Raw genomic sequence first — 55,496 nt, 5'->3', positions numbered from 1 at the left:
ACAGCACCTCGACCGCGGTGAACGCGCCGTTGAAGAGATTGGATGTCGAGGTACAGGCCACGATGGCCCGCAGCGGGCGGTCGGTGAAGACGAACCGCAGCCCCTCGCCGATCTGGGGCAGCATCCGCGCGCGTTCGGGACGCTCCGGGGCCGGTTCCGGAGCGCGGATCCGCCACAGGCACAACGCCGAGGTCAGGTAGCCGAGGCCGGTCAGCAGCACCGTGTTCGCGGCGCCCGCAGCCTGCACCAGCCACCCGGCCAGGCTCGGCCCTGCCACCTGCGACGTCGATTGGACCGCCTGGAGCTTCGTGTTGCCTTCCACGAGATGTTCGCGGCCCACCAGCGAAGGCAGATAGGACTGGTAGGCCACGTCGAAGAACACCGTCGCGATGCCGGTCAGCAGCGCGACCACGAGCAGCTGAGGCAGTGTGAGCACCCCGGCCCACCAGGCCACGGGCACGCTGAGCAGCAGCACCCCGCGCACGAGGTCGGCGGCGAGCATCAGCGGTCTGCGGCGCATCCGGTCCACCCACACGCCTGCCGGGAGTCCGATCAGCAGGAACGCCACGGTCTCCGCCGCGGTGAGCAGCCCCATCTGGAACGGCGTCGCGGCCAGCGTCGTGGCCGCGAGCAGCGGCACGGCCGTGTACCCGACGAACGTGCCGAGCTGGGCGGCCGCGTCACCGGACCACAGCCGCCGGAAGTCCGCATGGAAGAAGAGCGAGTCCCCAGGCACGCCGGTAGTCTCCATCGAGTGATTGGAAAGTGTCAATCACTTTCGCGGTCGACGGCGTCTCTAGGCTGTCGCCGTGTCCGAAAAGCTACGGCGCGCCACGGAAGCCGAGGCGAACGCGCTCGCGTCCGGAATAAGGCTGCGCATCATCCGGTTGACCTTCGCGGAGGCGCTGACCAACAAGGAGCTGGCGCGGCGGCTGGGCAGGGATCCGGCGACCACGCTGCACCACGTCCGCAAGCTGGTCGAAACGGGATTCCTCGTACCGCAGGAACCGCGTCGCGGGGCCAGGGGAGCCAAGGAGATCCCGTACCTTTCCACCGGGCTTTCCTGGCACCTGGACTCGCACGGTGACCGGGCGATCGACCAGGCCATGCTCGAGGCCTACCTGGCCGAAATCGCCGACCTCGGCTTCGAGGACGTCAACCAGACACGGCTCGTCGTCCACGTTTCGCCAGGCGAACGCGCCGAGCTGGAACGGCGCCTCCACGACCTGCTGGAGGAGTACCGCCTGCGGCCCGCCGAAGCGGGTGTGAAACGCACGGCGGTGTACCTCTCGACTTATCCCAGCAGGTAATCCGTTCGGCGTCCGCCGCGAACCGTGGGACAATTGGGGCACGATGACAGAACAGACACACGCAGACCACAACGACACGGACTACTACGACACCGATTTCCACGACGTGGATCCGTCCACCGGTGAGCTGGAGCTCGAGGACCGCGCGTCGCTTCGCCGCGTCGCGGGGCTGTCCACCGAGCTCGCCGACGTCACCGAGGTCGAATACCGCCAGCTGCGGCTGGAGCGGGTCGTCCTGGTCGGCGTGTGGACCGAAGGCACCGCGGAGCAGTCGGAGGCCTCCCTCGCCGAACTGGCGCGGCTGGCCGAGACGGCGGGTTCCGAGGTGCTTGAGGGGCTCGTCCAGCGCCGTACCCGGCCCGACCCGGCGACCTACATCGGCTCCGGCAAGGTCCGCGAGCTGCGGGACATCGTCGGTTCCACGGGCGCGGACACCGTCATCTGCGACGGGGAACTCTCGCCGGGCCAGCTGCGGCAGCTCGAGGAGAAGGTGAAGGTCAAGGTCATCGACCGGACCGCGCTGATCCTCGACATCTTCGCCCAGCACGCCCGGTCCAAGGAGGGCAAGGCCCAGGTCGAGCTGGCCCAGCTGCAGTACCTGATCCCGCGGCTGCGCGGGTGGGGTACCTCGCTGTCCCGGCAGGCCGGTGGCCGTGCCGGCGGCGCGAACGGCGGCGTCGGCCTGCGCGGTCCCGGTGAGACCAAGCTGGAGACCGACCGCAGGCGGATCAGCAAGCGCGTCGCCAAGCTGCGCCGCGAGATCGCCGCGATGGACACCATCCGGGTGACCAAGCGCGGCAGGCGCGTGGCCAACGAGGTGCCGAGCGTGGCGATCGTCGGCTACACCAACGCCGGGAAGTCGAGCCTGCTCAACGCCCTGACCGGGGCGGGGGTACTGGTCGAGGACGCGTTGTTCGCGACCCTGGACCCGACCACCCGCCGCAGCCAGACCGCGGACGGGCGGACCTTCACCCTGACCGACACCGTCGGCTTCGTCCGGCACCTGCCGCACCAGCTGGTGGACGCGTTCCGCTCGACGCTGGAGGAGGCCGCCGACGCCGACCTGCTGCTGCACGTCGTCGACGGCGCGGACCCGGCTCCGGAGGAGCAGGTCAGCGCCGTGCGCGAGGTGCTGGCCGAGATCACCCGGCAGCGCAACGAGCCGCTGCCGCCGGAGATGCTGGTGATCAACAAGGCCGACGCCGCCGACGAGGTCACCCTCGCCCGGCTGCGGCACGCCCTGCCGGGCTCGGTGCAGGTCTCCGCCCGCACCGGTGCCGGGATCGCCGAGCTCGCCGGGGAACTCGCGGACCGGCTGCCCCGGCCACAGGTGGTGATCGACGCGCTGGTGCCCTACACCCGCGGCGAGCTCGTCGCCCGCGCCCACGCCGACGGCGAGGTGCTGGAGGAGGAGCACGTCCAGGACGGCACCCGCCTGCGCGTCCGGGTCCATCCGGACCTGGCGGCGGCCCTGCACCAGTTCGAGACCAACGGATCGCGGGTCTGACGCGTCCTCCGTACTGTGCGGATCATGGTGATCCGCACAGTACGGAGGTGGACGTGCGGACAGTAGGGGCGATCGCCGCGGCGGTGCTGCTGGGAACGGTGCTCACCGGGCCCGCCGCGGCGGCGGAAACCCCACCGGCGCCCGAAACGCTGTGCACCATCACGGATCCGCGGGTCGACGAGCTGTCGGGCCTGGTCTCCGACGGCGAGCAGTGGTACGGGATCAACGACGGCGGCGAGCGCGTCGAGGTGTTCGTGCTCGGCAGGGACTGCGCGGTGCGGAAGGTGCTCACCGAGGGCACCGATCCCTACGACGTCGAGGATCTCGCCCGCGCGCCGGACGGCACCCTGTGGCTTTCCGACACCGGGGACAACCGCGCCGACCGCAAGACCGTCGCGCTGCTCGCGCTGAGTCCACAAGGCAAGGTCACCCTCCACCGGCTCACCTACCCGGACGGCCCGCACGACGCGGAGGCGCTGCTGCTCGACCGGTCCGGCACGCCGTACCTGATCACCAAGGACGTGCTCGGCGACTCGAAGGTCTACCGGCCCGCCGCGCCGCTCGCGAGCCCGGGGCCCACGTCGCTGGAGAAGGTGGGCTCGCTCAAGTTCGAGACCACCGGTACCCAGGGCGGGCCGGTGGGCTCGTTCGGGTCGGCGCTGGTCACCGGTGCGGCGTCCACTGTGGACGGAACCGTGGTGGCCCTGCGCACCTACACCGACGCCTACCTCTACGCCGCACCGGACGGCGACGTCGTGGCCGCGCTGCGGCGCCCGCCGGTGCGGATCCCGTTGCCGGGGGAGAAACAGGGGGAGGCGCTCGCCTTCGAACCCGACGGCACGCTGCTCTCCGGCGGCGAGGGGGTCGGCCAGCCGATCCGGGCGGTGCGGGGCGCGGCCGCGCTGGCGCCGCGCGCCGCGCCCACCACCCCGGCGGCCCCGGCGGATGCCACCGGTGGTCCCGGCGCGGAGGCGGACGGGGCCGGGCTCCCCGTCCTTCCCACCGCCGGGATCGTCCTGGTGGTCGCGCTGGGCGGCTGGTTCGGCGTCAGCAAACTACGCCGCCGACGCCGCTGACCAACATCCGTACCCGGCTCGCGGGAGTCCGGGTTCGCGCTCCGCAAATGGGGCTTACGCAACTCGCGGGGGGTCCGGGGGCGTGCCCCCGGGCGGGGTGTGGGGGTTGCACCCCCACAAGACACCTGAGCGGGGGCCAGGGGTTCGCGCTTTCCGCGAACACACCTCACCCCAACCGCCCCGCTCACAGCCGCCGCAGCACCGCGACCACCTTGCCCAGCACCGTGGCGTCGTCACCCGGGATCGGTTCGTACGCCTCGTTGTGCGGCATCAGCCAGATGTGCCCGCCCTTGCGCTTGAACGTCTTGACCGTGGCCTCGCCGTCGATCATCGCCGCCACGATCTCGCCGTTGTCGGCGGTCGGCTGCTGCCGGACCACCACCCAGTCGCCGTCGGTGATGGCCGCGTCGACCATCGAGTCGCCGGTGACCTTGAGCAGGAACAGCTCGCCCTCGCCGACGATCTCCCTCGGCAGCGGGAACACGTCCTCGACGGCCTGCTCGGCGAGCACCGGGCCACCGGCGGCGATCCGGCCGACGAGCGGTACGTACGCCGCCTTCGGCATGGACGGCTGCTGGTCCATGTCGATGCCCATCGGGTTGTCGTCGGTGGACGCCAGCACCCCGACCGCCCGCGGCCGGTTCGCGTCCCGGCGCAGATATCCCTTGCGCTGCAACGCGCGCAGCTGGTGGGAGACCGAGGAGGTCGAGGTCAGCCCGACCGCCTCGCCGATCTCCCGCACGCTCGGCGGGTACCCGAACTTGCTCACCCAGGTCCTGATCACGTCCAGCACCTGCTGCTGGCGCACGGTCAGCGCGTCGTCCACGTCGTAGATCTCGGGCAGGGGGTGCACCTTCGCCGTGCTCCCGCGTGCACCTCCCGTCTTGCCACCCGTCGCCGAGTCCTTCTTAGCCACTGCGTCGCCTCCCAGACGTTCCACGTTTCCCGCCGGCGGCGCCCACGGTCGCGGGCGCGCTCACCGGCGGCATCTGCCCGGCAGATGCCCTGGTCACCGACGTTAGCCCCCGGCAGCGTCGATTTCAAACATCTGTTCGACGGACACGCCGTGTCCCTCTCGATTTTGTCGGTGCGGGGTGGTAGACCTTCGCACGGGCGTTCGATAGAACGCCTGTTCGGTTCGAATCGATAGCCGGTGCTCAGCGCCCCGGCCGGGCCGGACGGCAGGACGGAGCAGGTTACGAGGAGGTCCGTGATGTCCATTCTGGCCGAACGCGGAGTGGTCCGCCCGGTCGACACCGGCTCGGCGCCCCCGCCGCCGCGGGTACGGGTGTCCCGGGGCAGGCGCGCGGAGGCGCTGCGCCCGCCGACCAGGGCGCGGGTCGTGGCGGGCAGGCGGGCGGTGCCGGTCGGCTGCGCGACACCGCGTCGGCGCGCGATCCGGTGGCCGTGGCTCGCCGCGCTCGCCGTGGCGACCTGTCTCGTGATCACCGGATTGGGTCTTTTCGCGCACGGCGCGCCGGGTGCGGCGGTGCCCGCGCGGACCGCGGCGGTGTCGGTCGAGCGGGGCGACACGCTGTCGAGTCTCGCCGAACGGTTCGCGCCGTCGAGCGACCCTGGCGCGGTTGTCGACCGGATCAAGGAGCTCAACCGCCTGGACGACGCCGTGCTCGTGCCCGGGCTGCTGCTCACGGTCCCGGTCGCCGACGGCGCGGTGGACGCCATGATCACCGGGCGGTGAGGTGTCAAGCATTCCCGGCCGCCGTGGGGGATTTCCCTGTTTCACCCGGTCGTGGCGGTTGCGAAGCTCCTCGGCGCGATCTAAGGTCGACCGCTATATGTAGTAGTTACACCGCTGTAGTTGGTCCACAGGTTGGGGTAGACTCGGTACCAGTTGTCCACAGCTGGCCGGTGTTCACCCACCGGATGTCCACAAGTTGATCACCAGGTACACCGCAGCACGGGTGCCCGGTGAGCGCGGTTCCCGGTTGCGCGTGGCTGCCGGGAGGGACGTCGAACGGGGCGGCCGGCACGGAGGGGAAGGTGATCGGCGGATGAGGTGCCCGTTCTGCCGGCATGCGGACTCTCGGGTCGTCGACTCCCGAGAGGTGGATGAAGGTCAGGCCATCCGGCGGCGGCGCTCGTGCGCGCAGTGCGGCCGGCGGTTCACGACCTCGGAGACGATGGTGCTCGCCGTCGTCAAGCGGTCCGGGGTCACCGAGCAGTTCAGCAGGGACAAGGTGGTCCGGGGCGTCCGGCGGGCGTGTCAGGGCAGGCCGGTCGACGACGACGCGCTGCAGCAGCTCGCGCAGCGGGTGGAGGAGTCGATCCGCTCGGCGGGGCTGGCGGAGATCCCGAGTCATGAGGTCGGCCTGGCGATATTGGGCCCGCTGCGGGAACTCGACGAAGTCGCCTACCTCCGCTTCGCCAGTGTCTACCGCTCCTTCTCGTCCGTCGAGGACTTCGAGAAGGAGATCGCGGACCTTCGTGAGGCCATCACCGCGGGTCGTGCTGCGCAGGACGAAAGCGATCAGCGCGGGCGGTGAACAACGCCGTCCCCGTGCGGGAGTGAGGGAACACCCATGACCGAGACCGTGGGAGCAGACGGCGCCGCCGCGGCGGGCAAGAGCAGGAAGAAGGCACCGAACGGGCTGACCGTGCGGCGGGTCTTCACCACCGAGGGCGTGCATCCCTACGACCAGGTCACCTGGGAGCAGCGGGACGTCGTCATGACCAACTGGCGCGACGGCACCGTGAACTTCGAGCAGCGGGGTGTCGAGTTCCCGGAGTTCTGGTCGGTCAACGCTACCAACATCGTCGCCAGCAAGTACTTCCGCGGCGCGCTCGGCACGCCGCAGCGCGAGCACAGCCTCAAGCAGCTCATCGACAGGGTCGTGCGCACCTATGCCGGGGCGGGCTCCGAGCACGGCTACTTCGCGACGCCCGCCGACCTCGAGATCTTCGAGCACGAGCTGACCTGGATGCTGCTGCACCAGGTGTTCAGCTTCAACTCGCCGGTGTGGTTCAACGTCGGCACGGCGTCCAAACAGCAGGTCTCGGCCTGTTTCATCCTCGCCGTCGACGACACGATGGAGTCGATCCTCAACTGGTACCGCGAGGAAGGCCTGATCTTCAAGGGCGGCTCCGGCGCCGGGCTCAACCTCTCCCGCATCCGGTCCTCGAAGGAGCTGCTCACCTCCGGCGGCACGGCGTCCGGCCCGGTCTCGTTCATGCGCGGCGCGGACGCGTCCGCGGGCACCATCAAGTCCGGCGGCGCCACCCGGCGCGCGGCGAAGATGGTCGTCCTCGACGTCGACCACCCCGACATCGAGGAGTTCATCCAGACCAAGGCGCGGGAAGAGGAGAAGATCAAGGTCCTCCGCGACGCCGGGTTCGATATGGACCTCTCCGGCGCGGACATCTCCTCGGTGCAGTACCAGAACGCCAACAACTCGGTCCGCGTGTCCGACGAGTTCATGCAGGCGGTCGAGACCGAGGGCCAGTTCGGCCTGCGCGCCCGGCTCAGCGGCGAGGTGATCGACCGGGTCGACGCGAAGAAGCTGTTCCGCACCATGGCGGAGGCGGCGTGGGAGTGCGCCGACCCCGGTCTGCAGTACGACGGCACGATCAACGACTGGCACACCTGCCCCGAATCCGGCCGCATCACCGCATCTAATCCTTGTTCCGAGTATATGCATCTGGACAATTCCAGCTGCAACCTCGCTTCGTTGAATCTGCTGAAATTCGTCACCGAGGACGGCCGGTTCGACGCGCCGTTGTTCGCGCGTGCCGTCGAATTCGTCATCACCGCGATGGACATTTCCATCTGTTTCGCGGATTTCCCGACCGAGGCGATCGGGGACACCACCCGCAAATTCCGTCAGCTCGGGATCGGCTACGCCAACCTCGGCGCGCTGCTGATGGCGCTGGGGCACGCCTACGACTCCGAAGGTGGCCGCGCACTCGCCGCGTCGATCACCTCGCTGATGACCGGTGTTTCCTACCGTCGTTCGGCCGAGCTGGCCGGGGTCGTCGGGGCATACGAGGGATACGCCCGCAACGCCGAGGCGCACCAGCGCGTGATGCGCAAGCACGCGGCGGCCAATGAGCTGGTCCGCACTTATCACGAGAATGATGCCGCAGTGCGCGGATTGGCGACCGAAGAATGGAAGCGCGGCATCGAGATCGGTGAAGTTCACGGTTGGCGAAATGCGCAAGCCAGTGTATTGGCTCCAACGGGAACTATTGGATTCATGATGGATTGCGATACCACCGGAATTGAGCCGGACTTCTCCCTCGTGAAATTCAAAAAGCTCGTCGGCGGCGGTTCTATGCAGATCGTCAACCAGACCGTGCCCCGCGCGCTGACCGCGCTCGGTTACCAGGGCGAGCAGGTCGAGGCGATCGTCGAATACGTCGCGCAGCACGGGCACGTCGTCGACGCGCCGGGGCTGCGGCCGGAGCACTACGAGGTCTTCGACTGCGCGGTCGGCGAACGGTCGATCGCGCCGATGGGGCACGTCCGGATGATGGCCGCGGTGCAGCCGTTCCTGTCCGGCGCCATCTCGAAGACGGTCAACATGCCGGAGTCCGCGACCGTCGAAGAGGTCGAGGAGATCTACTTCCAGGGCTGGAAGCTCGGACTGAAGGCGCTGGCCATCTACCGCGACAACTGCAAGGTCGGGCAGCCGCTGTCGACCGGCAAGAAGGACAAGGCGGAGGCCGAGCCGGAGAAGGTCGTGGAGTACCGGCCGGTGCGCCGCCGCCTGCCGAAGAAGCGGCCGAGCCAGACGGTGTCCTTCACCGTCGGTGGCGCCGAGGGCTACCTGCACGCGGGCTCCTACCCGGACGACGGGCTCGGCGAGATCTTCGTCAAGCTCGGCAAGCAGGGCTCGACCCTGGCCGGGGTCATGGACGCCTTCTCGATGTCGATCTCGGTAGGCCTGCAGCACGGCATCCCGCTTGAGTTCTACGTCTCGAAGTTCTCCAACCTGCGTTTCGAGCCGGCGGGCATGACCGACGACCCGGACATCCGGATCGCCACCAGCGTCATGGACTACCTGTTCCGGCGCCTCGCGCTGGACTACCTGCCCTACGAAAAGCGTTCGCAGCTGGGCATTTTCACCGCGGACGAACGGTCGGCGCAGGTCGAGGCCAGCTACCCGGCCACCGGCGAGAACGTCGACCTCGAAACCCTGCGGTCCACTGTGGACTCCTCACCCGCGCCGCGGCGCGCGGAGTCCGAACCCGAACAGCAGGACGCGCACACCACCACCGAGCTGATGGAGTTGCACCTCGGCAAGGCCGCGGACGCCCCGCTGTGCATGACCTGCGGCACGAAGATGCGGCCCGCCGGGTCCTGCTACGCCTGCGAAGGCTGCGGCGCCACCTCCGGCTGCAGCTGACCGGCCCGAGCCGATCGGATGGGGGTTCGAACGGGCCCCATCCGATCGGCTCGGACGCGCTAGCATCGGGGAGGTGACGGTACCGGGCCCTGAGGTGACGCTGTTCGAGCAGCAGCGCCGCCGGTTGTTCGGACTCGCCTACCGGATGCTCGGTTCGGCCGCGGAAGCCGAGGACATCGTGCAGGACGCGTTCCTGCGGTGGCACGGCGCGGACCGGGAGCGCATCGAGACGCCGTCGGCCTGGCTGGCGAAGGTGGTCACCAACCTCTGCCTCAACCGGCTCTCCTCCGCGCAGGTCAAACGCGAGAGCTACATCGGCCCCTGGCTGCCCGAACCGGTGCTCACCGGCGATGGCGCGCTCGGTCCACTTGAGACAGTCGAGCAGCGGGACTCGGTTTCACTGGGGGTCTTGATCCTCTTGGAACGGCTGACGCCGCCGGAGCGCGCGGTGTTCGTCCTGCGGGAAGCCTTCGGGCATCAGCACCGGGAAATCGCGGAGATCCTGGAAATCGACGAGGCGCACTCGCGGCAGCTTCACCTCCGCGCGCGCAAGCACGTCGCGGACGCGCGGACCCGGTTCGCGGCCGAGAGCGACCAGCAACGCCGCATCGTGGAGCGTTTCCTCGCCGCGACGCTGGAGGGCGACGTCGCCGGGCTCGAGAAGCTGCTCGCCGAGGAGGTCGTGTCGTGGGCCGACGGCGGTGGCACGGTGACCGCGGCGCGGCGCCCGATCACCGGCAAGGACCGGGTGCTGCGGTACCTGCTCGGCATGAGCGGACGGCCGGAGGTCGCGCTGGTCCGCACCGAGATCACCGAGGTCAACGGGCACGCCGCCGTACTGTTCCACGTCGGGGACGCCCTCATGGCCGTCCTCGTGCCCGAGGTCGACGGCGATCGCGTCACCGCCGTGCGCATGGTCCTCAATCCCGACAAGCTCGCGTTCGTCACCGCCCAGCTGGGGTGAGGACGCTCACGCCCGGACCTGTCACGGATCGTCCCGCTCGCCGGTTCTCCCTTTGCGACACGAAAGGGGACGAATCCATGACTCACCGCCTCGTGATCCTCGGTGCCGGATACGCCGGGCTCCGCGCCGCCAAGCGGGCCGCGAAGCTGCTGCGCGACCGCGATGTCCGGGTGACGCTGGTCGACCGGGAGGGACGGTTCTTCGAACGGGTGCGGACGCACCAGCTCGCCACAGGACAGGAACTGCGCGAACGGCGGTTGCCGGATGTGCTGGCCGGGACCGGGATCGACCTCGTCACCGCGACCGTGACCGGCATCGACCTGGACGGCAGGACAGTGCTGCTCGACGCTGAGCCGCACGCTGTCCTGTACGACACCCTCGTGTATGCGTTGGGCAGCGGCGCGGACGTCGACGCGGTACCGGGCGTGCGCGAGCACGCATTGACGGTCGCCGGCCCGGCCGGAGCGGAGCAGCTGCGCGCCCGGCTGGACGCCCTGCCCGCGAAGAGCGCCGTCGTCGTGGTCGGCGGCGGGCTCACCGGCATCGAGGCCGCTACGGAGATCGCCGAAATCCGGCCGGATCTGCGTGTCGAGCTGATGTGCGGCGCGCAGATGGGCGGCTGGTTGTCCGGCCGGGCCCAGCGCCACCTGCACAGGGCCTTCGAGCGGATGGAAATCGGGCTGCGCGAAGGAGTTCGCGTCGCCAAGGTCGGCCCGAAGGACATGCTGCTGGAGGACGGCGGGAGTGTGCCCGCCGACGCCGTGGTGTGGGCGGCCGGGTTCCGCGTTCCCGCGTTGGCTGCCGAGGCCGGGCTCGCCGTGGACGGACGTGGCCGGATGCGCGTCGACGAACGGCTGCGTTCGGTGTCGCATCCGGAGGTCTACGGTGTCGGCGACGCCGCGGCAGGGCTGGCCGCGGGTGGGCGGGAAACCCGGATGTCCTGCCAGACCGGGTTGCCGATGGGGCAGTACGCGGCGGGGGCCATCGCGCGTGAGCTGACCGGGCGGCACCCGAAACCGGCGCGGATCCGCTACGAGTGGCAGAACATCAGCCTCGGCCGCCGCGACGGCGTCACCCAGTTCACCCGCGCCGACGACAGCCCGGTGAACGTGGTGCTCACCGGGCGGGTTTCCGCGTGGTTCAAGGAGATGATCACCCGGCTCGCGGCCTGGATGACCGTGCGCTGAAGTGCCGTGAAGGCCTCCTTACCGGCGTTGAGCGCCGGTAAGGAGGCCTTTACGGCCCGGGAACGAGCCGCTCCGCTGGTCAGGCCTTTTCCGCCTTGGCGCGCGGGAAGATGCCGCGGTGCAGCAGGATCAGGAACACCACCAGCCCGGCGGACAGCAGGATGTGCCCGAGCCCCGCCATCCCGGCGATCGCGGCGCCGGAGTTCTTGCCCAGCACGGTCAGCGTCCCGTGCACGACGAGGAACGCGACCGTCCACAGTGTCCCGACGTTGTAGAGCCAGAAGAACCAGGCGAACAGTTTCCGGTGGGCGCTCAGTGTGAACAGCTTCTCGAGACCGACGACGATCAGGAAGAACAGCGTGCCGAGCGCGAGCAGGTGGGTGTGCACCACCGAAAGCTGTGTGTCACCGGTGAAGTCGTTGGCCTTGGTCAGTTCGCGGTAGTAGAGCCCGGCGATCAGGCCGAGTGCGGTGTAGACGACGACGGAGTAGTAGAGCTTCTTCATGCGTTTCCTGTCTTCACCACGCGGCGGTGGTGGCACCGCGTGTCCGATCCGGGTGGTGGGCGGTCAGGGAGTCCGGGTGATCTGGTCGATGTGGCGCAGCCTGCCGTCGGGCGCGAGCCGCCCGAACAGGTAGACCTCCGTAACGGTCTCGCGCCCCTTGCGGGTCGCGGCACTAAGGGTGTAGCGCGCGGCGATCCGGTCGCCGGTGACCAGTGTCTCGGCGACGTCCACGCGGCAGGTGGTCACGTTCTTGCGCACCGGGCGGGCGTGCGCGACGAGTTTTTCGCGGTCGAGCCGGATCCCGTCGCTGACCCAGGCGATGTCGGCGGTGTGGTAGCGGTCGACGATCACGGCCGGGTCCTCGTCGCCGAAGGCCATCTGGTCCACATAGGACTCAAGGTACCCGGCGAAGTCCCGCGCCGGGGTCGGATGGTCGGTCCCCATGGGTTCACTCCTCTAACTTTGACAGCGGTGTCAAAGTTAGCGCGAGGCACTATCCTTGACAAGGATGTCGGAGATAACACCGCGTCCCGCTCGTCGTCGCAGGCGAGCCGACGCCGAACGCAGCGCCGCCGCGGTTCTCGACGCGGCGCTGACGGTGCTCACCCAGCGTCCGGAAGCCAGCGTCGAAGACGTCGCGGCCGCGTCCGGCGTCAGCAGGCAGACGGTCTACGCGCACTTCCCGTCCCGGGACGCGTTGCTGCACGCCGTGGTCGACAGGATCACCGCGGAGACGGTGGCCGTGCTCGACGCGGCCCGGCTCGACGAAGGCCGGGCCACCGAGGCGCTGCTCCGTTTCCTCGACGCCGGATGGCGGACGTTCGAGCGTTACCCCCTGCTCCAAGGATTGCCCGCCGTGGACGCCGAGACCGACCGCGCGCGGCACGAGCCGGTGCTCGCGCGGCTTCTCGCGTTGGTGCGGCGAGGTCAGCGGAGCGGGGAGTTCGACGCGGACCCGGCGCCGGAGTGGCTTCTCACTGCCACTGTCGCGCTCGGCCACGCCGCGGGGGAGCAGGTCGGTGCCGGGCGGATGACAGCCGACGCGGCGCTAACGGAACTCCGCCGCTCTGTTCTGCGCGTCTTCGGCGCCCGGAAATCCGGGTGACAGCACGCGGCGGACGTCGGATACTGCGCGGCGTGGAGATCACCTCGGGCGACCGGACGGGAGCGGCGGGCTTCGGGTAGCTCCGCGGGGAAATCCCTCGCGGTGCTACATGGGAGCTGTCATGTCTCGCACCGCACACCACGTCCCGCCCGCGCACCGGAGTCCGTCCCGGCACGGGTGGAACTCCGTCACGCTCACGGATCTGCGTTACGACCACGCCGCGCGGAGCCGGGCCCGTAGCGAGCGTCGCCGCGTCCGCCCGCGGCTGATCCGTCGTCGCGTGGAGGTCCACGCCTTCCCTCGTTCGCTCCCGCACGACCGCGAGATCTCCCGGCTGGCCCGGCTCGCCGAGCGCGGCGCGCGGCAGCGGCTGCGCCGGGAACTCACCGTGCTGCGCCGCGAGGCCAACGACCGCGGCCGGATCTGGACGGACACCGGGAACGACCCGGCGCCCGTCCGGCACCGCCACGGCGCGGAGTGGCACTCCTGGTGATCAGCCCGCGAGCCGCTCCCACAGGAATTCCAGCATCAGCGCCCATTTGAAGGCCAGCTGCTCGTTGTCGGCGGCCGCACCGTGGCCGCCCTCGATGTTCTCGTGGTAGCTGACGTCGTGGCCCAGCTCCCGCAGTCGCGCGACCATCTTGCGCGCGTGCGCGGGGTGCACCCGGTCGTCCCTGGTGGACGTCACGAACAGCGACGGCGGGTATTTCCGTCCACTGTGGACGTTCTGGTACGGCGAGTACTCCCCGATGAACTCCCACTCCGCCGGGTCGTCGGGGTCGCCGTACTCGGCCATCCACGACGCGCCCGCCAGCAGCCGGTGGTAACGCCGCATGTCCAGCAGCGGCACCTGGCTCACGATGGCGCCGAACAGCTCGGGATAGCGGGTCAGCATGACGCCCATGAGCAGGCCGCCGTTGCTGCCGCCCTGGATGCCCAGCCGTTCCGGGGTGGTGATGCCGCGTTCGGCGAGATCCACCGCGACCGCCGCGAAGTCCTCGTACACCTTGTGCCGCTCGGCCTTGATCGCGCTCGTGTGCCAGTCCGGCCCGTATTCGCCGCCGCCGCGGATGTTCGCGACGACGTATGTGCCGCCGCGTGCGAGCCAGCCCCGGCCGATCACGCCGCTGTAGCCCGGGGTCAGCGAAACCTCGAAGCCGCCATACCCGGTGAGCAGCGTCGGCCCGCCTTCGGCACCGGAGGGCTGCACGACGAAGTACGGGATCTGCGTTCCGTCCAGCGACGTCGCGAAGTGCTGCGCCACCGTCATCCCCGTCGAGTCGAAGAACGCCGGCGCCTGCCGGAGCACCTCGACCTCGCCGCCGACCTGGCCGTAGCTCAGCGTCGACGGTTGCGTGTAGCCGCTGGAGTCCAGCAGGTACTCGTCGTTGAGGTCCGGTTCGGTGTCGGTGATCTCGGCGCTGCCGAGGTCCGGCGCGCCCGCCAGGGGCTCCTCCGCCCAGCCGCCGGCGCCGGGGGTGAGCACACGCAGCTCGGTCCGGACGTCCTTCAGGACGCCGAGCAACAGGTGGTTGCGCGTCCAGGCCCAGTAGTCGAGCGAGGTGTGCGGATCGGGCCGGAACAGCACGGTGAACGCGCGCCCGCCCGCCATGAAGTCGTCGAACCCGATGGCGAGCAGCGAGCCCGCCGGGTAGCGGTCGTCGCCGACCGTCCACGCCGACCGCGGTTGCACCAGCAGCCATTCGCGGTGCACCGAGGTGCGGGCGTCCTCGGGGACGTCCACCTTGACGAGCCCGCCGGGGGTCCGCAGATGCCGTTCGGAGCGGTAGAAGTCCAGCGAGCGGTAGACGAAGTCGCGTTCGTAGCCCACGGTCGGGTCGTGATAGGCCGACACCGAGACGTCGTCCGGCTTGCCCTCGAAGACCGTTTCGGCCTCCTCCAGCGGGGTGCCCCGCCGCCATTCCTTCGCCAGCCTCGGATAACCCGAGGTGGTCAGCGAGCCCGGCCCGAAATCGGTGCCGATGTAGACGCGGTCGGCGTCGATCCAGCCGATCCGGGTCTTGGCCTCCGCGACGGTGAAGCCGTTTTCGACGAACGCGTGCGCGTCTAGATCGAACTCGCGGACGACGGTCGCGTCGGCGCCGCCACGCGACAGCTCGACCAGCCCCAGCCGGTAGTCCGGACGGAGCACGACCGCGCCCTGCCAGACCCAGTTCTCGCCTTCGGCCTCGGCCAGCGCGTCGACGTCGAGCAGGATTTCCCAGTCCGGTTCGCCCTGCCGGTACTCCGCCAGCGTGGTGCGCCGCCACAGCCCGCGCGGATGCGCCGCGTCCTGCCAGAAGTTGTAGAAGCAGGCACCGCGGCGGCGGATGTACGGGATGCGGTCGTCGGCGTCCAGCACCTCACGGATTCCGTCCCGTATCTCCGCGAAGCGCGTGCCGCTGGTGAGCTCGGCGAGCGTTTCGGCGTTGCGGGCACGCACCCAGTCCAGCGCTTCGTCGCTGGTCACGTCCTCAAGCCAGAGGTACTGATCTTCCACACTCATCCTCACAGTCTCTCCGTAGGATCCTGTCCTGACCGCCACCGGGTGGGTGTATTAATTTCGTGATCCGGTCACCCGTGGATATCCGTATGCTGGATTCCGCTCCGTGTGACGCTGTGTGGCCGGAGGGGGAGCGTGCGCGCGGATCACCCGCGCCGCCGCCGAGGGGATCCAGGGGAGAACGTGACTGATGCCGACAGACCGTCCGGCCTGCCCGCCATGGCCGAGCCGCCGCTGATCCGGCAGGCCGGGGCGTACCCGGAGTGGGCACCCGCGACGGGGAAGCTCCCGGCGCGCGGCGGTCGTCGCCGGGCCTTCTCCGGTGCGGTCGTCGCCGTCGCGCTGATCGTGCTCACCGTGGCGGCCATCGCCGTGGCGGGCCCGCACCGGATCGCGGGTCACGCCGTCGCGGCACCCGACGGGGCACGGCAGGTCGCCGCCGACCCGGGCACGAGCGGTCAGGCCGCCCCGAGGGCGGTGCCGCGCCTCGCGGACAACGCGTTGCTCGCCACCGGGGTCACGCTCGGTCCCGCGTCCTGTTCCCTGCCCGATCTCGGCCGCGCCCCCGCCCAGCTGGAGGCGTTCTACCGCGCGTTGCTGGACTGCCTCGAACAGTCCTGGCGCCCCGCGCTGGACAAGGCGGGCGAGCCGATGGTGGCGGTGACGCTGTCGCTGAACCTCCCGACGCACAGCGCGTGCGGGGACGCGCCGTCGAAGAACGAGGCCGTCGCCTACTACTGCGGGGGCGACACCACCATCTACGCGCCCACCGAATGGATGCTCGCCGACGCGAACCTCAACCGCGCCCGGCACATCGCCACGATCGCCCACGAGTACGGCCACCACGTCCAGCGGCAGAGCGGCATCCTGGCGGCGGCCGCGGCCAGGATGTCCTCGCCGAACCAGGACACGGCCGCCGACAAGGAGCAGGTGCGGCGGATCGAACTGCAGGCCAACTGCTTCGGGGCGTTGTTCGTCGCCGCGGCCTCGGGCAAGGGCTCGATCACCGCGTCGCTGGCGAACGCCGGGGTGGCCGACTACGGCCGCGCACAGGACAGTGACACGCACGGGACCCGCAAGCACCAGCTGGCGTGGGCGAAGGCCGGGTTCGAAGGCCGGACGACGGCGGCGTGCAACACCTGGTCCGCGTCCGCCGCCGAGGTCAGTTAGGACGTTCCCACCCCGGCGAGCGGCCGAGGATCCCGAGGAGCCGGTCGAACGCGGACGCGTCTCCGGTCGGCGAACTCCAGCGCCTCGTGCACCGCTTCGGGCAGCGGCTCGTACGGGACGCCGAGTGCCTTCGCGAGGTCCCAGCCGTCGCCTTCCCAGCTGGGCGCGGAGCCGTGCCGGGCCGCGATCGCGAAGCCGTTGTTCTCGCCGACCTGGTGCCGGAGCAGGTCCGCCAGCGTCCAGCCCGCGCACGGGGTGGGCAGGTCGAGATCGGCGGGTGTCATGGTGGCGACCAGCTTGTCGAGGAGCGCCAGGGAACGGCGGTCGAGTTCACGCGTGTGCATGGGGACGACGCTAGTCACCGGAATTGTCGGTGGTGGCCGATACGGTGCGAAGCGATGGACGACGACGTGATGATCGAGATCAACGCGGGTCTGCAGCAGCACATCGGCGGCGACCGTGTGGGAGCCCGCGCCCGCTTCACCGCACTGTGGGAGCGGATAGGCGAGGACGGCGATCCGTTGCACCGCTGCGCGCTGGCCCACTACACGGCCGACGTCTGTGACGATCCCGCCGAGGAACTCGCCTGGGATCTGCGCGCGCTCGCCGCGGCGGATTCCCTCACCGACGAACGCGCGCAGGCCTACCACGCGACGCTGGCGGTGCGCGGTTTCTATCCGTCACTGCACCTGAACCTGGGGGAGGACTATCGCAAGCTGGGCGATTTCGCCGAGGCGCGGCGGCAGCTCGCGCTGGCCGAGGAGAAAGTGGACGCACTGGGTGACGACACCTACGCGGAGGGGATTCGGGCAGGGCTGAAGGCACTGGCGGAACGTCTCGGCGAGCCGTCCCAATAGCACGGTTCTCCCCAATTCGCAGGACTTTCGTAGGGAGCCGTCCGGCCCTAACCTGGTGTGATCCACCTCACCGGAGGAGAGGGATCGTCATGAGGATCGCGGATCTGCTGCGGAGGAAGGGAACCACGGTCGCGACGGTCACGCCGGAGACCACCGTGACCGCGCTGCTGGCCGGCCTGGCTGAGCACAACGTCGGCGCGATGGTGGTGATCGGGCCCGACGGCGGGATCGCGGGCATCGTGTCCGAACGCGACGTCGTGCGGCGGTTGCACGACAGCGGCCCGGCGCTGCTCGACGGCCCGGTCGCCGACATCATGACCAGACTGGTCGCGAGCTGCGGCCCGGACGACTCGGTCGAGAGCCTCAGCGTGCTGATGACCGAACACCGGATCCGGCACGTCCCGGTGCTGTCCGAAGGCAGGCTCGCCGGGATCGTCAGCATCGGCGACGTGGTGAAGAACCGGATGGAGGAGCTGGAGAAGTCGCAGGAGCAGCTACACGCCTACATCTCGCAGGGCTGACCGCTACTCCCGCCAGCCACTGAGGTCGACGCCCTTCGCGACGTCGACCCGGTAGCCGAGGGTGAGCGTGGTCGTCGCGCCGGGGGCGATCTTCAAGCGCCAGGTGAACTCGCCGAGCTGGGTGGTCTCGGCGGGTTCGGGCTTGGCGCGCACGTCCCGCACGGTGATGGCGTCGTCCCGCGAAACCGGCGCCTGGTCGAGCACGGTGAGCGCTGCTTCGGCGGGGCCGTGGTTCGTGATCGTCGTGCGGTATTCGGCTTCCCGGCGTCGCTGTCCGGACAGCGTGGCCTTGCTCGCGGTGCGGCGGACGAGTTCGCGTTCGATCCGGATCCGGTCGTCCACGCCGAGGGCGAGTTCGAGTTCCTCGCCCGGCGCCCACGTTTCGAGGTGGGTGCTGCCGACGAACTCGGCCTCGTGGAACACGGACGCCTTGCCCGCGCGCAGGGTGTGTTCCGAGGTGTTGACGACCGTGGCGCGCAGATGGGCCTCCTGTGCGAGTACTGGCGCGGTGACGTACCCCAGTTCGGCGGGGAACTCCAGCTGCGCCAAGGTCGTCCGGTGTCCCTGCGCGCCGGAGGGGACCGCGACCGGCCGTGCGACGCGGTAGGTCATCGCCGTCGCGCCCTGCTCCACTTCGGCGACGGGATGGGGCATCCGCCTTGATGCCATGGCCATTTCCGCGCCGCCTGGAGCCGCCGGAGCCGCGCCGCCGTACGCGGCGATCGGGTGGAACTCCTGCGCCCGGTCGAGGTACCACGGCTGCAGTTCGGGCACCGTCACGGCGGTCGCGGGCCGGGCGGTGGAGAGCGCGAGCGCGCATTCCGGCCAGTCCTCCCCGGTGTACTGCGACACCAGGCCGAACGATGTCACCGCGACACCGGCCCCGGCGACCCGGACGTCGTAGCCCGGTTCCCAGCTCGCGCCGGTGACCACATAGGACAGTTCGAGTTCGGCTTCGCCGCTGTCGGCGGTCGGTTCCAGCTCGACCACGACACTTGTACTGTCCTTTTCGGACTGTGCGCTGTGCTCCCCGATCCGCCGGTCGAGCGCGTCGAGTTCGTCGCGGAGCCGGTCGAGCCGCGCGGTGAGGGCGCGCTTTTCCTTGAGCGCCGCCGAAAGCTGCGTGCCGAGCGCGCCGGTGACCTCGGCGACGCGGCCGGGTTCGGCGTCGCCGGTCGCCAGTGCCTTCGCGAAACTGCCGCCGCTGCGCCGCGCCAGGCTGGTGAGCAGCTCGATCTTCGCCGCCGCGGCGGCCTCCTCGTCGGTGACGCCGTCGACCGCGTCCTGCCCGGCCCGCCGCTGTTCGACCAGTTCCCGGAGGGCGGCGTCGGCGGGTTCGGTGTGGCGTTCGGTACGTACGTCGACGCCGACGATCCGGGCGGGGCCGGAGCCGGTGACCCGCACCGAGTCGGCGGCCAGTGCCAGCGGGAGCCCGGCGAAGGCGACACGCGGCCCGCCGGCCACGTCCACGCGGCCGCGGCGGGTGATCCGGGCCTGCTGGGGATAGACGGTGACGGCGACGATCGGTGCGGAGACAGTCGGCATGGCCCCGACGTTAGTCTCTTGACACCGGATCGGCCGGAACGGAAATCTCGGAACGGTCGTCGTCCGCTTCGTCCCGGCTTGGGGGCCTCGTGAGATCCGCTCGGTTCGCCGTCCTGTTCGCCGCCGTGCTCGCCCTGCCCCTGGTGCCTTCCGCGGCCTCGGCCGACGCTCCGCCCGCGCCGGTTTTCCGCGACGGCCAGGCACAACCGGTGTTCGATCCGGCCGACGTCATCCGCGAGGACGTCTGGGTCACCGCGCCGGTGGACAGCGACCACGACGGCAAGGACGACCTCGTGCACGCGCAGGTCGTGCGTCCGAGGGCGACGGCGCAGGGCATGAAGGTCCCGGTCGTCTACCAGGCGAGCCCGTACTACGCGGGCGGCAACGACGTCCCCAACCACAACGTCGACGTCGAGCTGTCGGTCCCCGGCCGCGACCGCGGCCCCGAAGGCGCGCGGGTCGCTTCGCACGGCGTCGGCCCGTACGCGGCCCCGATCACCTGGCGCTATCAGGACTACTTCACCGCGCGCGGATTCGCCGTCGTGTACGGGGAATCGCTGGGCAGCGGGCAGTCGACCGGCTGCCCGACGACCGGCGACGTCAACGAGACGATCGGCGCTCGCTCGGTGATCGATTGGCTCAACGGCCGCACTCCGGCCCGCGACGCGGGCGGGACGCCGGTCGATGCGGCGTGGAGCACCGGCAAGACCGGCATGATGGGCGTGTCCTACAACGGAACCCTGCCCAACGCCGTGGCCAGTACCGGCGTCGAAGGCCTCGAGACGATCGTGCCCATCGCCGCGATCTCCAACTGGTACGAGTACTACCGCAACGCGGGCGCGGTCGTCGCCGCGGGCGGTTACCAGGGCGAGGACGCCGACGTGCTCGCCGGATACGTCTACACCCGCGCCGACCGGGCGATCTGCCGTCCGGTGATCGACGGGCTCACCGCCGGCCAGGACCGCGTGACCGGCGACTACAGCCGGTTCTGGGACGTCCGCAACTACCGCAACGACGTCGGCAAGGTGCGGGCCTCGGTGCTCGCGGTGCACGGGCTCAACGACTGGAACGTCAAGACCGACCAGGTCGCGCAGTGGTACGCGGCGCTGCGGCAGCACGGGGTCGAGCACAAGATCTGGCTGCACCAGTCCGGGCACGCCGATCCGTACAGCCTGCGCCGCGACGTCTGGCTCACGACGTTGAACAAGTGGATGTCGCACTACCTCTACGGCGTCGACAACGGGATCCAGAACGAGCCGAAGGCGACGATCCAGCGAGAGGACAAGTCCTGGGTCGACGAGGCGGACTGGCCCGCACCGGGAACCTCCGACGTGAAGGCGTACCCGTGGCCGGGCGGGGGCGCGAAGGGCACGCTGGACCTGCGGAATCCCGTGCCCGGCAACGGAAACGTCGAGCGGCTGGCCGACGATGCGAACAAGACGATCGAGCAGCTCGCCGGGCTGCCCTCGTCCGGGAACCGCCTGCTGTACGCGACGTCGGCGGCGAAGCAGCCGTTGCGGCTTTCGGGAACCGCGAAGGCGGACCTGGCGCTGTCGTTCGACCGGCCCGCCGCGAACGTCACCGTGGTGTTGCTCGATCGCGCGCCCGACGGCTCCTCGCACGTGATCAGCCGCGGCTGGACCGATCCGCAGAACCGGCACGACATCGCGCGGACCGAACCGATCACGCCGGGGCAGACCTACCGGATCGGCGTCGAGCTGATGCCGAAGGACTACATCCTCGCGGCGGGCCACCGGCTGGAGTTCCTGCTGGCCTCGAGCGACCACGACTTCACCCTGCGGCCGAAGCCGGGCGCGGGCCTGGCGCTCGACCTCACCCGTACCTCGGTGACGCTTCCGGTGACCGGCGGGAAAGCCGCGCTGCGCTCGGCTTTCTGATCCGCTACCCGCGTTACCCGGTGAAGTAGTCGCTCAGCACCGGAGCCAGGACGGCCATCGACACGGTGTGTTTCCGGCCTTCCAGGGTCCGGTGCTTCGCGCCGGGCAGGACGGCGGCGAGGTCCTTGGCCGCCTTGCGCAGGGAAGCCGGGCTCTTGGCGCCGTCGAGCACGAGCGCCGGCGCTGTCAGACCGGCCCATTCCCCGGCGCGCAACGGCTCGCCCGCGGTGTGGCCGTCGAGGAGTTCGGCGTCGTACGGCAGGGTGTGGGCGAGGCCGACCAGCCGCTGCCACACGCCGCGCATCGCCCGCATGATCAGGATGACGAACCACGGCGCGCCCATACCCGTGGTCATGAAGTACCTGACCGCCTCGGCGCGCTCGTCGTCGCGGATCAGCGCCCGCAGGTGATCGAGGAAGTCGGCGGGCGGGTGCTTCGCCGAGGCGTCGGTGACGAACGGCGGTTCGTACAGCGCGAGCTTCTTGATCGGGACGCCGTGCGTGGCGGCCTTCAACGCGAGCACCGCGCCGGACGACAGGCCCCAGACGTAGGCCTCTCCGCCCGCGGCGTCGACGACCGCTTGGAGGTCTTCGATCTCGCGTTCGGGGGAGTACGGCGCGGTGTCGCCGCTGTCGCCGCGGCCGCGCCGGTCGTAGTTGTAGACCGTGAACCGCCCGGCGAGCAGCCCGGCCAGCTCCACCAGCCCGGGGAAGGTCCGGTAGCCGAACGCGCCGGAGACCAGGATCAGCGCCGGTCCGTCCCCGGTGCGGTCGTAGGCGATCTTCGTGCCGTCGCGAGAGATGGCGGTGTGCATGGGGGCGATCCTGCCGGGTGCCGTTCGGCGCGTGGCACGCAGGTGGGTGGTCACCTCAGCGCGTCAGTCGGCGATGCCCGCGCGGTAGGCGAAGGCGACGGCCTGGGCCCGGTCGCGCAGGCCCGCCTTCGTGAACAGGTGGTTCACGTGGGTCTTCACGGTGGCTTCGCTGACCACCAGCGTCCGCGCGATTTCGGTGTTGGACAGTCCCGCCGCGATCAGCCGCAGCACCTCGATCTCGCGCGCGGTGAGGCCCTCGACCTCCTTGACACGCGCGGGCGCGCTCCGCGTCGCGGCCGCCACCAGCCGGCGCTGCAGCTCGGCGTCCACAGTGGACTGACCGTCCGCGGCAGCGTGCAGCGCGCGGGCGATGGCCTCGGCGTCGGCGTCCTTGGTGAGGAACCCCCGCGCACCCGCCTTCAGCGCGGCCAGCAGGGATTCGTCGTCGGCGTAGGTGGTGAGCACGACGACCTCGGTTTCCGGGTGCTCGGCGCGGACCCGTTCGGTGGCTTCCACGCCGTCGCAGCGCGGCATGCGGAGGTCGACCAGCAGCACGTCCGGCCTGTGCTCGGCGACGAGTTCGAGCGCGGCGAGCCCGTCGGCGGCCGAACCGACCACCTCGACACCGGGCAGCAGGCCGAGCAGTGTCACCAGGCCCTCCCGGACCACCGCCTGGTCGTCGGCGAGCACCACCCGCAGTGCTTTTCCCGCCCCCCTCTCCGAGGACCCCACCCCCCGGTTCACCCCGGCACCGTCAGGTGTATCCGCCATCCGTCCTCCACCGGCCCGCTGTCGAGCCGCCCGTCCAGCAACGCGACCCGTTCTCCCATTCCCCGCAAACCGTAGCCTGCCGCCGGTGCCTCCGGCGGGCGCCTGCCCTGGCGGTCGGCCACGGTCAGTTCGACCTGCCCGGCGGCGAAGTTCAAGGTCACGTCGACGTCGGCCTTCGGCGCGTGCTTGCGGGTGTTCGCCAGTGCCTCCTGGACCGCGCGCACCAGCGTCGCGCCGATCGCGGCGTCCAGTTCGCGCGGGTCGCCCTCGACGGCGAGGTCGGCGCGGGCACCGGTGTCCATGCGGTACGCGGCCAGCAGGTCGGAGACCGCGCGCTCCACCGGAACCGCGTCCTCCCGGAGCGCGGCGACGGCCTTGCGGGCCTCGGCGAGCCCGTCGGTGGCCAGCTTCTGGGCGCGTTCGATCTGGCCGACGGCGTCCGGGCTCGCGCCGTCACGCATCAGCATGAGCCGGGCGCCCTGCAGGTTCAGCGCGAGACCGGCGAGGGAGTGCGCGAGCACGTCGTGCAGTTCGCGGGCGATGCGGGCGCGCTCGGCGAGCGCGGCGGCCCTGGCGTGTTCCTCGTTCGCGGTCTGCGCGCGCGCCAGCGCGAGTTCCGCCTGTTCCAGCTTCTCCATCCGGTTGCGGCGGTTGAGGGCGAGCAGCACGACCACGGCCAGGATCGCGTAGATCGACAGGACGTCGCCGATGTCGAGCTGCCGCGCGAACACCCACCACGTGATCCCCGCCAGGTTGAGCACGACACTCGCGATCGCGGAGGCCGGTGGCAGCCGGAACACCGCCATGAACGTCATCGTGTACATCGACGCCGAGGCCCAGCTGGACGGCGCCAGCACCCACACGGCTGCCGAGGTCGCCACGATCGCGGGCAGCACCACCGGGAGCAGCCCGCGCGGGCCGCCGGTCAGCGGGTACCACAGCGCCGGGAGGGACAGGGCAAGGGTGACCACGATCAGGACCCAGCCGAGCGTGCCCGCCCGCGGCATCGCCGTGGCCATCGAGACGGCGACGAGCCCCCAGCGCACCCAATGCGGCATCGGCGGCACCCACGGGTGGCGTCCCGGCTGCGGTGTCGTCATGCTCGTCCCTTCGGCTGGTTGTACGGAAAATGTACTTCTCCGGTCTTGGCTGTGCGGTGTCCGGCTTTCCCGCCCCAGGAGGTATCCATGTCCAGGTTGCGACGGCTCGCTGTGTTCGCCGCGGCCGCGGTCCTGCCCGCGCTCGGCCTGACGCTCGCCGGCCAGGCGCCGGCGTCGGCCGCGCCGAACTTCCAGGTCCCCTTCAAATGCGGTGTCACGGTCACCGCCGCGACGTTCAGCGGCCACAATCCTGCCAACTCGGTGGACTTCCAGAAGGCGGGCATCACCGGGATGCCGGTGCTCGCCTCGGCCGCGGGCACGGTGACCCGGGTCGCCAACGAGGGCAGCACCAGCTACGGCCGCTGGATCGAGCTCGACCACGGCGGCGGCTGGCGTACCCGCTACGCGCACCTGTCCGCGCAGGAGGTGTCGGTGGGCCAGAAGGTCAACGGCGGCACCCAGATCGGCAAGGCGGGCGCGACCGGCGGGGTCACCGGGCCGCACCTGCACTTCGAAGAAAACCTCAACGGCGTGACGCAGAAGGCCGTGCTCAACGGCGTCGCCGTGCCTTACTACGGGCACAAGGACTTCACGTCCAAGAACAACTGCGGTGGCAACCCGTACTCGGCCGAGCAGGTCTGCGGCTCCGGGTTCTCCGTCGTGGATTCGCAGCCGCTTGGCACCGCCGGGACGTCGTACCTGCTCTACAACGCCTCGACCAAGGCGAACTGCGTGACCACGCTGAAGGCCGTGTCGCTGGGCACCGCGAGCCCGGTTTCGGCGTTCCTCGAGGTCCAGGGCTCGGCGCGGACGACCGACTCCGGCAGCTTCACCTACTACGCCGGGCCGGTCACCAAGACCGCCGGATCGACCTGCGTGCGCTGGGGCGGCTCGGTCGGGACCAGCGCCTACGAGAGCCCGTTCGAACACTGCGGCTGAGGTCGCGTGACTCGGTGGGCCGCGCAGGATAGCGCGCCCCACCGACAGGACAAGCCTGCCCGTGCCCCCGCCGGGCAGGCTTGTCCACAACGGACCCGGTGATCCACAGATTTGCCGCGATCGCCCCGGCCGGTCCCGTCCCGCCGCAAGGTGGACCCATGACCACTTCCACCGCGGCCGGCACCGATCCGGTCGACCTCCGGGATCCGGCGCAGCTGCTCGCCGCGTTCCCTTACCTGTTCGGGTTCCGGCCCGAGAACTCCGTGGTACTGCTCGGCCATCGGCCTCCTGGCAATGTCGTCGGGCTCCTGCTCCGCGCGGATCTGCCCGCCCGGAAACACCGGGCGCACCAGGCGGAAGCGCTGGCACAGCGGTTCGCGAGCAGTCCGCACACCGGGGTCACCGCGGCCGTGATCGGCGGCAGACCCCCGCGCGGCGGCCGTCCGCCGCACGCGGGGTTCGTCCACCATCTCGACCGCGCGCTGGCCGGGCATGGGCTGCGGATGCTGCACGCGCTGTGGGCCCCGGAAATCGTCTCCGGCGCGCCATGGGCGTGCTACCAGGACACCGTCTGCGGCGGGGTCCTGCCGGATCCGCGTGGCACCGTGATGGCCGCGGTCACCACGGAGTCCGGGCAGGTCGCCTTCGCCAGCAGAGCCGAAATGGAACGGCAGCTCGAGCCCCGGTGCCCCGAGGCACTCGCACGGCGGGCCGCCGCACTCGCCGCGCTCTCCACACCGCCGTGGGATCCGGCGGACGCGGTGGCGGCGGGCGGCGCGGAGATCCGCGCGGCGCTGGAGCGGCAGCGTCGCGGGGCGGGCCCGCCCACCGACGACCAGGCCGTCCGGCTGGCCTGCGCGCTCGCCGACAAACGCGTCCGCGACGCCTGTCTCGCCACCGCCCTCCCGGCGGACACACCGATCGCCCGGGAGGCCGAGGCACTGTGGCGCACGCTGGTGTGCGAGCTGCCCGCGCCGCATCGGGCCGAAGCGGCCTGTCTGCTGGGCTACGCCGCCTACATGCGTTCAGACGGCACGTTCGCCGGAATGGCGTTGGCGAACGCGCTCGCGGCGGTACCGGGGCATCTGCTGTCCCGGCTGCTCGCGGGAGCCCTCGACCACGGCTTCACCCCGGAGTCGCTCGCCGGTCTCGCGCGGTGCGAGGGCGTGGCCGACCTCGGCCTCTCCGGCGAGCCGCCGGATTGACCCCGTCAGGAGTGAGCGACGTGGCGGGAGCGGGTGAACTCCCAGGCGTCGGCGACGATCCCGGCCAGATCGGTGCGCTCCGGCTGCCAGCCGAGCTCCGCGTGGGCGCGGTCGCTGGCGGCCACCAGCACCGAGGGGTCCCCGGCACGCCGGGGCGCGAGCTCGGCCGGAATGGCGTGCCCGGTCACCGCGCGGCAGGCCTCGACCACCTCGCGCACGGAGAAACCGGTGCCGCTGCCGAGGTTGTAGATCCGGTGCTCGCCCGCGGTCGCGTGCTTCAGCGCGAGCGAGTGGGCGTCGGCGAGGTCGACGACGTGGATGTAGTCGCGGATCGCGGTCCCGTCCGGCGTCGGGTAGTCGTCGCCGTAGATCTGGATGTGGGCCCGGTCGCCCGTGGCCACCTGGAGAACGAGGGGAATGAGATGGGTTTCGGTGGTGTGCCGCTCGCCGTAGGCGCCGTACGCGCCGGCGACGTTGAAGTACCGCAGGCTCACCGCGGCGATTCCGTGTGCACGCGCGAAGCTGGTGATCGCGGCGTCGATGGCGAGCTTGGTCGCGCCGTAGGTGTTGGTCGGTCGTGTCGGCGCGGTCTCCGGGATGGGGGAGGCCTCCGGCTCGCCGTAGGCGGCGGCGGTGGAGGAGAACACCAGCCGCGGCGTGCCGTGCGCGTGCATCGCCTCCAGCAGGCGCAGCGACGTGACGACGTTGCCTTCCCAGTACTTCGCGGGGTCCGACATCGATTCGCCGACGAGCGACTTCGCGGCGAAGTGCAGGACACCGTCGAAGCCCTCGCCGAGGATCTCGGCGGCCACCTCGGCGGCATCGCCTTCGATGAACCGGGCGGCCGGGGGCACGGCGTCCTTGTGCCCGGTGGACAGATCGTCGACCACGGTGACCTCGTGACCGGCCTCGATCAGCCGGGCGGCACACACGCTGCCCACGTATCCGGCGCCGCCCGTCACGATCAGTTTCAGGCTGCTCTGGTCCTCGGTCACTTGGTGGCCCTTCTGGTGCGGAGTTCGGTGGTGACTGCGGGGCACAGTCTCTCCTCATGGCGACGCCCCGGATCCGCTGGGGGTTGTCTCCGCCCCGGCGCCGCGTTAGAGCGTGTCGCGGCCAGCGCCACGGGAAGGAACGGCGGTGAACAGCCGTGGCCGGCGCCCGCCCGCCTCGGCGAAGGCGGCTTCGACGGCGGCGCCGATCCGGTCCAGATCCGGCTCGCGCACCAGTGCGATGGCCGACCCCCCGAAACCGCCGCCGGTCATCCGGGCACCGAGCGCACCCGCGGCGCGGGCGGAATCGACGGCGAGGTCCAGTTCGGGCGTGGAGATCCGGTAGTCGTCGCGCATGCTCACGTGCGAGGCGTCCAGGTACGGCCCGATCTCGGCGAGCCTGCCCGCGCGCAGCAGCGCCACGACGTCGAGCACCCGCTGGTTCTCGGTCACGACGTGCCGCACCAGCGGGGCCAGCTCGGCCGGAAGGGCGGCGAGCGCGTCGGCCAGCCCGTCGAGGGTGACGTCACGCAGCGCCTTGACCCCGAGCAGCTCCGCGGCCCGCTCGGTGCCGCGGCGGCGCTCCCCGTAGCCCCCGTCCGCGTGCGAGTGCTTCGTCCGGGTGTCCATGATCAGTACCCGCACGCCTGCCTCCGCCAGCCCGAACGGCACCTGTTCCATCTCGCCGGAGCGGACGTCGAGGAAGAGCACGTGCGAGTCGGTGCAGCAGAGCGACGCGGTCTGGTCGAGCAGACCGGTCGGCGCGCCGACGAAATCGTTCTCGGCCCGCTGCACCCAGCGGGCCACCTCGTAACGGCCGGGTGCGTTCGCGGCGGGCGCGTCGAGTTCGACCCCGGTGAGTCCCAGCAAAGCCAGCGACACCGCGCATTCGAGCGCGTGGGAGGAGGACAGCCCCGCCCCCGACGGGACGTCACCGGCGATCACCACGTCGGCGCCGCGGTCGAAGCCCTGGTCACGCAGCACCCACGCCACACCGGCGGGGTACGCGGCCCACCCGCCGACCGCCCCGGGGACGAGCGAAGCGATCTCGAGCGGGCCGGAATGCTGGAGCTGACCGTCGTCACCGAGCGTGGACACGGTGAGGATTCCGTCCTCGCGGGACGCCGCCGCCGCGGCGAGCCGGTGAGGCAGTGCGAAGGGCAGGACGAAACCGTCGTTGTAGTCGGTGTGTTCCCCGATCAGGTTCACCCTGCCCGGGGCCGACCACACCCCGGCCGGTGCCCTGCCGTGGACGGCGTGGAACGCCGCCGCGGCCTGCTCCGCCGGGCTCACCTGGCCTGCGCCAGCACCGCGTGCAACGCCGAGCTGGACACCTGCGCGGTGGTGTCCCCGCCGGTGACCTCGACGGTGCCGCCGCCGTTGGCCTTGCCGACCTTGACCTTGCGGCCGGGCACGATCCCCACGGACTTGAGCTCGGTCATCAGCGACTCGTCCAGCTGGACGTGCTCGGCGATGCGCTTGATCTCGACCTCGCCGCCCCCGGTGCGCGCGAACTCGTCCAGCCGCACCAGATCGGCCTCGGCGGGGGGCGCGGGCTCACCACCGCCGAGCTTGTCCAGCCCGGGGATGGGGTTGCCGTAGGGCGAGGTTGTCGGGTGGTCGAGCAGCTTGACCAGCTTGCGCTCCACCGCCTCGCTCATCACGTGCTCCCAGCGGCAGGCCTCGTTGTGCACGTGCTCCCATTCGAGACCGATGACGTCGACGAGGAGACGTTCGGCGAGCCGGTGCTTGCGCATCACGGCGATGGCGAGCTCGCGGCCGTGGTCGGTGAGCTGCAGGTGACGGTCGTCGGCGACGACGACCAGCCCGTCACGCTCCATCCGGGCGACGGTCTGGCTCACGGTCGGGCCGCTCTGCTGCAGCCGCTCGGCGATGCGGGCGCGCAGCGGGACCACACCCTCTTCTTCGAGCTCGTAGATCGTACGCAAGTACATCTCTGTGGTGTCGATGAGTTCGTTCACGCTGGTCCCCTTCGTCCGCAGTTGCATATCGTAGTCGTTGGGCCCGACAACAACGGCAGGCCTGGGGATAACAACCCGTGCGGGCCGGATAGTCCGCCCGAGCTGCGGGGACGGGGGTCGTGACGGGAGGATGGGCCGATGCGTCCCCTGATCTCCACCATGGATCTCGCCACCCTGCTCGAGGGGCCCGCCGGAGCCTCTCCCATTGTCCTCGACGTGCGCTGGCGGCTGGCCGGGCCACCCGGCGCCGAGTCCTACCGCGAGGGCCACGTGCCGGGCGCGGTCTTCGTCGACCTCGACACCACGCTCGCCGGTGAACCGGGGGAGGGCGGCCGTCATCCGCTGCCCGATCCGGCCGATCTCCAGCGGGGCCTGCGCGCCGCCGGGGTGCGGGCGAATCACCCGGTCGTGGTGTACGACGACGCCGATGGTTCGGTCGCCGCGCGGGCCTGGTGGCTGCTGCGCTGGGCGGGCCACACCGAGGTCGCGGTGCTCGACGGCGGATACGCGGCCTGGCTGGCCGAAGGCCGCCCGGTGAGCACGGAAACCCCGCGGCCCGCGGAAGGCGACATCGAGGTCCGGCCCGGCGGCATGCCGGTACTCGGCGCGGACGAGGCCGCGCGGCTCGCCCGCGACGGCGTCCTCTTCGACGCGCGCGCCCGCGAGCGCTACGCCGGGGAGACCGAACCGATCGACCCCCGCGCCGGGCACATCCCCGGCGCCGTGAACGCCCCGTTCGCCGGGCACGTGGGAACCGACGGCCGTTGGTTGCCGCCCGCCGAACTGGCCGCACGCTTCGCGGGGCTCGGCGTCCGCCCCGGCGGCGCGGTCGGTGCCTACTGCGGCTCGGGGGTGACGGCGTCGTCGGTCGTGCTGGCGCTGGAGGTCGCGGGGCATCCCGAGCCCGCCGCGCTCTACACGGGCTCGTGGTCGCACTGGTCCCGCGACCCCGAGCGCCCGGCGGCCACCGGCGACCTTCCCGGCTGACCACAGGACACGACCAAAAGAGGGGGGACAGTGGAGGACAACACCGGTCCGAGACGTGTGCTGCTGAGCATCGGCATCGCGGCCGCGGTATGCGCGGCATGCGGAGGTCCCGGCACTGATCACGGCGACCTGCGGAAGGTACCGCCCAGCTCGGCCGAGGCGCGGCAATTGCTCGACACCACCGTCCGGCTGGCGCGGGCGGGGGACACCGGAACCCTGTGTCGGATCGTCGCCGCGGCCGAACCGATGTGCCGGTCGCTACTCGAAAGCGCGGCGCAGAGTCACTTGTCCGCCGGGCACGAAGTGCCACGCGTCCTCGATGAACATCTCCTTGACGAGCCGCACTCGACGCCGACGCTGGTGCTCCGGCTCGCCGGTACCCACGACGACGGCCGGGAGTACACGAGCGATTTCGCTGTCATCCGGGACCAATCGGTAATTCGCAGTATGACGGCGATCTACTGGTCGGAGGTGCAATTCGCGCCGAGATCGCCGCCCGCGACAACCTCACGCTGAGTCACGGATCGGCCGGCGACCGGCCGGAAGCGGACGTAGGGGATCGCGGGCGTGACCCGGCCGCACCGTGTACTCGGTGGGCCGGGCCCGCCCTGCGGTACCCGGGGGATCGGGATGGCTCACGTTTCGCGGTTGCGCATGACTGCGTCCTTTCTGTTCTTGAGCGCTTTTCGCGCACCGGCGATGCGGTCTCGGGGTGCCGCGGCGGCTCAGGTTTCACGGTTTCGCACGGCGGTTTCCCTCCCTTGTGCCAACGGTGGAATCGGATGGGGCGCGGGAACTCAGGTCTCGCGGTTGCGCATGGCGCGCTCCTTTCGTGCGGCGCGGGGATTCCAGGTCGTGGGACGGCTCAGGTTTCGCGGTTGCGCATCACGGCCACCTCCTCTGCTCCCGGTGACAGCGCGGGTACCCAGCGGATACGGGGAAATGGGGCGGGCTCAGGTCTCGCGATTGCGCATGCCGACCGCCTCCCTTCACTGCTCCAATCGAGTAACGTCCATCGATCGAGGCCGTCCGTCGTGATTGGGTGGACACGGTTCGTAGATCACCCAGGAGGGTGCACCACCGTGAGTATGGATGGGGCGGAAGCGGCGCACAGAGCCGCGGGCCGCATCGGTGACGTTCTGTCACCTCGCCGGTGGAAGCTCTGGGCCCAGCGCCCGGGGCTGATCGCCTACTGCCTGCTGATCGAGCTCGTCGCCGTCGCCGCCACGGTCGTCACCGCGGGCAGGGCGACCCGCGCGCGGGACGTCGTGATCCTCGCCGGGCTCGCCGGGCTGGCGATCCTGCAGGCCGAGCTGGGCCGTCAGATCGAACGCGTCCGCCGTCTCGTCTCGGACACCCCGCACATCAACATGACGTCGGTGTGGACGTTCGCCGGCGTACTGCTCCTACCGCCCGCTCTGGTCACCGCGCTGGTCGCGATCCTGTACCTGCACCTCGGCACGCGGAGCCTCTACCGCATCCGCCGGGCGCCGCTGTTCCGCGTCGTCTTCAACGCCGCGCTAGTCGTCGTCACCTGTCACACGGCAGCAGCCGTTCTCGCCCGCAGCGGCGTGCCGAGCATGTACGCCGCGCTCGACGCGGGCTGGGCGGGCGTCATCGTGATCGCGATCGTCACGGCCACCTACTTCGTCGTCGGCGCGTTGATCACCGTCCCCGGTCTCACGGTCAAGAAGCGCTCGTTCCGCACGCTGTTCGGCGGGCTCGGCGACAACCTGCTCGAAGTCGCCACGCTGTGCCTCGGCGTGCTGACCGCGCTCACCCTCGCGACGCTGCCCGCGCTCGCGCTGATGATCGTGCCGCCGCTGCTGGTGCTGCACCGGGCCGTGCTCGTCAAGCAGCTGGAGATCGCGGCCACCACCGACGAGAAGACCGGGCTGTTCAACACCACCGGCTGGCATAGCCTGGCCACTCGCGAACTGCACCGCGCGCAACGCCTGCCGCAGGCCAGCTTCGGGGTGCTCATGGTCGACCTCGACCACTTCAAGCGGATCAACGACCAGTTCGGGCACCTCGGCGGGGACGCCGTGCTCCGCGCCGTGGCGGGCACCATCAAGGGCGCCGTGCGGGACTACGACTCGGTCGGCCGGTTCGGCGGGGAGGAGTTCGTGGTGCTGCTGCCCGACATCCGCGAGACCGATGTCCGCACGGTGGCCGAACGCGTCCGCGAGGCCGTCGCCGGGCTCAGCGTCGAAATCGCGGACGGCAGCCGCGCCAAGGTCATCGACGGGCTGTCGGCCTCGATCGGCGTCGCCACCTACCCCGCCGCGGGCGCCGCGCTCGACCGGCTGCTCCAGGCGGCCGACAAGGCGCTCTACAGTGCCAAGCGCAGTGGCCGGAACAAGGTCGTCTGCATCGCCGACGTCGGCTGAGACCTGCCTCGTGGGCGGCGGGGCATGCTGTGCCCGTAGATACCAATCCGACCGCAGGTAAGCGATTCGTGCAGGTCAGCGAGCTTTCCTGGTCGGCTTACCTCCGGACTCCTTGGTAGTGTGCGGACATGCGCCCGCCCGCTGTCGTCTGGGATTCCGCCCTGCTGGGGTACGACCTCGGCGGGCAGCATCCGTTCAACCCCGTCCGGCTCCTGCTCACCATCCGCCTGGCCACCGAGCTCGGCGTGCTCGACGGCGTCGAACTGCTCGTCCCGGACGCAGCGGGCGACGAGGAACTGCTGCGGGTGCACGTCCCGGAGTACCTCGAGGCGGTCCGGCAGGCGCCGCTGGTCGGCTGGGACGTCGGGCACGGGCTCGGCACGGACGACAACCCGGTGTTCAGCGACATGCACGACGCCTCGGCGCTCGTCGTCGGCTCGACGCTGCTGGCCGCGCGCAAGATCGCCGAAGGCGAGGCCACCCGCGCGGTGAACATCGCCGGCGGGCTGCACCACGCGATGGCCGACCGCGCGTCCGGGTTCTGCGTCTACAACGACTGCTCCATCGCGATCTCGTGGCTGCTCGACCACGGCTTCGACCGCATCGCCTACATCGACACCGACGTCCACCACGGCGACGGCGTGCAGGCCGCGTTCTACGACGACCCGCGGGTGCTGACGGTCTCCCTGCACCAGCATCCGTTCACGCTGTGGCCGGGCACCGGCTACTCCGGCGAGACAGGGAAGAACGGAGCCGAGGGCACCGCGGTCAACATCCCGCTGCCGCCGCGCACGCGCGACGCGAGCTGGCTGCGTGCCTTCCACGCCATCGTCCCGTCGCTGCTCGCCGAGTTCGAACCGCAGATCCTCGTCACGCAGTGCGGGGTCGATTCGCACGAGGAGGACCCCCTCGCCGACCTCTCGCTGTCGGTCGACGGGCACCGCACGATCTACACGACGCTGCGAGAGCTGGCGGGCACCTACGCGGGCGGGCGCTGGCTCGCCGTCGGCGGGGGCGGTTACCAGCTGGTGCGCGTGGTCCCGCGGTCGTGGACCCACCTCATCGCCACCGTGCTCGACCGCGACGTGGCGCCGGAGACGAGGCTCCCGCCGGAGTGGGTGGCCGACGTCGGGCGAGCGGCGCCGGACACGGAGATCCCCGCCGCGATGACCGACGGCGAGGAGACCGCGTTCAAACCGTGGGGCGACGACGTCGACGACCCGGCCGACATCGCGATCCGGGACACCCGTCGCGCGGTCTTCCCGTTGCACGGCCTCGATCCGGACGACCCGAGGGACTGAGCATGGCGGCCGAGGAACGCGATCCGTACGCCTACCCGCGTGAGTGGGAAGCCGACGTCGTGCTGTCCGACGGCGGCACCGTCCACTTGCGACCGATCGTGCCCAGCGACGCCGACGCGCTGGTCGCCTTCCACGGCAAACTGTCCGAACGCACCCGCTACTTCCGCTACTTCGGCGCCTATCCGCGCATCCCGCCGCGCGATCTCGTCCGGTTCTCCACTGTGGACCATCACGACCGGGTCGCGTTCGTGGCGATGCTCGGCGACGACATCATCGCCGTCGGCCGCTACGAACGGCTCGACGGCGGTCCCTCGGCGGAGGTCGCCTTCGTCGTCGACGACGCGCACCAGGGGCGCGGGCTGGGCTCGATCCTGCTGGAGCACCTCGCCGCGGCGGCCTCGGAACGCGGGCTGCGCCGGTTCACCGCCGAGGTGCTGGCCGAGAACGCCGCGATGGTCCGGGTCTTCCGCGACGCCGGCTACCAGGTGAGCCGCGCCATCGAGGAGGGCGTGCTGCACCTGGAGTTCGACATCGACCCGACCGAGGAGTCGCTCGCCGTCGCGCGCTCACGCGAGCAGGCCGCCGAGGCCCGCAGCGTGCACAACCTGCTGCATCCCCGGTCGGTCGCGGTCATCGGCGCGTCCGCCGATCCGACCAAGGTCGGGCACGTCGCGTTCGCCAACATGCTGGCCGCCGACTTCACCGGCACGGTCTATCCGGTCAATCCCGAGCACCGGTCGGTGCGCGGGGTACGGGCGTACTCCTCGGTGCTCGACATCCCGGACTCGGTCGACCTCGCCATCGTCGCGGTGCCCGCCGAAGCCGTCGAGTCCGTTTTGGACGGTGCGCTCGCCAAGGGCGTCAAGACCTTGCTGATCGTCTCCGGCGGATTCGCCGAGGCCGGGCCGCTCGGGTTGCACGCCGAATTGCGACTGGTCGGCGAGGCGCGGGCGCACGGCATGCGCGTGGTGGGCCCGAACGCGCTGGGCGTGCTCAACACCGCGGCCTCGGTGCGGCTCAACGCCACCCTCGCACCCCGGCTGCCCGCGCGCGGGCGCACCGGGTTCTTCTGCCAGTCCGGTGCGCTCGGCACCGCGATCCTGGCCGACGCCGAGGCACGCGGGCTCGGCCTCTCGACCTTCGTCTCCGCCGGCAACCGCGCCGATGTCTCCGGGAACGACCTGCTGCAGTACTGGGAAACCGATCCGGACACCGATCTCGTCCTGCTGTATCTGGAGTCGTTCGGCAACCCGCGCAAGTTCGCCCGGCTCGCCCGGCGGCTCGCGCGCACGAAACCGATCGTCGCGGTCAAGTCCGGGCGGCACGCGGTCCGCCCGCAGCTGGCCGCGACCTCGGCCGAGGTCGACGAAGCCAGCGTGCAGGCGCTGTTCGAGCAGGCCGGGGTCGTGCGGGTCGAGTCGCTGGCGCAGCTGTTCGACACCGCGCTGGTGTTCGCCCACCAGCCGCTGCCCGCGGGGCCGCGGGTCGGCATCGTCGGCAACTCCAGCGCCATCGGCCTGCTCGCCGCCGACACCGCGCGTTCGCAGGGACTGAAGCTGGCGTTCGACCCCGTCGACGTCGGCCCGCAGGCGGGCCCGGAGGAGTTCGCCGCGGCCGTGCGCGAAGCCCTCAACTCGCCGGACACCGACGCGCTCGTCGTGGTTTTCGTGCCCCCGCTGGCGATTCCGGGCACGGCGTACGCGCGGGCGCTGCGCGAAGCCGTGGTGGAAATGGCGCGCGACAAGCCCATAGTGTCCACCTTCCTCGCCGCCGAAGGCGTTCCCGCCGAACTGGCGGTGCTCTCGGACGACGGGACGCCGACACGTGGTTCGGTGCCGAGTTACCCGAGTCCGGAACGCGCGGTGAACGCGCTGGCGCGGGTGATCCGGTACGCGGCCTGGCGCCAGCGTCCACAAGGGACACTCGTGCGGCCCGGCGGGCTGCACGTCGAGCAGGCGCAGACGATCGTGCGGGAACTGCTGGACGCCGAGGGCGGGAAGACGACGCTGCTCTCGGACACCGACGTCGTCCGGCTGCTGGGCTGCTACGGCATCGAAGTCGTCCCGTTCCGCGTCGTGTCCACAGTGGACGAAGCGGTGGCCGCGGCCGCCGAGCTGGGCTATCCGGTGACCCTGAAGGCGGTCGACGAGCGGCTGCGCGGGCGTCCGGACCTCGCCGGGGTCCGGCTGGACCTGACCTCGGAGGACTCGGTGCGCACCGCGTACGAGGGCCTGTGCGAGGTGTCCGGGGACGATGAGGTGTACGTCCAGCGCATGGCGGCCAAGGGGATCTCCTGCGTGATCGGCCTGCAAGACGACCCTTCGTTCGGCACGCTCGTGTCGTTCGGTTTGTCCGGCCTGGTCAGCACGCTGCTGGGAGACCGTGCCTACCGGGCGATCCCGGTCACCGACGTCGACGCGGCCACGCTGCTGCGCGAACCACGCACCGCCCCGCTGCTCACCGGCTACCGCGGCGACGAACCCGCCGACCTGGCCGCACTGCAGGACATGGTGCTGCGCGTCGCCGCCCTCGCCGAGGACAACCCCGAAGTCCGCTCGCTCGCCCTCGACCCGATACTGGCCTCGCCCGCCGGTGCCTTCGTCGCCAACGCGCGCCTCGTCCTCGGCCCGCCGCCGACCCGCCCCGACACCGGCCCGCGCCGCCTCCGCGCCATCACCCCCACCGACTGATCACGCGAGATCTCCTCTCAGACACGCTGGATCTCCCGCCGAGCACGCCGGATCTCCGACTGGGCCCGCGAGTCCGCTGGGGAGGTTCCGGAGATCTCGCGTGACCGGGCGGGGAACTCGTGTGACGGAACGGAGATCTCGCGTGATCAGGCGGGGGTGTCGGCCAGCGACATGCCGAGAGCCAGCAGGTGCCTGGTGGCGCCGCCGAAGGTGAATTCGAGGCGTTTGGCGGCGGCGAAGTAGCGGTGCACGGGGTGGTCGACGTCGATGCCGACGCCGCCGTGGACGTGCACGGCGGTGTGCACGACGCGGTGGCCCGCTTCGGCGGCCCAGAACTTCGCGGTGGCGACCTCTTCGGCGGCCGGAAGTCCTTCGGAGAGGCGCCACGCGGCCTGCCACAGCGTCAGCCGGACCGCTTCGACGTCGAGATACGCGTCCGCGAGCCGTTGCCGCACCGCCTGGAAACCGCCGATGACCTGGTCGAACTGCTTGCGTTCGCGCGCGTACGCGGCAGTCAGCTCCAGCGCGCGCTCAACGACGCCGAGTTGCTGCGCGCAGAGCCCGACGGTCCCGCGCAGCCGCAGCCACTCGCCGACGTCGCCCAGTGACACCGCCGGGGCACCGGTCAGCTCCACGAGCCCGGCGTCGGCGTGGTCGACGGTGCGCTGCGCCGCGATGTCCACGCCGTCGGCCTCGCGGTCGATCAGGAACACCTCGTGGCCGTCCCCGACAGCGGCTTCCACGAGCAGGCCGTGGGCGAAGGCCGCGAACGGTACCGCGGACTGCGCGCCGGTGAGCCGATGTCCGTCCGTTGTGGACTCGGCGGTGAAGCCACACGGCGCGCCCGCGTCCGGCAGGGCCACCGCGAGGACGCGGCTGCCGCGCAGCACCGGGACCACCCAGCGTTCGGTCAGCTCCGGCGTACCGAATTCGGCCAGCGCCGCGGCGGCCATCGTGATCGAGGACAGGTAGGGCACCGGTGCGACGGCGCGGCCGATCTCGGTCAGCACCGAGCACTGCTCCAGCAGGCCGAAGCCGCCACCGCCGACCGAGGAGGGGAGTGCCGCGTCCAGTACGCCCGCCTTTGCCAGGTCCGTCCACAGGGGAGCGTCGAATCCGCCGGAGCCGTGCGGGCCCAGCATTTCCGGGGTGACCTTGTCGGTGAGCAGCTTCCGGGCCAGGCCGGAGAGGGCTTGCTGTGCTTCGGAGTGGGAGAAGTCCATGGGGGGCTCCTAGCGCGTGACAGGAAGACCGAGTGCGGTGGCGGCGATGATGTCGCGCTGGACCTCGTTGGTCCCGCCGCCGAAGGTGAGGATCAGCGACGACCGGTGCAGGCGCTCGATCCGGCCACGCAGCAACGCGCCGGGGGAGCCTTCGCGGACCACCGAGGCCGCCCCGAGCACCTCCATCAGCAGCCGGTAGGCCTCGGTGGCGAACTCGGTGCCGAACACCTTCGTCGCCGACGCCTCCGCCGGGCCGAGCTCGCTCGCCGCGGCCGCCCAGGCGATCCGCCAGTTGCGCAGCTTGAGGTACTCGGCGTGCGCGTGCACCCTGGCCAGGTGCAGGCGCACCCATTCGGCGTCGATCACGCGGCTGCCGTCGGGCAGTTTCGTGGTCTGCGCCCACTCCCGCACCTCGCGCAGGGACGTCATCACCGGCGCGGCGGAGGTCAGCGCGACTCGCTCGTGGTTGAGCTGGTTGGTGATCAGCGGCCAGCCGGCGTTCTCGTCGGCGATCCGGTTGGCCACCGGGACACGCACGCCGTCGTAGTAGGTCGCGCTGGTGCCGGGCCCCGCGACGGTGTGCACCTTCGTCCACGAAAAGCCGGGCGCGGACGTCGGCACGATCAGCATCGACAGGCCCTTGTGCTTGCGCGCCTCGGGGTCGGTGCGCACGGCGAGCCACACGTAGTCGGCGTACTCGATGAGGCTGGTCCACATCTTCTGCCCGGTGACGACGTACTCGTCGCCGTCGCGTTCGGCACGGGTGCGCAGCGACGCGAGGTCCGTCCCTGCTTCCGGCTCCGAGTAGCCGATCGAGAAGTGCAGCTCCCCGGCGGCGATCCTCGGCAGGTAGAACGCCTTCTGTTCTTCGGTGCCGAAGCGCATGATCGTCGGGCCGACGGTGTTGACCGTCAGGAACGGGACGGGCACCCCCGCCACGGCCGCTTCGTCGGTGAAGATCAGCTGGTCGAGCATCGGCCGGGCCTGGCCGCCGTACTCGCGGGGCCAGCCGAGCGCGAGCCAGCCGTCCTGGCCCATCTGACGCACAATCTCCTTGTACGCCACGCCATCGCCGTACTCGCCGCCCTCGGCCGCCAGGCTCTCCCGGCGGGCCGGGGTCATCAGCTCGGCGAAGTACTCGCGCAGCTGACCGGCCAGTTCCCGCTGACTTTCGGTGTAGTCGATCCGCATCCGTCACCTCCGCCCGGCAGGGCTCGTTGTGGTGGGTGAACCCGCCTCGGGGCTACAGTAGAACTTGTTCTAGTTGTACCAGGCTTCGCGGACGGGAGGAAGTATGGAGATCAAGGTGGACCGCTCGCTCTGCGAGGCGAACGCGGTGTGTGTCGGGTTCGCGCCCGACGTGTTCGACCTCGACGACGACGAGAACCTGGTCGTCCGGTCGCCGATCCCGGAGGATCAGGTAGAACATGTTTCGCAGGCTGTGTCGGGTTGTCCGAAGAATGCCCTGTTCATAGCGGGTTAGTACCGTTAATTTCGCCCTTGATAAGTACGAGAACAGATTCTAGTCTGTGGGGCGAGAGGCGGGCTGGACCGGCCCGACGTGCTTCGACGAGGAGGCATCGCGGTGAGTGCGGCCGTAGGCGAGACATTGGCGGGCCGGACGGCCATCGTCACCGGCGCCGGTGCGGGGCTCGGCAGGGCCGAAGCCCTCGCGCTGGCGAAGGCCGGGGCGGCGGTGGTCGTGAACGATCTCGGCGACGCGAAGAGTGTCGCGGAGGAGATCGAGGCGGCGGGCGGGAAGGCGATTTCCGTCGCCGGTGACGTCGCCGAGCGCACCACCGCCGACGCGCTGCTGGAGGCCGCGGTCGATCACTTCGGCGGGCTCGACATCGTCGTGAACAACGCCGGGGTGCTGCGCGACCGGATGCTGTTCGGGATGTCCGACGAGGAGTGGGACCTTGTGCTCGCGGTTCACCTTCGCGGGCATTTCCTGTTGTCCCGCAACGCCGCGAAGTACTGGCGCGACAAGTCCAAACTGGACGGAAAGCCGGTGTACGGGCGGCTGGTGAACACCGCGTCGGAGGCGTTCCTCGTCGGCTCTGCCGGACAGCCCAACTACTCCGCCGCCAAGGCCGGGATCGCGGCGCTCACCGTGTCCGCCGCGCGCGGCCTCGTTCGCTACGGTGTGCGCGCCAACGCGATCTGCCCGCGTGCACGGACCGCGATGACCGAAGCGGTCTTCGGTGAGGCCCCCGAGGAAGGCGTCGATCCGCTGTCGGTGGAGCACGTCGCGCCGTTCGTCGCCTTCCTCGCCTCGCCCGCGGCCGAGAACGTCAACGGCCAGGTGTTCGTCGTGCACGGCGGCATGGTCGCGCTGCTCAAACCACCTGAGGTGGAGCAGCGCTTCGACACCGCGAACGGCGTCTGGACCGCCGAAGAACTCGAAACCGCGGTCGGCGGTTACTTCGCCGGGCGTGAACCGGAGCGGATGTTCGCCGCCACCGACATTCTTTCGCTGCCCTGACCCCTACCGAGGAGCTGAAGTGACGGGACGCTTGGACGGCAAGGTCGCGCTGGTCACCGGTGGTGCGCGCGGGCAGGGCGAGGCCGCCGTACGCGCTTTCGTGGCCGAAGGCGCGCGCGTGGTGATCGCCGACATCCTCGACGAGGACGGCGAAAAGGTCGCGGCCGACCTCGGGGACGCGGCGGTGTACCAGCATCTCGACGTCGGCTCCGAGGCCGACTGGGATGCCGCGATCGCGCGGACCCGGGCCGAGTTCGGCCCGCCGACGGTGCTGGTCAACAACGCCGGGATCCTGCATTTCTCCGAGCTGGGCAAGACCGCGCTCGCCGATTACGAGCGCGTCATCCGGGTCAACCAGATCGGGCAGTTTCTCGGGATGCGTTCGGTCGTTGAACCGATGACGGCCGCCGGTGGCGGCTCGATCGTCAACGTGTCCTCTGTGGAGGGTCTGGCCGGCATGCCCTACCTCGTCGCGTACACCGCGAGCAAGTTCGCGAGCCGCGGGATGACGAAGGTCGCCGCGCTCGAACTGGGCGCCAAGAACATCCGGGTCAACTCGGTCCATCCCGGGGCGATCGACACGCCGATGATCCCGGCCGCGGTGGGCGCCGAAGTCGACATGTCGTTCATCGCCAAGAAGGTCCCGCTGGGCCGGGTCGGGCGGCCGGAGGAGATCGCGCAACTGGTGTTGTTCCTGGCCAGCGACGAGAGTTCCTACTGCACCGGTGCGGAGTTCGCCGCCGACGGCGGGGCTACGGCGACGCACTCTCTCAAGGTATGAGAGGGAGCTGCCGAAGGGACGGAGTGAACACCGCTAACCGAAAGCGGGGTCGGGGAATGAGTAAGACTCATGAGTAGGTAACTACTGGGAGGTGCCGTGGCCGGCTACGGAAATGAGATCGCGGCACACGAAGTTGCCAGGGCAAGGTAGCGGGATATGCAGACCGCGTTTACAGTCCCGGGAACCGCGGCGCTGACGCAGGTCGGCAGGCTCGCCACGTTGTCCTGGGAGGTCTTTCGGGCGATCTTCCGCCGCCCGTTCCAGTTCCGGGAGTGGATCCAGCAGTGCTGGTTCTTCGCCAGTGTCACGATCCTGCCTACGGCGCTGGTGGCGATCCCGTTCGGCGCCGTCATCGCGCTGCAGCTCGGTTCGCTGACACAGCAGATCGGCGCGCAGTCCTTCACCGGCGCCGCGAGCGCGCTGGCGATCGTGCAGCAGGCGAGCCCGCTGATCACCGCGTTGCTGGTCGCCGGTGCGGGCGGCAGTGCCGTCTGCGCCGACATCGGGGCCCGCAAGATCCGCGAGGAGATCGACGCGATGGAGGTGCTGGGCGTCAACCCGATCCAGCGTCTCGTCGTGCCGAGGGTGCTCGCGGCGATCGTGGTGTCGGTGCTGCTCAACGGCTTGGTCAGCGTCGTCGGCGTGCTCGGCGGGTACTTCTTCAACGTCGTCCTGCAGGGCGGGACGCCGGGGGCGTACCTGGCCAGTTTCAACGCGCTCGCCCAGCTGCCCGATCTGTGGATCAGCGAGATCAAGGCGTTGCTGTACGGCTTCGTCGCCGGGGTGGTCGCCGCGTTCCGCGGGCTGAACCCGGCGGGCGGGCCGAAGGGCGTCGGCGACGCGGTCAACCAGGCCGTGGTGATCACGTTCCTGCTGCTGTTCCTCATCAACGTGGTGCTGACCGCGATCTATCTGCGGATCGTGCCGCCGAAGGCGATGTGAGCGGATGACGGCCGAACCGATCCAGCAACCCCTGGTGTCCGACCGGACCCTGGAAGTCATCGCGCGTCCCGGCGCGAGCCTGGAGGGGCTGGGCAAGCAGCTTTCCTTCGCCGCGCGGGCACTCGCCTGGGCGCCGCGCACGATTCGCCGCTACAGCGGGGAAACCCTGCGGCTGCTGACCGAGGTCTGCTTCGGCACCGGCGGTCTCGCGGTGATCGGCGGGACGCTCGGCGTGATGATCGGGATGACGTTGTTCACCGGTCTCATCGTGGGCCTGCAAGGGTATTCGGCGCTGAACCAGCTCGGCACCGCCGCGCTGACCGGGTTCATCTCGGCGTACTTCAACACGCGTGAGGTCGCGCCGCTCTCGGCCGGGCTCGCGCTTTCGGCCACCGTCGGCTGCGGGTTCACCGCCCAGCTCGGCGCGATGCGGATCTCCGAGGAGATCGACGCGCTGGAAGTGATGGCCGTGCCGAGCATGCCTTACCTCGTGACGACCCGGGTGCTGGCCGGGGTCACCGCGGTGATCCCGCTCTACGCCGTCGGCCTGCTCTCGTCGTACCTCGCTTCGCGGCAGATCACCATCTGGCTCTACGGCCAGTCCGCGGGAACCTACGACCATTACTTCACGCTGTTCCTGCCGCCCGAAGACGTCCTCTGGTCCTTCGCGAAGGTGATGGTGTTCGCCGTCATCGTGATCCTTTCCCATTGTTATTACGGCTATAACGCCAGTGGCGGGCCCGCCGGGGTCGGAGTCGCGGTGGGCCGCGCGGTGCGGACGTCGATCGTGCTGATCTCGGTGCTGGACTTCTTCCTCAGCCTCGCGATCTGGGGCGCGAACACGACGGTGAGGATTTCTGGATGAGTGCTCGCGTGGATGTGCTGCACAGACTCCGGCACCAGGTGCTGGGGCTGGTCTTCCTCGTGGTCGCCGCGCTGTTCTTCGCGCTCACGATCGCCTTCTACGACAAGGCGTTCACCTCGGTCACGCTGGTCCGGCTGGACACCGACCACGTGGGCAGCCAGATGCGGGTGGGCTCGGACGTCAAGGTGCGCGGGATGCTCGTCGGCGAGGTCCGCGACGTCCGTACGAGCGGGGATCACGCGACGCTGGACCTCGCGCTGCAACCGGACAAGATCGGCGTGATCCCGGCGAACGTCTCGGCGCGGCTGCTGCCGAAGACGTTGTTCGGCGAGCGGTACGTCGCGCTGCAACTGCCGGAAAAGCCCGAACCGCACATCAAGGCGGGGGACGTGATCCCGCAGGATCGCACCAGTTCCGCGATCGAGCTGGAGAAGGTGCTCGGCGACGTCATGCCGTTGTTGCAGGCGGTGCAACCGGAAAAGCTGTCCAGCACACTCACCGCGGTGTCGACGGCGTTGGACGGACGCGGGAAACAGCTCGGCCAGACACTGGCGCAGCTCTCGGACTACCTGGGCAAGATGAATCCGTCGCTGCCGAACCTCAAGGCCGACATCACCGGGCTGGCCAACGTCTCGAACATCTACGACAAGGCGGGGCCGGACCTCATCACCGCGCTGTCGGATCTGACCACGACCAGCAAAACGTTGGTGGACAAGCAACGTGGCCTCGCCGACCTGTACGCGACGGTGTCCGCGGCGTCGACCGACCTGACGAGCTTCCTCACCGTCAACAAGGACAACCTGATCCGGCTCACCACCGCGATCCAGCCCACGCTGGACGTGCTGGCGAAGTACGCGCCGGAATATCCGTGCATGCTCAAGCAGCTCGCCGATTCGGTGCCGAACGCGGAACTGGCCTTCGGCAAGGGCACCGCGCATCCGGAGGTCAGCCGCGTCACGATCGAATTCACCTCCAGCCGGGGCAAGTATCTGCCCGGCGTCGACGAGCCGAAGTACACCGACAAACGCGGCCCTCGCTGTTATCCGCAGGTGCCCAAACCGGGGCACTGGCCGCAGTACCCGCCGGACGGCCCGATCCAGGACGGTTCCAGCAAACCCGCGCCGCCGAAGTCACCCGACGGGAGGCTGCCCGGCCCGGTGACGTCCGGGGGCGGCGCACCCGGCGGGTCGGGCGGGTCGTCGGTGATCGGGTCGCCGGACGAGCAGCAGCTGATGGACCTGCTGATGTCGCCCGCGCTCGGAGTCGCGCCGGATCAGGCGCCGGGCTGGGGAAGCCTGCTCGTCGGGCCGCTGTACCGCGGAGCGGAGGTGGAGCTGAAGTGAGGAGTTTCGTGCCCTCGCTGGTGAAGATCCTGATCTTCGCCACGGTCACCGTCGTGCTCACCGGGATCCTCGGCGCCACGATCGCGAACACGAACTTCGGCGCGCAGTCCGGGTACACCGCGAAGTTCGCCGACGCCTCCGGGCTGAAGGTCGGCGACGACGTCCGCATCGCCGGGGTGAAGGTCGGGCAGGTCGGCTCCATCGGAGTTACCGGAGGGGCGGGCGGCGAGGGGAAAGACACAGGCGAGAAGAACTTCGCCGAGGTGCACTTCGACGTCGAGGCGACCTACAAGCTCCCGGCGTCGACGACCGCGACCATCAAGTACCGGAACCTCGTCGGGCAGCGGTACCTCGCGCTCGGCACCGATGTCGCGGACGGGAAGACGTTGCCGCAAGGGGGCACCATCCCACCGGAGCGGACCAAGCCCGCGCTGAACCTCACCGTGCTGTTCAACGGTTTCAAGCCGCTTTTCCGCGCACTGAGCCCGAAGGACGTCAACCAGCTTTCCGGCGAGATCATCCGCGTGTTCCAGGGCGAGGGCGGCACGATCTCCAGCCTGCTCGCGCACACGGCGTCGCTCACGACGTCGATCGCCGGGCGGGACAAGGTGATCGGCGACGTCATCGGGAATCTCAACACCGTGCTCGGCACGGTCAACCAGCACGGCCCGCAGCTGGGTGATCTCATCGACCAGACGCAGCGGCTGGTCAGCGGGCTCGCCGAACAACGCAAGCCGATCGGGGACGCGGTGGGCGCGCTGGACGAGCTGACCAACGCCACCACCGGCCTGCTCGCGGACGCGCGCCCCGCGTTGAAGGACGACGTCGACAAGCTCGGCACGCTGTCGCAGAATCTCGGCGATTCCGAACAGCTGCTCGACCATCTGCTCAGCGTGCTGCCGGGCAACCTGCAGAAGTTCACCCGCACGCTGAGCTACGGCAGCTGGTTCAACTACTACCTGTGCGGGATCAACGGCCGGATCGGGATCTCCTCGCTCAACATCGAGCTGCCGATCCTGCCCCTGCCCGCGACCCAGCGACCGGAGAGGTGCGGCCCGTGAAACGACTGAAGGACCGCAACCAGGCCGTTGTCGGCGGGATCGCGCTCGTGCTGGTCGTGCTCGTCACGCTGACGACGTACTTCTCCGATCAGCTCCCGCTGTTCGGCAACGGCGTCACGTATACCGCGTACTTCGGCGAATCGGCCGGTCTGGAGCCGGACAACGAGGTCGAGGTCGCCGGCGTCAAGGTCGGCGAGGTGACGTCGGTGGGCCTGGCGGGCAAGCAGGTGCTGGTGAAGTTCCGGGTGAAGGGCGTCCGGGTCGGGGACGCCTCCTCGGCGTCGATCGAGATCAAGACGCTGCTGGGGGAGAAGTACCTCGCGCTGGAGCCGAAGGGAGCGGGCGCGCAGGATCCGGCCAGCACGATCCCGGTCGCCCGCACGCGGACGCCGTTCCAGTTGCAGGACGCGTTCCAGCAGTTGTCGAGCACCGTGGGCGACATCGACACGAAGCAGCTCGCGGAGAGCTTCAACGTGCTGTCGGACAGTCTCAAGGACAGCCCGCAGTATCTGAAGGACACGCTGTCCGGCTTGTCCGCGTTGTCGAAGACAGTGTCCTCAAGGGACACCGAGCTACATACGCTGCTGGCCAACACGGGGAAGGTTTCGAAGACGCTGTCGGATCGCAACGCCCAGCTGCAACGCGTGATCAGCGACGGGAACCTGCTGCTGACCGAGCTGCAGAACCGCAAGGCGGCGATCGATTCGCTGCTGAAGGGGACGCAGCAGGTGTCGGCGCAGCTGTCCGGGCTGGTGGCGGACAACCGCACGCAGCTGAAACCGACGCTGCAGAAGCTCGGGAAGGTCACCGATGTGTTGCAGCGCAACCAGGGCAACCTCGACAAGAGCCTGCAGCTGATGGCGCCGTTCGCCCGCGTCGGCGCGAACGCCACCGGCAACGGCCGCTGGTTCGAGGGGTATCTGTGCGGGCTGCTGCCGCCGACGATCATCGCGGGCGGGCTGACGATCAACCCCGAGGGCTGTACCCCGCCGATCGCCGCGCCGAACCAGGGGATAGGTGGCCGATGACCATCACTACACGGGGCGGGCGCAAGGTCGTCACCTGGGTTTCGTTCGGCTGTGTGGCCGTTCTCCTGCTGGCGGCAGTGTTGTGGCTGGTGCAGCGGGACGGCAACGGCACCAAGCTGAGCGCGTACTTCGGGAAGACCGTCGGGCTCTACGCCGGATCGTCGGTCCGCGTGCTGGGCGTGAAGGTCGGCGAGGTCACCGGCGTGACGCCGCAGGGCGACGCCGTGCGGGTCGACATGCGGGTGGACGGCGTGCAGATCCCAGCCGACGCGGGCGCCGTCGTCGTCGCGCCGAGCCTGGTGAGCGACCGGTACGTCCAGCTCACCCCCGCCTACGACAGCGGGCCGACCCTGGCCAGCGGCACGGTCCTGCCGAAGGAACGCACCGCGATGCCGGTCGAGCTGGACGACCTGTATGCCAGTCTGGACAAGCTTTCCACCGCGCTGGGGCCGGACGGGGCGAACAAGAACGGGGCGTTGTCGAACGCGCTGGACACCGCGGCGGCGAACCTGAAAGGCAACGGGGCCAACCTGAACTCGACGGTCGGGCGGCTCGCGGATCTCGCGAAGACGCTGGACAACTCGAAGGACGACCTGTTCGGGACGGTCCAGAACCTGAACTCGTTCACCGGCGCACTGGCGCAGAGCGACGCGCAGCTCAACGAGTTCTACAAACGCGTCGCCGATGTGAGCGGCTTCCTCGCCGCGGACTCCGGTGACGTCGGCGCGGCGCTGAGCTCGCTGGGCGGCGCGCTCGGCGACGTCAAGACGTTCGTGGCGGACAACAAGGACGCCCTCGCGTCCAATGTGGACAAACTGGCCTCGCTGACGAAGGTGCTGGTGGACCAGCGCTCCTCGCTGGCCGAGGTGCTCGACGTCGCCCCGGTGGGCGCGACGAACTTCATCAACTCCTACGACGCCGCGTCCGGCACCATCGCCGTGCGGGACAACCTCAACGAGATCACCCATCCGCCGGTGCTCACCCTGTGCCGCCTGATCAGCGCGGGGACACCGAAGGAGATTCCCGACGTGATCGGGAACATGTGCAAGAAACTCGCGCCGGTGCTCGACGGGACGTTGAAGCTGCCGAGCCTTTCGCAGGTGATCGCCTCGCTCCAGACCGGCGAACTCCCGCCGCTGCCCTTGCCGGTCACCGACGTCCTCACCCAGCTCTCCGGAGGCAAGAAGTGAAGCGGCGCAATGCCGTTAAGGCCACCTTACGGGCATCAGACGCCCGCAAGGTGGCCTTAAGGGCACATCGACGGCGGATCGCGGGGGTGCTGGCCGGGGTGCTGGTGCTGGCGGGCTGCAGCGACGGCGGGTTCAACGGCCTCTACAGCACGCCGCTGCCCGGCGGCGCGGACATCGGCGACCACCCGTACCGGATCACCGCGCAGTTCACCGACGTGCTGGATCTGGTGCCGCAGGCGAGCGTCAAGGTCAACGACGTCGCGGTGGGCCGGGTCGAGAAGGTGACCCTCACCCCGGACACCCGCACCGCGGTGGTGTCCATGACGGTCAACGGCGACATCTCCCTGCCCGCCAACGCGCACGCCGAGCTGCGGCAGTCGAGCCTGCTCGGCGAGAAGTTCGTCGACCTGCGCGCCCCCACGGCGGAGAAGGCCGAGGGGAAACTCGGCGAGGGCGCGCAGATCCCGCTCGCGCGGACCAACCGCAACCCCGAGGTCGAAGAGGTGCTCGGCGCGTTGTCGCTGCTGCTCAACGGCGGGGGTGTCGAGCAGCTGCAGAAGATCAGCCACGAACTGAACGATGCCCTGTCCGGCAACGAACCGGAGATCCGCGCACTGCTGTCGCATGTGGACGAACTGGCCACGCAGCTCGACGGGCACAAGGGCGAGATCCTGCGGGCCATCGACGGGCTCGACAAGCTGTCGCGCACGCTGACCGGGCAGACGCAGAACCTGGGCAACGCGCTCGACAATCTGGCGCCGGGCCTGAAGATCGTCACCGACCAGCGTGACCAGCTCGTCGGGATGCTGCAGTCGCTCAACAAGCTGTCCGGAGTCGCCGTCGACACCGTGACCAAGAGCCGTGACCAGCTCGTCGCGAATCTCAAGGCACTGCAGCCGATCCTGCTGAAACTGGGCGAGGCCGGGCAGAACCTGCCCAAGGCGTTGCAGATCCTGCTCACCTACCCGTTCCCGGACTACGCGGGCAACGTGATCAAGGGCGACTACGCGAACGTCGAGGCGACCGTCGACCTCGACCTGGACACGTTGCTGCACAACATTTCCAGCTCCTCGCAGCCGTTCCTGCCGATCCCGGGTTCGCAGGGCACCGGGGCGCCGGGCGCGATCCCGTTCAACAACGGCTCCCCGCCACCCCCGCTGCCCCTGCCGCCGATCAACCCGCCGCAGGCGCCGGGCACGACGCAAGGACAGAACGGTAATCCGCTCGGCGGTATCGGCGGCGTGCTGGGGACGTTGTTCGGGGGTGGCCGATGACCAAGGCGACGCGGATCCGGCTGCTCGCGTTCATGATCATCGCCGTCGTTTCGGTGGTCTACGCGGGTGGGAAGTACGCGGGGCTGGACCGACTGTTCGGCACCCGGGGCTACGTCGTCACCGCGAAACTCGCCGACTCGGGCGGGATCTTCGTCAACGCCGAGGTCGCCTACCGCGGTGTGACGGTCGGGCGGGTGACGTCGATGAAGCTCACCGATCACGGCGTCGACGTCGCCATGGACCTCGACAAGGGCGGGCCGAAGATCCCCGCCGACACCCGCGCGCAGGTGTCGAACCGGTCGGCGGTGGGGGAGCAGTTCGTCGATCTGCTGCCCCAGCACGACACCGGCCCGTATCTGGCCGACGGCGCGGTGATCGACCAGGGCCGCACCTCGATCCCGCTCGCCCCGGACACCGTGCTGTCCAATTTGGACAAGCTGGTCGCCGGGGTGCACCCGGACTCGCTGCGTACCGTGGTCGACGAGACCTACACCGCGTTCGCCGGCGCCGGTCCGGACCTGCAACGGCTGCTGGACAGCTCCGGATCGCTGACCACCGCGGCCATGCAGTACCTGCCGCAGACCCAGGGCCTGCTGGCGAACTCACGGACCGTGCTCGACACCCAGCAGCGCCAGGCCGCGAACATCACCGAGTTCTCCAGCGGGCTGCGCACGATCGCCGGGCAGCTGAAGAAGTCGGACCCGGATCTGCGGAAGGTGATCGACGAGGCACCGCAGCTCGGCCGCCAGATCAGTGACGTGCTCGCGAAGTCCGGCACCGACCTCGGGGTGCTGTTCGCGAACACGCTGACCACCGCGCAGATCACCTCGGCACGCACCGACGCCGTCGAGGAACTGCTCGTGGCCTACCCGATCATCTCGGCGTTCTCGCCGACGACCTCGCCGGACGGCACCGGGCACCTCGGGTTCGTCCTGAACTTCTTCGACCCGGCGTCCTGCACCAAGGGATACGAGGGCACCCAGCAACGGCCCGCCAACGACACCCGCGAAATCCCGGTGAACACCAGGGCCTACTGCGCCGAGCCGCCGGGCAGCCCCACCGGGGTGCGGGGCTCGCAGAACGCCCCATACGCGGGCAAGCCCCCGGCGATCCCGGCGGCACCTAAGCAGCAGGAACAGCCCGCGGGGCAGAACCAGCTTCCCGGCATGCTGAACCTGCTGACCGGGCAGCCCAAGGGCGGGCTGGGCGCGCTGCTGGGCGGCTCGTGATGGCCCGTCTTCCGCGCGTTCTCGCGGTCGCCGCCGTGCTGGCGGTGCTCGCCGCGGCGTGGACCGGCTTCTCGTGGTGGCGATCCGCGCACGACGACGCGCAGGCCCGCGGCCGCGAACGTGACGCGGTCCTCGCGGCGGCGAACACGGAACTGGTCGCGTTGAACACGATGAACTACCGCACCGCAGCGCAGGACGTGGACCGCTGGATCGCAGCCACCATCGGCCAGTACGGCAAGGATCTCTCCGGGGACCGGAAACTCCAGATCGATCGCGCGACCACCACCAAGACCGTGTCCACCGCGTCGCTTGTTCAGGCCGCGGTGACCCAGCTCGACGTCGGTGCCGGGACCGCGCGGCTCATGGCGGTGCTGAACGTCCGCGTCAGCACCGCCGACGGCGCCCCGGCCCCGAAGCTGAACCGGCTGACCGTCGACTTCGCGCGCGATGGTGACGCGTGGAAGGTCGGCGGGGTACAGGCGGCCGGGTCATGAGCCGTCTGTCGCAGGTGCTGGCGGGGATCGTCGTCGTGGCACTGGGCTGCGCGGTGTGGTTCGGCGTCGAAGTGTCTACTTTGGACCCAGGGGACAACGCGGCACTGGTGGACCAGCCCGCGACGGCCGAGGTGTCCGATCAGGTCGGTGCCGCGGTCAAGGCGGTGTTCTCCTACGACTACGGCAACCTCGCCCGTACCGAGCGGGCGGCGGCCGAGGTGCTCGTCGGGGACGCGGTTTCCCAGTACCGGGACCAGTTCGCGTCCGCGCGCAAGCGGGCGGAAGAGCAGAAACTGGTGCGTACCACGACAGTGCGGTCCCTCGGGGTGCGTGAGCTGCGTGGCGATGACGCGTCGGTTTTGCTGTTCCTGGACCAGCAAACCCTGGCGCCTAGTGGCGGCGCGCCCCAGACTTCGGTGGCACAGCTGAGCGTCACCGCGAAACGGGTCGACGGCCGATGGCGGCTGTCCCGTTTGGACCCGCTGTAGCGGTCAGCGGGGATCGATCGGGGTCAGGCGTCCGGCTCGTGCCTCGATCGCGGCGGCTGCGTCGAGGCACAGATCCTCGCGGAACCGCGGCCCGATGACCTGCACCGTCTGCGGCAGACCGTCCGCCACCCCGGTGGGGACCGCGACGGCGGGCAGGCCCAGCAGGTTGACCGCCACCGCCGTGCGGAGACTCTCCGGCCAGGCCGAGAGCCAGTCCGGATCGAGGTCCTCGCCGACCCGGAACGCCGGTGCGGTGCGGATCGGCGCGAGCACCAGCGGCGTCCGGCACATCCAGTCGTGCCAGGCGTGCGCGATGATGGCGCGTTCGGCCATCGGGTCGACTGCGGCGGGCCCGGCGGCGCGCGTCCAGACCGGCTCGAAGGCAGCCCAGAACCGCACGAAGTCGGCGGACGCGATGGTCTCGACCGGCGGCTGTCCTTCGTGGACACGACCGTGGTTCAGCATGATCTGGATGAAGATCTCGCTCGCTCTCGCCAGATGCGGCGGCTCGGCCTCCTCGACGGCGTAGCCCGCGTCCGTCAGCGATGCGGCCGCTTGCCGCAGTGCCTCGGCGATCGGCGGGGCCACGGCGCCGCCGGTCGCGAGCGCGACGTGCTTGGGCAGCGGCGGACCGTCGAGCGGAACCGGCGCGTACCACGGGTCCGCACCCGGACCGCACAGGTGCGCGAACGCCAGCCGCAGGTCCCGCACCTCACGGGCGATCGGCCCGTGCACGGCGAGGAGCTGGAACGCGAAGGGAACCGGCGCCCGCATCGCCATCCCCACGCGTCCCAGCGACGGTTTCAACGCCGCGACCCCGCAACACTGGGCGGGCCAGCGCAGCGAGCCCGCGCCGTCGTTGCCCATGCCGAGCGGCACCATGCCGGTGGCCACCGCGACCGCGTCGCCGCCGCTGGACGCGCCGGGCGTGTGGCCGGCCGACCACGGATTGCGGGTGGCGCCGCGCAACGCGTTGTCGGTGTGCCAGCGCATCCCGAACTCGGGCATGTTCGTGCGGCCGAGCGGAATAGCCCCCGCCGCGCGCAGTTCGGCGATGTGCGGCGCGTCCTCCCGCGCGATCGCCTCCCGCATCGCGACGACGCCGTGTGTCGTGGCCGACCCCGCGACGTCGATGTTCTCCTTCACCGTCATGGGCACCCCGCACAACGGTCCGCTCGTTTCTGCCCGGCCGGCCGCAGCCACGGCTTGTTCGACCAGCACGTCCGTGATCGCGTTGAGCCGGGGATTCACCGCTTCGATCCGTTCGAGGTGCGCGGTCACCACCTCGCGTGCCGACACCTCGCCTGCCCGTACCCGCCCGGCCAGTTCCCCCGCACCTTGCTGCCACAGCTGCGACATCGCTCGTCCGCCCCGCTTCCCGTGCTTGTCGGTGCGGGCGACGGTAGAGCGGAAATCCGGAGAGGTGCAGTCTTGTTCTTTCCTGCGGCGTCAGCCGGTTCAGTCGAGGACCGCGGTGGCCTCCACCTCGACGAGATGACCGGCGATGGCCAGCGACGCGACACCCAGCAGCGTCGCCGGCGGCAGCGGGGTCACCCCGAGCTTCGCGGACGCCTTGGCCACGCCCTCCAGGAACAACGGCATCTTGTCGGGCGTCCACCCGGCGACGTAGACGGTCAGCCTCGTCACGTCGTCGAAGGACGCACCGGCCGCGGCCAGCGCGATGCCGACGTTGAGGTAGCACTGCTCGACCTGCGCGGCGAGGTCACCCTCGCCGACCGTGACGCCGTCGGCGTCCCACGAGACCTGCCCGGCGACGAAGATCTGCTTCGACCCGCTCGCGATCGCCACCTGCCGGTAGACGCCGATCTCCGGCAATCCGGCGGGGTTCATCAGGGTGACGGTCATGGTCGGCTGCCTTTCGTAGTCACTTGCGGTTACCCAGGAACCGTAGGAGAGTGTGCGCTGACAGGGAAGAACGCACTTTTCGGTAACTGAGGAACCATATGGGGACCCAGCAGTTCACAGGCTCACCCGAGGACGCGGACCTGACACGCGCGGACTCGCTGGCGCGCGAGATCTTCTCGGACATCGCCAACAAGTGGGCGTTGCTGATCATCGAGTGCCTGGGCGACGGCACGCTGCGCTTCAGCGAGCTGCGGGACGGGGTCGAGGGCATCAGCCACAAGATGCTCACCCAGAACCTGCGCATGCTGGAGCGCAACGGCCTGGTCGAACGCACGGTGTATCCCACCGTGCCGCCCCGCGTCGAGTACACCCTCACCGAACCGGGCCAGGGTCTCCGCGCGACGATCGACGGGATGTGCGCGTGGACCCACCGCTACCTCGGCGACATCGAGGCTTCCCGCCATCGCTTCGACGCCTGACTCCGGCGCACCGGCGCGGGTCACGCGTGGCGGTGGATCGCAGGGTCGCGAATGGCACATGGGGTTTTCTCGCTCAGGTTTCCGGGTCCGTGGGTGCTGCCCGATGTCGCGAACGGTCCGTTGCCGACTCACGACGCCGAAGTCCACAAAGGACAAGCGCACATGTCGCGGCGCCGCCATACTTTCGTCCCGTCAGTCACTCGGCTGCACCCTGAGTCACGCCGTTGGTGTGAAGGGCTTACTCGTATTCTGTTCACGGGACGAATCGGTGGAGAATATTGCGTCTGGGTGTGCGTAACGGATCCACGTAATCTGGCGGGATGAATTCGGGGAGTCCGTCTTCGGCGATGCGGACCGACCAGTCGGCTTTGTGGAGGAGTCGGTGATGCGCTCCGCAAAGCAGGACGAGATTCCGGAGGACGGTGAGTCCGCCGTGGGTCCAGAGGGTTATGTGGTGGGCGTCGCAATGTCGAGGCTTGCGATGACAGCCGGGGAAGGCGCAGCCGCCATCCCGGATTACCAGCGCTTTCCGTAGTGCTGGAGTGACGAGTCTCTTGGCTCTGCCGAGGTCGAGCGGTTCACCTTTGGTCCCGAGGATTGCGGGGATGACCTGGCAGTCGCAGGCGAGCATGCGGGCTTCGGCGGCGGTGATGGTGCTGACCATGTCCAGGCACGCGGTGCCCAGCTTCGACTTCAAGTCATCCAGTGTCACCGTGACCAGGAGTTGGGCGCGGTCGCCGCCGGGCACGTCCGGGACGTTGGCGAGCATCGCGACGGCTTCACCGAAGGCTTCCCCGTACCGCTGGGACGGCGACCGCAGATCCGGCCACTTGTCCTCCCCTGCAGGCCGGGGCGTGGCCAGGGGATCGAGGATGGTGCTGAGCCGGGTGCCGGTGATGGGGTCGAGCTGGCCGTCGATGTCGAACCAGCCGTCTTTCCGCTGCCGCAACCGCAACTCGGGCTTGCGCTCCGGCGGATCCGGGTCCTTCGGTGGCTTCCCGTCCTGGTCCATCCGCGCCAGGATCTCGTCGGCCGCCTTGACGACTTCCTGTGGTGTGGCGTGGCGGGCGAGTTCGACGAGGATTTTCTCGGCTTTGCTTCTGTCTTCTTCGGACACGAAGGAAGGAACCTTCTTGAGGAAACCGAGGATCCGGTCGCTGTGGTGCGGTCCGATCTCACCGGAGAGTGCGGCCGCGTGCGTTGCTGGCGCGGCGGCTGGGAGTTCGCTACCGTCGATGTTGCGTCCGGGATTCAGCCCGTGGGCTCGGTCGAGGTATTTTTTGGCTTCACCGCGCGACATCCGTGCCATGTGTGCGAACCACGCGGCGGTGGATCCGTACCCGTACAGCTCGGACGCACCGCGAGAGTCGATCTCCGCGAGGTACTGGCCAAGCTCGGCGTCCAGGCGCCACAGGGATTCCAGTCGGGTACGAACCTCGTCGGCGAGTGCGCGACCGGATCGCCGCCACAGCTCCTGCGGCGGCTCCAGAGTGGACAGATTCCCGGACACACCACCATCATACCGCGCTAGTAGAACATATGTGCGACACGATCGAGTGAAGTGCATGCCTCGAATTTGTGGTTGTATGGCTGCGTTTCCCGGGCCGGGTGGTAGCTGGCGATGCGGTGTCGGATGATCGCGGGCCTTGGGGTGATCAGGGTGAGTGGTGCCGTTTACTGCACGGCTCTTCGGTGCGGTTGCGTGCTTCTCCGGCACTGGTGGTCTTGACGTTGGCGAAGGGTGAGGTAGTGGAGTTCGCGCCAAGACGGCCTTCGGTCTGGGCGCTTCGGCACGGAAATGCTTACGTGAAGCCGGGTGGACCGTGGCTGGGGTGTGAAGAGCTGGTTGTCTCATGATGCCTGCGCGGCCAGCTCCGTGAGCGCCGTCGATGTGTCGAGGGGGTGGCGCATCCACTGCGCCAAAGGAGCCCCTCATTGCTTTAATGTCCACAAAGGACAAAATGGCAGCGGGCGAGCACGGGGACGGCGCGGGGCGGGGGAACCAGCCCCCCCCCGCGCACCCCCGTTTTTGCTGACCTAACACACCCCGGCCCACTTTTCCTGCG

At 70.0% G+C, this 55,496-nt stretch carries 53 protein-coding genes (1 of these 53 cut by a window edge); 35 read left to right on the top strand and 18 right to left on the bottom strand.

Annotated elements, in window-relative coordinates:
* A protein-coding gene (locus ACFW0G_RS18075) for an MFS transporter (RefSeq protein ID WP_378326448.1) crosses the window boundary here: on the bottom strand, window positions 1–751 show its 5' portion. It extends 515 nt beyond the left edge of the window; only the first 751 of its 1,266 coding nucleotides appear in the window; it begins with the start codon at window positions 749–751; the stop codon falls past the left edge of the window.
* Window positions 752–809: 58 nt separating this feature from the next.
* Between ACFW0G_RS18075 and ACFW0G_RS18070 the strand changes: the two genes are divergently transcribed.
* From ACFW0G_RS18070 to ACFW0G_RS18060, 3 genes are read left to right on the top strand one after another with little or no spacing between them, the layout of a single operon-like run.
* Entirely contained in the window at window positions 810–1,310 is a 501-nt protein-coding gene (locus ACFW0G_RS18070) for an ArsR/SmtB family transcription factor (RefSeq protein WP_378326447.1), read from the top strand.
* Window positions 1,311–1,353: 43 nt separating this feature from the next.
* Entirely contained in the window at window positions 1,354–2,817 is a 1,464-nt protein-coding gene (gene hflX, locus ACFW0G_RS18065) for a GTPase HflX (RefSeq protein WP_378326446.1), read from the top strand.
* A gap of 53 nt (window positions 2,818–2,870) precedes the next feature.
* Entirely contained in the window at window positions 2,871–3,893 is a 1,023-nt protein-coding gene (locus ACFW0G_RS18060; RefSeq protein ID WP_378326445.1) for a hypothetical protein, read from the top strand.
* 184 nt (window positions 3,894–4,077) lie between these two features.
* On the opposite strand, the gene lexA is transcribed toward ACFW0G_RS18060, so the two are convergent.
* Window positions 4,078–4,746: a transcriptional repressor LexA gene (gene lexA / locus ACFW0G_RS18055; protein WP_378326518.1), complete on the bottom strand. Its 669-nt coding sequence runs from the start codon at window positions 4,744–4,746 to the stop codon at window positions 4,078–4,080.
* A gap of 360 nt (window positions 4,747–5,106) precedes the next feature.
* On the opposite strand from lexA, the gene ACFW0G_RS18050 reads away from it, so the two are divergent.
* The 5 genes from ACFW0G_RS18050 (at window position 5,107) to ACFW0G_RS18030 (ending at window position 11,407) form a co-directional block, all read left to right on the top strand.
* Window positions 5,107–5,592: a LysM peptidoglycan-binding domain-containing protein gene (locus ACFW0G_RS18050; protein ID WP_378326444.1), complete on the top strand. Its 486-nt coding sequence runs from the start codon at window positions 5,107–5,109 to the stop codon at window positions 5,590–5,592.
* 313 nt (window positions 5,593–5,905) lie between these two features.
* Complete coding sequence (gene nrdR, locus ACFW0G_RS18045) at window positions 5,906–6,397, top strand: transcriptional regulator NrdR (protein WP_378326443.1); 492 nt, start codon at window positions 5,906–5,908, stop codon at window positions 6,395–6,397.
* A gap of 36 nt (window positions 6,398–6,433) precedes the next feature.
* Window positions 6,434–9,256, top strand: coding sequence for a vitamin B12-dependent ribonucleotide reductase (locus ACFW0G_RS18040; protein ID WP_378326442.1), 2,823 nt, complete (start codon window positions 6,434–6,436; stop codon window positions 9,254–9,256).
* 73 nt (window positions 9,257–9,329) lie between these two features.
* Complete coding sequence (locus ACFW0G_RS18035) at window positions 9,330–10,220, top strand: RNA polymerase sigma-70 factor (protein WP_378326441.1); 891 nt, start codon at window positions 9,330–9,332, stop codon at window positions 10,218–10,220.
* A gap of 77 nt (window positions 10,221–10,297) precedes the next feature.
* The gene (locus ACFW0G_RS18030; protein WP_378326440.1) at window positions 10,298–11,407 is read left to right on the top strand and encodes an NAD(P)/FAD-dependent oxidoreductase; all 1,110 of its coding nucleotides are present in this window, start codon (window positions 10,298–10,300) and stop codon (window positions 11,405–11,407) included.
* 79 nt (window positions 11,408–11,486) lie between these two features.
* Here ACFW0G_RS18030 and ACFW0G_RS18025 read toward each other — a convergent pair whose 3' ends face one another.
* On the bottom strand, window positions 11,487–11,912 hold the full coding sequence (locus ACFW0G_RS18025) for a DUF2871 domain-containing protein (RefSeq protein ID WP_378326439.1): 426 nt from the start codon (window positions 11,910–11,912) through the stop codon (window positions 11,487–11,489).
* A gap of 63 nt (window positions 11,913–11,975) precedes the next feature.
* Window positions 11,976–12,356, bottom strand: coding sequence for a nuclear transport factor 2 family protein (locus tag ACFW0G_RS18020; protein ID WP_378326438.1), 381 nt, complete (start codon window positions 12,354–12,356; stop codon window positions 11,976–11,978).
* A 64-nt stretch (window positions 12,357–12,420) separates the two neighbouring features.
* Here ACFW0G_RS18020 and ACFW0G_RS18015 point away from each other — a divergent pair, with 64 nt between their 5' ends.
* Complete coding sequence (locus ACFW0G_RS18015; protein WP_378326437.1) at window positions 12,421–13,017, top strand: TetR/AcrR family transcriptional regulator; 597 nt, start codon at window positions 12,421–12,423, stop codon at window positions 13,015–13,017.
* A gap of 121 nt (window positions 13,018–13,138) precedes the next feature.
* Window positions 13,139–13,510: a hypothetical protein gene (locus ACFW0G_RS18010; protein ID WP_378326436.1), complete on the top strand. Its 372-nt coding sequence runs from the start codon at window positions 13,139–13,141 to the stop codon at window positions 13,508–13,510.
* Here the strand turns inward: ACFW0G_RS18010 and ACFW0G_RS18005 are convergent, their stop codons facing one another.
* Window positions 13,511–15,523, bottom strand: a complete 2,013-nt coding sequence (locus ACFW0G_RS18005) for a prolyl oligopeptidase family protein (RefSeq protein WP_378326435.1) — start codon at window positions 15,521–15,523, stop codon at window positions 13,511–13,513.
* A gap of 180 nt (window positions 15,524–15,703) precedes the next feature.
* Here ACFW0G_RS18005 and ACFW0G_RS18000 point away from each other — a divergent pair, with 180 nt between their 5' ends.
* On the top strand, window positions 15,704–16,690 hold the full coding sequence (locus tag ACFW0G_RS18000) for a neutral zinc metallopeptidase (protein WP_378326434.1): 987 nt from the start codon (window positions 15,704–15,706) through the stop codon (window positions 16,688–16,690).
* Here ACFW0G_RS18000 and ACFW0G_RS17995 read toward each other — a convergent pair.
* On the bottom strand, window positions 16,687–17,034 hold the full coding sequence (locus tag ACFW0G_RS17995; RefSeq protein ID WP_378326433.1) for a maleylpyruvate isomerase N-terminal domain-containing protein: 348 nt from the start codon (window positions 17,032–17,034) through the stop codon (window positions 16,687–16,689). The two genes, ACFW0G_RS18000 and ACFW0G_RS17995, sit on opposite strands and share 4 nt — an antisense overlap.
* A gap of 54 nt (window positions 17,035–17,088) precedes the next feature.
* On the opposite strand from ACFW0G_RS17995, the gene ACFW0G_RS17990 reads away from it, so the two are divergent.
* The gene (locus ACFW0G_RS17990; protein WP_378326432.1) at window positions 17,089–17,547 is read left to right on the top strand and encodes a hypothetical protein; all 459 of its coding nucleotides are present in this window, start codon (window positions 17,089–17,091) and stop codon (window positions 17,545–17,547) included.
* Window positions 17,548–17,636: 89 nt separating this feature from the next.
* Complete coding sequence (locus tag ACFW0G_RS17985) at window positions 17,637–18,068, top strand: CBS domain-containing protein (RefSeq protein WP_378326431.1); 432 nt, start codon at window positions 17,637–17,639, stop codon at window positions 18,066–18,068.
* Between the two features lie 3 nt (window positions 18,069–18,071).
* Here the strand turns inward: ACFW0G_RS17985 and ACFW0G_RS17980 are convergent, their stop codons facing one another.
* A complete protein-coding gene (locus ACFW0G_RS17980) occupies window positions 18,072–19,613 on the bottom strand; it encodes a DUF4139 domain-containing protein (RefSeq protein WP_378326430.1) in 1,542 nt (513 codons plus the stop codon).
* Window positions 19,614–19,702: 89 nt separating this feature from the next.
* Here ACFW0G_RS17980 and ACFW0G_RS17975 point away from each other — a divergent pair, with 89 nt between their 5' ends.
* Window positions 19,703–21,511, top strand: coding sequence for a Xaa-Pro dipeptidyl-peptidase (locus tag ACFW0G_RS17975; RefSeq protein ID WP_378326429.1), 1,809 nt, complete (start codon window positions 19,703–19,705; stop codon window positions 21,509–21,511).
* Window positions 21,512–21,524: 13 nt separating this feature from the next.
* Here the strand turns inward: ACFW0G_RS17975 and ACFW0G_RS17970 are convergent, their stop codons facing one another.
* The 3 genes from ACFW0G_RS17970 to ACFW0G_RS17960 all read right to left on the bottom strand — a co-directional run bounded on the left by ACFW0G_RS17970 (window position 21,525) and on the right by ACFW0G_RS17960 (window position 24,196).
* On the bottom strand, window positions 21,525–22,325 hold the full coding sequence (locus tag ACFW0G_RS17970; RefSeq protein ID WP_378326428.1) for an alpha/beta fold hydrolase: 801 nt from the start codon (window positions 22,323–22,325) through the stop codon (window positions 21,525–21,527).
* A 63-nt stretch (window positions 22,326–22,388) separates the two neighbouring features.
* Window positions 22,389–23,096, bottom strand: a complete 708-nt coding sequence (locus ACFW0G_RS17965; RefSeq protein ID WP_378326427.1) for a response regulator — start codon at window positions 23,094–23,096, stop codon at window positions 22,389–22,391.
* Window positions 23,066–24,196: a sensor histidine kinase gene (locus ACFW0G_RS17960; RefSeq protein ID WP_378326426.1), complete on the bottom strand. Its 1,131-nt coding sequence runs from the start codon at window positions 24,194–24,196 to the stop codon at window positions 23,066–23,068. The genes ACFW0G_RS17965 and ACFW0G_RS17960 overlap by 31 nt, the downstream gene beginning before the upstream one ends.
* 87 nt (window positions 24,197–24,283) lie before the next feature.
* On the opposite strand from ACFW0G_RS17960, the gene ACFW0G_RS17955 reads away from it, so the two are divergent.
* Together ACFW0G_RS17955 and ACFW0G_RS17950 are read left to right on the top strand one after the other, a co-directional pair.
* On the top strand, window positions 24,284–25,135 hold the full coding sequence (locus ACFW0G_RS17955; RefSeq protein WP_378326425.1) for a M23 family metallopeptidase: 852 nt from the start codon (window positions 24,284–24,286) through the stop codon (window positions 25,133–25,135).
* A gap of 158 nt (window positions 25,136–25,293) precedes the next feature.
* Window positions 25,294–26,340 (top strand): DUF4192 domain-containing protein, encoded by a 1,047-nt coding sequence (locus ACFW0G_RS17950; protein ID WP_378326424.1) that lies wholly within the window; start codon window positions 25,294–25,296, stop codon window positions 26,338–26,340.
* Window positions 26,341–26,345: 5 nt separating this feature from the next.
* Here ACFW0G_RS17950 and galE read toward each other — a convergent pair whose 3' ends face one another.
* From galE to ACFW0G_RS17935, 3 genes are all read right to left on the bottom strand, one after another.
* Window positions 26,346–27,335, bottom strand: a complete 990-nt coding sequence (galE, locus tag ACFW0G_RS17945) for a UDP-glucose 4-epimerase GalE (protein WP_378326423.1) — start codon at window positions 27,333–27,335, stop codon at window positions 26,346–26,348.
* Between the two features lie 105 nt (window positions 27,336–27,440).
* Complete coding sequence (gene galK, locus ACFW0G_RS17940) at window positions 27,441–28,625, bottom strand: galactokinase (protein WP_378326422.1); 1,185 nt, start codon at window positions 28,623–28,625, stop codon at window positions 27,441–27,443.
* Window positions 28,622–29,314, bottom strand: a complete 693-nt coding sequence (locus tag ACFW0G_RS17935) for a metal-dependent transcriptional regulator (protein ID WP_378326421.1) — start codon at window positions 29,312–29,314, stop codon at window positions 28,622–28,624. Before ACFW0G_RS17935 ends, galK begins: the two co-directional genes overlap by 4 nt.
* Before the next feature lie 138 nt (window positions 29,315–29,452).
* Here ACFW0G_RS17935 and ACFW0G_RS17930 point away from each other — a divergent pair, with 138 nt between their 5' ends.
* The 5 genes from ACFW0G_RS17930 (at window position 29,453) to ACFW0G_RS17910 (ending at window position 36,682) form a co-directional block, all read left to right on the top strand.
* Window positions 29,453–30,301 carry a sulfurtransferase gene (locus ACFW0G_RS17930; RefSeq protein WP_378326420.1) on the top strand — a complete coding sequence of 283 codons (849 nt, stop codon included), beginning with the start codon at window positions 29,453–29,455 and terminating at the stop codon, window positions 30,299–30,301.
* A gap of 30 nt (window positions 30,302–30,331) precedes the next feature.
* Complete coding sequence (locus tag ACFW0G_RS17925; protein ID WP_378326419.1) at window positions 30,332–30,817, top strand: hypothetical protein; 486 nt, start codon at window positions 30,332–30,334, stop codon at window positions 30,815–30,817.
* 572 nt (window positions 30,818–31,389) lie between these two features.
* Window positions 31,390–32,691: a diguanylate cyclase gene (locus tag ACFW0G_RS17920; RefSeq protein WP_378326517.1), complete on the top strand. Its 1,302-nt coding sequence runs from the start codon at window positions 31,390–31,392 to the stop codon at window positions 32,689–32,691.
* A 128-nt stretch (window positions 32,692–32,819) separates the two neighbouring features.
* Window positions 32,820–33,992, top strand: a complete 1,173-nt coding sequence (locus ACFW0G_RS17915) for an acetoin utilization protein AcuC (RefSeq protein WP_378326418.1) — start codon at window positions 32,820–32,822, stop codon at window positions 33,990–33,992.
* A gap of 2 nt (window positions 33,993–33,994) precedes the next feature.
* Complete coding sequence (locus ACFW0G_RS17910; protein ID WP_378326417.1) at window positions 33,995–36,682, top strand: GNAT family N-acetyltransferase; 2,688 nt, start codon at window positions 33,995–33,997, stop codon at window positions 36,680–36,682.
* Between the two features lie 146 nt (window positions 36,683–36,828).
* On the opposite strand, the gene ACFW0G_RS17905 is transcribed toward ACFW0G_RS17910, so the two are convergent.
* Window positions 36,829–37,905: an acyl-CoA dehydrogenase family protein gene (locus tag ACFW0G_RS17905; protein ID WP_378326416.1), complete on the bottom strand. Its 1,077-nt coding sequence runs from the start codon at window positions 37,903–37,905 to the stop codon at window positions 36,829–36,831.
* A 9-nt stretch (window positions 37,906–37,914) separates the two neighbouring features.
* Window positions 37,915–39,096: an acyl-CoA dehydrogenase family protein gene (locus tag ACFW0G_RS17900; RefSeq protein ID WP_378326415.1), complete on the bottom strand. Its 1,182-nt coding sequence runs from the start codon at window positions 39,094–39,096 to the stop codon at window positions 37,915–37,917.
* Window positions 39,097–39,199: 103 nt separating this feature from the next.
* Between ACFW0G_RS17900 and ACFW0G_RS17895 the strand changes: the two genes are divergently transcribed.
* From ACFW0G_RS17895 to ACFW0G_RS17835, 13 genes are all read left to right on the top strand, one after another.
* Entirely contained in the window at window positions 39,200–39,388 is a 189-nt protein-coding gene (locus tag ACFW0G_RS17895) for a ferredoxin (RefSeq protein ID WP_378326414.1), read from the top strand.
* A 102-nt stretch (window positions 39,389–39,490) separates the two neighbouring features.
* Window positions 39,491–40,390, top strand: a complete 900-nt coding sequence (locus tag ACFW0G_RS17890; RefSeq protein WP_378326413.1) for a 3-oxoacyl-ACP reductase — start codon at window positions 39,491–39,493, stop codon at window positions 40,388–40,390.
* Between the two features lie 19 nt (window positions 40,391–40,409).
* Entirely contained in the window at window positions 40,410–41,171 is a 762-nt protein-coding gene (locus tag ACFW0G_RS17885; RefSeq protein ID WP_378326412.1) for a glucose 1-dehydrogenase, read from the top strand.
* A 156-nt stretch (window positions 41,172–41,327) separates the two neighbouring features.
* Complete coding sequence (locus ACFW0G_RS17880; protein ID WP_378326411.1) at window positions 41,328–42,113, top strand: MlaE family ABC transporter permease; 786 nt, start codon at window positions 41,328–41,330, stop codon at window positions 42,111–42,113.
* A 4-nt stretch (window positions 42,114–42,117) separates the two neighbouring features.
* Window positions 42,118–42,978, top strand: coding sequence for an MlaE family ABC transporter permease (locus ACFW0G_RS17875; protein ID WP_378326410.1), 861 nt, complete (start codon window positions 42,118–42,120; stop codon window positions 42,976–42,978).
* Window positions 42,975–44,321 carry an MCE family protein gene (locus ACFW0G_RS17870; protein WP_378326409.1) on the top strand — a complete coding sequence of 449 codons (1,347 nt, stop codon included), beginning with the start codon at window positions 42,975–42,977 and terminating at the stop codon, window positions 44,319–44,321. Before ACFW0G_RS17875 ends, ACFW0G_RS17870 begins: the two co-directional genes overlap by 4 nt.
* Window positions 44,318–45,382: an MCE family protein gene (locus ACFW0G_RS17865; RefSeq protein ID WP_378326408.1), complete on the top strand. Its 1,065-nt coding sequence runs from the start codon at window positions 44,318–44,320 to the stop codon at window positions 45,380–45,382. The genes ACFW0G_RS17870 and ACFW0G_RS17865 overlap by 4 nt, the downstream gene beginning before the upstream one ends.
* Window positions 45,379–46,410, top strand: a complete 1,032-nt coding sequence (locus ACFW0G_RS17860) for an MCE family protein (RefSeq protein WP_378326407.1) — start codon at window positions 45,379–45,381, stop codon at window positions 46,408–46,410. Before ACFW0G_RS17865 ends, ACFW0G_RS17860 begins: the two co-directional genes overlap by 4 nt.
* Window positions 46,407–47,600 carry an MCE family protein gene (locus ACFW0G_RS17855; RefSeq protein ID WP_378326406.1) on the top strand — a complete coding sequence of 398 codons (1,194 nt, stop codon included), beginning with the start codon at window positions 46,407–46,409 and terminating at the stop codon, window positions 47,598–47,600. Before ACFW0G_RS17860 ends, ACFW0G_RS17855 begins: the two co-directional genes overlap by 4 nt.
* Window positions 47,601–47,650: 50 nt before the next feature.
* On the top strand, window positions 47,651–48,874 hold the full coding sequence (locus ACFW0G_RS17850; RefSeq protein WP_378326405.1) for an MCE family protein: 1,224 nt from the start codon (window positions 47,651–47,653) through the stop codon (window positions 48,872–48,874).
* Window positions 48,871–50,103 (top strand): MCE family protein, encoded by a 1,233-nt coding sequence (locus ACFW0G_RS17845; protein ID WP_378326404.1) that lies wholly within the window; start codon window positions 48,871–48,873, stop codon window positions 50,101–50,103. The genes ACFW0G_RS17850 and ACFW0G_RS17845 overlap by 4 nt, the downstream gene beginning before the upstream one ends.
* Window positions 50,103–50,597 (top strand): hypothetical protein, encoded by a 495-nt coding sequence (locus tag ACFW0G_RS17840; RefSeq protein WP_378326403.1) that lies wholly within the window; start codon window positions 50,103–50,105, stop codon window positions 50,595–50,597. The genes ACFW0G_RS17845 and ACFW0G_RS17840 overlap by 1 nt, the downstream gene beginning before the upstream one ends.
* The gene (locus tag ACFW0G_RS17835) at window positions 50,594–51,085 is read left to right on the top strand and encodes a hypothetical protein (RefSeq protein ID WP_378326402.1); all 492 of its coding nucleotides are present in this window, start codon (window positions 50,594–50,596) and stop codon (window positions 51,083–51,085) included. Before ACFW0G_RS17840 ends, ACFW0G_RS17835 begins: the two co-directional genes overlap by 4 nt.
* Window positions 51,086–51,088: 3 nt before the next feature.
* Here the strand turns inward: ACFW0G_RS17835 and ACFW0G_RS17830 are convergent, their stop codons facing one another.
* Complete coding sequence (locus ACFW0G_RS17830; RefSeq protein ID WP_378326401.1) at window positions 51,089–52,444, bottom strand: amidase; 1,356 nt, start codon at window positions 52,442–52,444, stop codon at window positions 51,089–51,091.
* A gap of 99 nt (window positions 52,445–52,543) precedes the next feature.
* Window positions 52,544–52,951, bottom strand: coding sequence for a RidA family protein (locus ACFW0G_RS17825; protein WP_378326400.1), 408 nt, complete (start codon window positions 52,949–52,951; stop codon window positions 52,544–52,546).
* 98 nt (window positions 52,952–53,049) lie between these two features.
* On the opposite strand from ACFW0G_RS17825, the gene ACFW0G_RS17820 reads away from it, so the two are divergent.
* A complete protein-coding gene (locus ACFW0G_RS17820; protein WP_378326399.1) occupies window positions 53,050–53,430 on the top strand; it encodes a winged helix-turn-helix transcriptional regulator in 381 nt (126 codons plus the stop codon).
* Between the two features lie 253 nt (window positions 53,431–53,683).
* Here ACFW0G_RS17820 and ACFW0G_RS17815 read toward each other — a convergent pair whose 3' ends face one another.
* Window positions 53,684–54,940: a DUF222 domain-containing protein gene (locus ACFW0G_RS17815; RefSeq protein ID WP_378326398.1), complete on the bottom strand. Its 1,257-nt coding sequence runs from the start codon at window positions 54,938–54,940 to the stop codon at window positions 53,684–53,686.
* Between the last annotated feature and the right edge of the window lie 556 nt (window positions 54,941–55,496).

Origin of the sequence: Amycolatopsis sp. NPDC058986 (assembly GCF_042741125.1) — a bacterium.
Taxonomy (GTDB): Bacteria; Actinomycetota; Actinomycetes; order Mycobacteriales; family Pseudonocardiaceae; genus Amycolatopsis.
Note: the sequence above shows the minus strand (reverse complement) of the source record. Positions and strands in the feature narration are given on the sequence as shown.

What these genes read in the sequence shown, in the direction of transcription:
- hflX (WP_378326446.1), top strand. Translation starts at nt 1,354, where the DNA reads ATGACAGAACAGACACACGCAGACCACAACGACACGGACTACTACGAC.
- ACFW0G_RS18050 (WP_378326444.1), top strand. Translation starts at nt 5,107, where the DNA reads ATGTCCATTCTGGCCGAACGCGGAGTGGTCCGCCCGGTCGACACCGGC.
- nrdR (WP_378326443.1), top strand. Translation starts at nt 5,906, where the DNA reads ATGAGGTGCCCGTTCTGCCGGCATGCGGACTCTCGGGTCGTCGACTCC.
- ACFW0G_RS18040 (WP_378326442.1), top strand. Translation starts at nt 6,434, where the DNA reads ATGACCGAGACCGTGGGAGCAGACGGCGCCGCCGCGGCGGGCAAGAGC.
- ACFW0G_RS18030 (WP_378326440.1), top strand. Translation starts at nt 10,298, where the DNA reads ATGACTCACCGCCTCGTGATCCTCGGTGCCGGATACGCCGGGCTCCGC.
- ACFW0G_RS18025 (WP_378326439.1), bottom strand. Translation starts at nt 11,912, where the DNA reads ATGAAGAAGCTCTACTACTCCGTCGTCGTCTACACCGCACTCGGCCTG.
- ACFW0G_RS18020 (WP_378326438.1), bottom strand. Translation starts at nt 12,356, where the DNA reads ATGGGGACCGACCATCCGACCCCGGCGCGGGACTTCGCCGGGTACCTT.
- ACFW0G_RS18015 (WP_378326437.1), top strand. Translation starts at nt 12,421, where the DNA reads ATGTCGGAGATAACACCGCGTCCCGCTCGTCGTCGCAGGCGAGCCGAC.
- ACFW0G_RS18010 (WP_378326436.1), top strand. Translation starts at nt 13,139, where the DNA reads ATGTCTCGCACCGCACACCACGTCCCGCCCGCGCACCGGAGTCCGTCC.
- ACFW0G_RS18005 (WP_378326435.1), bottom strand. Translation starts at nt 15,523, where the DNA reads ATGAGTGTGGAAGATCAGTACCTCTGGCTTGAGGACGTGACCAGCGAC.
- ACFW0G_RS17995 (WP_378326433.1), bottom strand. Translation starts at nt 17,034, where the DNA reads ATGCACACGCGTGAACTCGACCGCCGTTCCCTGGCGCTCCTCGACAAG.
- ACFW0G_RS17990 (WP_378326432.1), top strand. Translation starts at nt 17,089, where the DNA reads ATGGACGACGACGTGATGATCGAGATCAACGCGGGTCTGCAGCAGCAC.
- ACFW0G_RS17985 (WP_378326431.1), top strand. Translation starts at nt 17,637, where the DNA reads ATGAGGATCGCGGATCTGCTGCGGAGGAAGGGAACCACGGTCGCGACG.
- ACFW0G_RS17980 (WP_378326430.1), bottom strand. Translation starts at nt 19,613, where the DNA reads ATGCCGACTGTCTCCGCACCGATCGTCGCCGTCACCGTCTATCCCCAG.
- ACFW0G_RS17970 (WP_378326428.1), bottom strand. Translation starts at nt 22,325, where the DNA reads ATGCACACCGCCATCTCTCGCGACGGCACGAAGATCGCCTACGACCGC.
- ACFW0G_RS17965 (WP_378326427.1), bottom strand. Translation starts at nt 23,096, where the DNA reads ATGGCGGATACACCTGACGGTGCCGGGGTGAACCGGGGGGTGGGGTCC.
- ACFW0G_RS17960 (WP_378326426.1), bottom strand. Translation starts at nt 24,196, where the DNA reads ATGACGACACCGCAGCCGGGACGCCACCCGTGGGTGCCGCCGATGCCG.
- ACFW0G_RS17955 (WP_378326425.1), top strand. Translation starts at nt 24,284, where the DNA reads ATGTCCAGGTTGCGACGGCTCGCTGTGTTCGCCGCGGCCGCGGTCCTG.
- ACFW0G_RS17950 (WP_378326424.1), top strand. Translation starts at nt 25,294, where the DNA reads ATGACCACTTCCACCGCGGCCGGCACCGATCCGGTCGACCTCCGGGAT.
- ACFW0G_RS17930 (WP_378326420.1), top strand. Translation starts at nt 29,453, where the DNA reads ATGCGTCCCCTGATCTCCACCATGGATCTCGCCACCCTGCTCGAGGGG.
- ACFW0G_RS17920 (WP_378326517.1), top strand. Translation starts at nt 31,390, where the DNA reads ATGGATGGGGCGGAAGCGGCGCACAGAGCCGCGGGCCGCATCGGTGAC.
- ACFW0G_RS17915 (WP_378326418.1), top strand. Translation starts at nt 32,820, where the DNA reads ATGCGCCCGCCCGCTGTCGTCTGGGATTCCGCCCTGCTGGGGTACGAC.
- ACFW0G_RS17910 (WP_378326417.1), top strand. Translation starts at nt 33,995, where the DNA reads ATGGCGGCCGAGGAACGCGATCCGTACGCCTACCCGCGTGAGTGGGAA.
- ACFW0G_RS17905 (WP_378326416.1), bottom strand. Translation starts at nt 37,905, where the DNA reads ATGGACTTCTCCCACTCCGAAGCACAGCAAGCCCTCTCCGGCCTGGCC.
- ACFW0G_RS17900 (WP_378326415.1), bottom strand. Translation starts at nt 39,096, where the DNA reads ATGCGGATCGACTACACCGAAAGTCAGCGGGAACTGGCCGGTCAGCTG.
- ACFW0G_RS17895 (WP_378326414.1), top strand. Translation starts at nt 39,200, where the DNA reads ATGGAGATCAAGGTGGACCGCTCGCTCTGCGAGGCGAACGCGGTGTGT.
- ACFW0G_RS17880 (WP_378326411.1), top strand. Translation starts at nt 41,328, where the DNA reads ATGCAGACCGCGTTTACAGTCCCGGGAACCGCGGCGCTGACGCAGGTC.
- ACFW0G_RS17875 (WP_378326410.1), top strand. Translation starts at nt 42,118, where the DNA reads ATGACGGCCGAACCGATCCAGCAACCCCTGGTGTCCGACCGGACCCTG.
- ACFW0G_RS17870 (WP_378326409.1), top strand. Translation starts at nt 42,975, where the DNA reads ATGAGTGCTCGCGTGGATGTGCTGCACAGACTCCGGCACCAGGTGCTG.
- ACFW0G_RS17855 (WP_378326406.1), top strand. Translation starts at nt 46,407, where the DNA reads ATGACCATCACTACACGGGGCGGGCGCAAGGTCGTCACCTGGGTTTCG.
- ACFW0G_RS17845 (WP_378326404.1), top strand. Translation starts at nt 48,871, where the DNA reads ATGACCAAGGCGACGCGGATCCGGCTGCTCGCGTTCATGATCATCGCC.
- ACFW0G_RS17840 (WP_378326403.1), top strand. Translation starts at nt 50,103, where the DNA reads ATGGCCCGTCTTCCGCGCGTTCTCGCGGTCGCCGCCGTGCTGGCGGTG.
- ACFW0G_RS17835 (WP_378326402.1), top strand. Translation starts at nt 50,594, where the DNA reads ATGAGCCGTCTGTCGCAGGTGCTGGCGGGGATCGTCGTCGTGGCACTG.
- ACFW0G_RS17830 (WP_378326401.1), bottom strand. Translation starts at nt 52,444, where the DNA reads ATGTCGCAGCTGTGGCAGCAAGGTGCGGGGGAACTGGCCGGGCGGGTA.
- ACFW0G_RS17825 (WP_378326400.1), bottom strand. Translation starts at nt 52,951, where the DNA reads ATGACCGTCACCCTGATGAACCCCGCCGGATTGCCGGAGATCGGCGTC.
- ACFW0G_RS17820 (WP_378326399.1), top strand. Translation starts at nt 53,050, where the DNA reads ATGGGGACCCAGCAGTTCACAGGCTCACCCGAGGACGCGGACCTGACA.